This window comes from Bacillus sp. EB V-12, from assembly GCF_056158125.1.
Genome location: NZ_JBUXJL010000020.1, coordinates 1 through 48,166 on the forward strand (window position 1 = coordinate 1; position 48,166 = coordinate 48,166).

50 protein-coding genes and 2 tRNA genes are annotated in these 48,166 nt (G+C 36.0%); 1 reads left to right on the top strand and 51 read right to left on the bottom strand.

The features are described 5' to 3' along the window. Positions 1-299 precede the first annotated feature (299 nt). From lysS to metG, 42 genes are all read right to left on the bottom strand, one after another. Positions 300-1,799, bottom strand: a complete 1,500-nt coding sequence (gene lysS / locus ACZDYH_RS28495) for a lysine--tRNA ligase (protein ID WP_000369668.1) — start codon at positions 1,797-1,799, stop codon at positions 300-302. Positions 1,800-1,958: 159 nt separating this feature from the next. After that, complete coding sequence (gene dusB / locus ACZDYH_RS28500) at positions 1,959-2,957, bottom strand: tRNA dihydrouridine synthase DusB (protein ID WP_000912251.1); 999 nt, start codon at positions 2,955-2,957, stop codon at positions 1,959-1,961. 23 nt (positions 2,958-2,980) lie between these two features. Then, positions 2,981-3,184 (bottom strand): helix-turn-helix domain-containing protein, encoded by a 204-nt coding sequence (locus ACZDYH_RS28505; protein ID WP_000387031.1) that lies wholly within the window; start codon positions 3,182-3,184, stop codon positions 2,981-2,983. Next, positions 3,136-3,651 carry a 2-amino-4-hydroxy-6-hydroxymethyldihydropteridine diphosphokinase gene (gene folK / locus ACZDYH_RS28510; RefSeq protein WP_001059450.1) on the bottom strand — a complete coding sequence of 172 codons (516 nt, stop codon included), beginning with the start codon at positions 3,649-3,651 and terminating at the stop codon, positions 3,136-3,138. Before folK ends, ACZDYH_RS28505 begins: the two co-directional genes overlap by 49 nt. Next, entirely contained in the window at positions 3,648-4,010 is a 363-nt protein-coding gene (gene folB / locus ACZDYH_RS28515) for a dihydroneopterin aldolase (protein WP_000358062.1), read from the bottom strand. The genes folK and folB overlap by 4 nt, the downstream gene beginning before the upstream one ends. Beyond that, the gene (gene folP, locus ACZDYH_RS28520) at positions 4,011-4,871 is read right to left on the bottom strand and encodes a dihydropteroate synthase (RefSeq protein ID WP_140158308.1); all 861 of its coding nucleotides are present in this window, start codon (positions 4,869-4,871) and stop codon (positions 4,011-4,013) included. Then, positions 4,846-5,718, bottom strand: a complete 873-nt coding sequence (gene pabC / locus ACZDYH_RS28525) for an aminodeoxychorismate lyase (protein WP_000909884.1) — start codon at positions 5,716-5,718, stop codon at positions 4,846-4,848. The genes folP and pabC overlap by 26 nt, the downstream gene beginning before the upstream one ends. Further along, complete coding sequence (gene pabA, locus ACZDYH_RS28530; protein WP_474887774.1) at positions 5,712-6,299, bottom strand: aminodeoxychorismate/anthranilate synthase component II; 588 nt, start codon at positions 6,297-6,299, stop codon at positions 5,712-5,714. The genes pabC and pabA overlap by 7 nt, the downstream gene beginning before the upstream one ends. 5 nt (positions 6,300-6,304) lie before the next feature. After that, positions 6,305-7,702, bottom strand: coding sequence for an aminodeoxychorismate synthase component I (pabB, locus tag ACZDYH_RS28535; RefSeq protein ID WP_474887776.1), 1,398 nt, complete (start codon positions 7,700-7,702; stop codon positions 6,305-6,307). Between the two features lie 222 nt (positions 7,703-7,924). After that, positions 7,925-8,848 (bottom strand): cysteine synthase A, encoded by a 924-nt coding sequence (cysK, locus tag ACZDYH_RS28540; protein WP_025689126.1) that lies wholly within the window; start codon positions 8,846-8,848, stop codon positions 7,925-7,927. Positions 8,849-8,961: 113 nt separating this feature from the next. After that, on the bottom strand, positions 8,962-9,837 hold the full coding sequence (gene hslO / locus ACZDYH_RS28545) for a redox-regulated molecular chaperone HslO (RefSeq protein ID WP_000656372.1): 876 nt from the start codon (positions 9,835-9,837) through the stop codon (positions 8,962-8,964). A gap of 6 nt (positions 9,838-9,843) precedes the next feature. Beyond that, positions 9,844-10,632 carry a type III pantothenate kinase gene (locus ACZDYH_RS28550; RefSeq protein ID WP_000578368.1) on the bottom strand — a complete coding sequence of 263 codons (789 nt, stop codon included), beginning with the start codon at positions 10,630-10,632 and terminating at the stop codon, positions 9,844-9,846. A 244-nt stretch (positions 10,633-10,876) separates the two neighbouring features. Continuing rightward, complete coding sequence (ftsH, locus tag ACZDYH_RS28555) at positions 10,877-12,778, bottom strand: ATP-dependent zinc metalloprotease FtsH (RefSeq protein ID WP_001079674.1); 1,902 nt, start codon at positions 12,776-12,778, stop codon at positions 10,877-10,879. 85 nt (positions 12,779-12,863) lie between these two features. Beyond that, a complete protein-coding gene (gene hpt, locus ACZDYH_RS28560; RefSeq protein ID WP_000981842.1) occupies positions 12,864-13,406 on the bottom strand; it encodes a hypoxanthine phosphoribosyltransferase in 543 nt (180 codons plus the stop codon). Further along, positions 13,403-14,833: a tRNA lysidine(34) synthetase TilS gene (gene tilS, locus ACZDYH_RS28565; protein WP_000655463.1), complete on the bottom strand. Its 1,431-nt coding sequence runs from the start codon at positions 14,831-14,833 to the stop codon at positions 13,403-13,405. Before tilS ends, hpt begins: the two co-directional genes overlap by 4 nt. A 230-nt stretch (positions 14,834-15,063) precedes the next feature. Further along, complete coding sequence (gene spoIIE / locus ACZDYH_RS28570) at positions 15,064-17,535, bottom strand: stage II sporulation protein E (RefSeq protein WP_001123541.1); 2,472 nt, start codon at positions 17,533-17,535, stop codon at positions 15,064-15,066. A gap of 259 nt (positions 17,536-17,794) precedes the next feature. Then, positions 17,795-17,866 (bottom strand) — tRNA-Glu (locus ACZDYH_RS28575). 13 nt (positions 17,867-17,879) lie between these two features. After that, a tRNA-Met gene (locus ACZDYH_RS28580) sits at positions 17,880-17,953 on the bottom strand. Positions 17,954-18,112: 159 nt separating this feature from the next. Continuing rightward, positions 18,113-18,598, bottom strand: a complete 486-nt coding sequence (locus ACZDYH_RS28585) for a S1 domain-containing RNA-binding protein (protein WP_000021451.1) — start codon at positions 18,596-18,598, stop codon at positions 18,113-18,115. 87 nt (positions 18,599-18,685) lie between these two features. Beyond that, positions 18,686-19,045 carry a cell division protein DivIC gene (gene divIC, locus ACZDYH_RS28590; protein WP_001208739.1) on the bottom strand — a complete coding sequence of 120 codons (360 nt, stop codon included), beginning with the start codon at positions 19,043-19,045 and terminating at the stop codon, positions 18,686-18,688. After that, positions 19,042-19,695, bottom strand: coding sequence for a spore cortex biosynthesis protein YabQ (gene yabQ, locus ACZDYH_RS28595; protein ID WP_000059772.1), 654 nt, complete (start codon positions 19,693-19,695; stop codon positions 19,042-19,044). Before yabQ ends, divIC begins: the two co-directional genes overlap by 4 nt. After that, entirely contained in the window at positions 19,692-20,000 is a 309-nt protein-coding gene (gene yabP / locus ACZDYH_RS28600) for a sporulation protein YabP (RefSeq protein ID WP_001059104.1), read from the bottom strand. The genes yabQ and yabP overlap by 4 nt, the downstream gene beginning before the upstream one ends. A gap of 58 nt (positions 20,001-20,058) precedes the next feature. After that, the gene (locus ACZDYH_RS28605) at positions 20,059-20,334 is read right to left on the bottom strand and encodes an RNA-binding S4 domain-containing protein (RefSeq protein ID WP_001234876.1); all 276 of its coding nucleotides are present in this window, start codon (positions 20,332-20,334) and stop codon (positions 20,059-20,061) included. A gap of 14 nt (positions 20,335-20,348) precedes the next feature. Next, a complete protein-coding gene (yabN, locus tag ACZDYH_RS28610; RefSeq protein WP_000014239.1) occupies positions 20,349-21,809 on the bottom strand; it encodes a bifunctional methyltransferase/pyrophosphohydrolase YabN in 1,461 nt (486 codons plus the stop codon). A gap of 12 nt (positions 21,810-21,821) precedes the next feature. Continuing rightward, a complete protein-coding gene (locus tag ACZDYH_RS28615; RefSeq protein WP_474887782.1) occupies positions 21,822-23,423 on the bottom strand; it encodes a putative polysaccharide biosynthesis protein in 1,602 nt (533 codons plus the stop codon). Between the two features lie 230 nt (positions 23,424-23,653). Further along, entirely contained in the window at positions 23,654-24,190 is a 537-nt protein-coding gene (gene spoVT, locus ACZDYH_RS28620; protein ID WP_000648302.1) for a stage V sporulation protein T, read from the bottom strand. Between the two features lie 136 nt (positions 24,191-24,326). Then, positions 24,327-27,857, bottom strand: a complete 3,531-nt coding sequence (mfd, locus tag ACZDYH_RS28625) for a transcription-repair coupling factor (protein WP_000579688.1) — start codon at positions 27,855-27,857, stop codon at positions 24,327-24,329. A gap of 105 nt (positions 27,858-27,962) precedes the next feature. Next, positions 27,963-28,187, bottom strand: a complete 225-nt coding sequence (locus tag ACZDYH_RS28630) for an anti-sigma-F factor Fin family protein (protein ID WP_000399438.1) — start codon at positions 28,185-28,187, stop codon at positions 27,963-27,965. 70 nt (positions 28,188-28,257) lie between these two features. Next, positions 28,258-28,818 (bottom strand): aminoacyl-tRNA hydrolase, encoded by a 561-nt coding sequence (pth, locus tag ACZDYH_RS28635; RefSeq protein ID WP_000767702.1) that lies wholly within the window; start codon positions 28,816-28,818, stop codon positions 28,258-28,260. 72 nt (positions 28,819-28,890) lie between these two features. Beyond that, a complete protein-coding gene (locus ACZDYH_RS28640) occupies positions 28,891-29,844 on the bottom strand; it encodes a ribose-phosphate diphosphokinase (protein ID WP_000107420.1) in 954 nt (317 codons plus the stop codon). Between the two features lie 18 nt (positions 29,845-29,862). Continuing rightward, the gene (gene glmU / locus ACZDYH_RS28645; protein ID WP_000071041.1) at positions 29,863-31,242 is read right to left on the bottom strand and encodes a bifunctional UDP-N-acetylglucosamine diphosphorylase/glucosamine-1-phosphate N-acetyltransferase GlmU; all 1,380 of its coding nucleotides are present in this window, start codon (positions 31,240-31,242) and stop codon (positions 29,863-29,865) included. 313 nt (positions 31,243-31,555) lie between these two features. Then, positions 31,556-31,849, bottom strand: coding sequence for a septation regulator SpoVG (spoVG, locus tag ACZDYH_RS28650; RefSeq protein WP_000454041.1), 294 nt, complete (start codon positions 31,847-31,849; stop codon positions 31,556-31,558). Between the two features lie 152 nt (positions 31,850-32,001). Continuing rightward, positions 32,002-32,376 (bottom strand): RidA family protein, encoded by a 375-nt coding sequence (locus ACZDYH_RS28655; protein WP_000869815.1) that lies wholly within the window; start codon positions 32,374-32,376, stop codon positions 32,002-32,004. A gap of 120 nt (positions 32,377-32,496) precedes the next feature. Then, on the bottom strand, positions 32,497-33,345 hold the full coding sequence (gene purR, locus ACZDYH_RS28660) for a pur operon repressor (RefSeq protein WP_000702466.1): 849 nt from the start codon (positions 33,343-33,345) through the stop codon (positions 32,497-32,499). Between the two features lie 54 nt (positions 33,346-33,399). Continuing rightward, positions 33,400-34,269 carry a 4-(cytidine 5'-diphospho)-2-C-methyl-D-erythritol kinase gene (gene ispE / locus ACZDYH_RS28665; protein ID WP_000772104.1) on the bottom strand — a complete coding sequence of 290 codons (870 nt, stop codon included), beginning with the start codon at positions 34,267-34,269 and terminating at the stop codon, positions 33,400-33,402. A gap of 196 nt (positions 34,270-34,465) precedes the next feature. Beyond that, entirely contained in the window at positions 34,466-34,645 is a 180-nt protein-coding gene (sspF, locus tag ACZDYH_RS28670) for an acid-soluble spore protein SspF (RefSeq protein WP_002094215.1), read from the bottom strand. A 91-nt stretch (positions 34,646-34,736) separates the two neighbouring features. Next, positions 34,737-34,997, bottom strand: a complete 261-nt coding sequence (veg, locus tag ACZDYH_RS28675) for a biofilm formation stimulator Veg (protein ID WP_000044347.1) — start codon at positions 34,995-34,997, stop codon at positions 34,737-34,739. Positions 34,998-35,223: 226 nt separating this feature from the next. Next, on the bottom strand, positions 35,224-36,087 hold the full coding sequence (yabG, locus tag ACZDYH_RS28680) for a sporulation peptidase YabG (RefSeq protein ID WP_000242868.1): 864 nt from the start codon (positions 36,085-36,087) through the stop codon (positions 35,224-35,226). Positions 36,088-36,197: 110 nt separating this feature from the next. Beyond that, the gene (gene rsmA / locus ACZDYH_RS28685) at positions 36,198-37,076 is read right to left on the bottom strand and encodes a 16S rRNA (adenine(1518)-N(6)/adenine(1519)-N(6))-dimethyltransferase RsmA (protein ID WP_088859335.1); all 879 of its coding nucleotides are present in this window, start codon (positions 37,074-37,076) and stop codon (positions 36,198-36,200) included. Continuing rightward, complete coding sequence (rnmV, locus tag ACZDYH_RS28690) at positions 37,073-37,630, bottom strand: ribonuclease M5 (RefSeq protein WP_000692836.1); 558 nt, start codon at positions 37,628-37,630, stop codon at positions 37,073-37,075. The genes rsmA and rnmV overlap by 4 nt, the downstream gene beginning before the upstream one ends. 214 nt (positions 37,631-37,844) lie before the next feature. Continuing rightward, entirely contained in the window at positions 37,845-38,612 is a 768-nt protein-coding gene (locus ACZDYH_RS28695; RefSeq protein WP_000895851.1) for a TatD family hydrolase, read from the bottom strand. Positions 38,613-38,778: 166 nt separating this feature from the next. Next, positions 38,779-40,761, bottom strand: a complete 1,983-nt coding sequence (metG, locus tag ACZDYH_RS28700) for a methionine--tRNA ligase (protein WP_000134132.1) — start codon at positions 40,759-40,761, stop codon at positions 38,779-38,781. A 485-nt stretch (positions 40,762-41,246) separates the two neighbouring features. On the opposite strand from metG, the gene ACZDYH_RS28705 reads away from it, so the two are divergent. Then, the gene (locus ACZDYH_RS28705; RefSeq protein ID WP_000843036.1) at positions 41,247-41,531 is read left to right on the top strand and encodes an AbrB/MazE/SpoVT family DNA-binding domain-containing protein; all 285 of its coding nucleotides are present in this window, start codon (positions 41,247-41,249) and stop codon (positions 41,529-41,531) included. A gap of 20 nt (positions 41,532-41,551) precedes the next feature. On the opposite strand, the gene rsmI is transcribed toward ACZDYH_RS28705, so the two are convergent. The 9 genes from rsmI to ACZDYH_RS28750 all read right to left on the bottom strand — a co-directional run bounded on the left by rsmI (position 41,552) and on the right by ACZDYH_RS28750 (position 48,013). Then, positions 41,552-42,427 carry a 16S rRNA (cytidine(1402)-2'-O)-methyltransferase gene (gene rsmI / locus ACZDYH_RS28710; protein ID WP_000267821.1) on the bottom strand — a complete coding sequence of 292 codons (876 nt, stop codon included), beginning with the start codon at positions 42,425-42,427 and terminating at the stop codon, positions 41,552-41,554. Continuing rightward, positions 42,396-42,686 carry a GIY-YIG nuclease family protein gene (locus ACZDYH_RS28715; RefSeq protein WP_000414350.1) on the bottom strand — a complete coding sequence of 97 codons (291 nt, stop codon included), beginning with the start codon at positions 42,684-42,686 and terminating at the stop codon, positions 42,396-42,398. The genes rsmI and ACZDYH_RS28715 overlap by 32 nt, the downstream gene beginning before the upstream one ends. Beyond that, positions 42,673-43,413, bottom strand: a complete 741-nt coding sequence (locus tag ACZDYH_RS28720; protein ID WP_001055366.1) for a tRNA1(Val) (adenine(37)-N6)-methyltransferase — start codon at positions 43,411-43,413, stop codon at positions 42,673-42,675. Before ACZDYH_RS28720 ends, ACZDYH_RS28715 begins: the two co-directional genes overlap by 14 nt. Positions 43,414-43,495: 82 nt before the next feature. After that, a complete protein-coding gene (gene yabA, locus ACZDYH_RS28725) occupies positions 43,496-43,846 on the bottom strand; it encodes a DNA replication initiation control protein YabA (RefSeq protein ID WP_000412063.1) in 351 nt (116 codons plus the stop codon). Between the two features lie 14 nt (positions 43,847-43,860). Next, positions 43,861-44,688, bottom strand: a complete 828-nt coding sequence (locus ACZDYH_RS28730; RefSeq protein ID WP_000272429.1) for a PSP1 domain-containing protein — start codon at positions 44,686-44,688, stop codon at positions 43,861-43,863. A 5-nt stretch (positions 44,689-44,693) separates the two neighbouring features. Next, on the bottom strand, positions 44,694-45,677 hold the full coding sequence (gene holB, locus ACZDYH_RS28735) for a DNA polymerase III subunit delta' (protein WP_000169561.1): 984 nt from the start codon (positions 45,675-45,677) through the stop codon (positions 44,694-44,696). A 35-nt stretch (positions 45,678-45,712) separates the two neighbouring features. After that, positions 45,713-46,339, bottom strand: coding sequence for a dTMP kinase (gene tmk, locus ACZDYH_RS28740; RefSeq protein ID WP_000677218.1), 627 nt, complete (start codon positions 46,337-46,339; stop codon positions 45,713-45,715). 1 nt (position 46,340) lies between these two features. Beyond that, positions 46,341-47,762 carry an aminotransferase class I/II-fold pyridoxal phosphate-dependent enzyme gene (locus ACZDYH_RS28745; RefSeq protein ID WP_006920522.1) on the bottom strand — a complete coding sequence of 474 codons (1,422 nt, stop codon included), beginning with the start codon at positions 47,760-47,762 and terminating at the stop codon, positions 46,341-46,343. Positions 47,763-47,833: 71 nt separating this feature from the next. Beyond that, positions 47,834-48,013 carry a sigma factor G inhibitor Gin gene (locus ACZDYH_RS28750; protein ID WP_000175076.1) on the bottom strand — a complete coding sequence of 60 codons (180 nt, stop codon included), beginning with the start codon at positions 48,011-48,013 and terminating at the stop codon, positions 47,834-47,836. Positions 48,014-48,166 lie beyond the last annotated feature (153 nt).

Sequence of the window (48,166 nt, forward strand, 5' to 3'; positions counted from 1 at the left end):
ACTTCGTCGCTCAGAAGCGACTTTATCAATATAACATTTCATTATATTTTCGTCAACAACTTTTTTCAATAAGTTGTTTTTCGTTTGTTTTGTTTGTTACCTTTCGTGGCAACGAATATAAATATACCAGTTTGATTATTAAAATGCAATAGTTTTTCTAATAAAATTTTTAACTTAGTAAAAAAGTATAAAAACAGCACATTTCTTCTATATAAATATAATTTCTCGCACTATCAAGACTTACTATACCCACGCAACTCATGCTCAAATAAAAAAAGCTTTGGAGAAATCTCCAAAGCTTAGTCTTGTTTATGGCGCATAGCAGGGAATAATAATACATCACGAATAGATGGTGCATTTGTTAATAACATAACTAGACGATCAATACCGATTCCTAATCCACCCGTAGGAGGCATACCGTACTCAAGAGCTTCAATATAATCGTCATCCATCATATGAGCTTCATCATTACCTTGTTCGCGCTCTTTTAATTGCGCTTCAAAACGTTCTTTTTGATCGATTGGATCATTTAACTCAGTGAATGCATTTGCATGTTCACGCGCAACGATAAATAATTCGAAACGATCTGTAAATCTTGGATCTTCATCATTCTTTTTCGCAAGCGGCGAGATTTCTACCGGATGACCGTAAATAAATGTTGGTTGGATTAATTTATCTTCTACTTTTTGTTCGAAGAATTCATTTATAATATGACCAACTTCCATTGTATCTTTAATTTCTACATTATGTTCTTTTGCAAGCTCACGTGCTTCTTCTACACTCATCGGATTCCAGAAATCAGCTCCAGAGTATTGCTTAATCGCATCTACCATATGAAGACGTGTCCATTCTGGTTCTAGATTAATTTCATAATCACCATACTGGATTGTTGTTGTACCCAGTACTTTTTTCGCGATATGAGCAACCATATCTTCTGTTAACTTCATAATATCTTTATAATCAGCGTATGCTTCATATAATTCAATCATTGTAAACTCAGGGTTATGACGAGTTGATACACCCTCATTACGGAATACACGGCCGATCTCATATACTTTTTCCAAACCACCCACAATAAGACGCTTTAAATGTAGCTCAATTGCGATACGCATATATAATTCCATATCTAACGCATTATGATGTGTAGTGAAAGGACGCGCAGAAGCTCCACCTGCAATTGCATGCATCATAGGTGTTTCCACTTCAAGATAACCGTTGTCATCTAGGTATCTTCTCATCTCACGAATGATTTTACTACGAGTAACGAACGTTTCACGACTTTCCATACTTGTAATTAAGTCTAAGTAACGTTGACGGTAGCGTTGTTCAACATCTTTTAATCCATGGTATTTATCTGGTAATGGACGAAGAGATTTCGTTAATAGCGTAAAGCCTGTTGCTTTTACTGAAAGTTCTCCAACGTTTGTTTTGAACACTTTACCTTCAATACCTACTAAATCACCTAAATCTGCTGTTTTAAATAATTCGTACTCGTCATCTCCAACAGCATCTTTACGAACATAAATTTGAACTTGTCCATGTAAATCTTGAACGTGTGCAAATCCAGCTTTCCCTTTTCCGCGTTTTGTCATAATACGACCAGCGATAGAAACAGCGATTTCCTTCTCCTCTAATTCTTCCTTAGAGAACTCTCCATATAGACTCACTAAATCAGTTGTTGAATTTGTGCGTTCAAATCTTTTACCGAACGGGTCAATTCCTTGTTCACGTAAATTATGTAGCTTTTCACGACGAACAATCAATTGGTCGTTTAATTCTTCGTGGTTCATGTTATCCATGATATTGATATCACTCCAGCTCTATTTAATTTTACAATATATACAGTATAGCATTTTCTACTCAACTAGAAAAACTGCCAGCAACTAACTGGCAGCTCTTCTTTCTTTCACGTAATTATAGGAAGTGTATAGAAGAATGTCAATCTCCTATGTCCATTATTAACCAACGTAAATTGTTTGTTGTTTCGCTTCCACTTCTTCTACAAATGTACCTAACACATTCGCAAGGTCTTCCCGTGTGTTACAAGCATTAATACCATTACGTACACTCGCATTACCACGAACACCTTTTAAATACCAAGCTGCATGTTTTCTCATCTCTCTTACAGCGACACTTTCGTTCTTTAAGTCAATAAGACGATCTAGATGTAACATACATACATCAATTTTCTCGCGCACTGTTGGTTCCGGCATTAATTCACCTGTCTCCAAATACTTTACCGTACGATAAATCATCCACGGATCTCCAAGAGCCGCACGACCAATCATAACACCATCTACACCAATTTCATCAAGCATACGCTTTGCATCTTGCGGCGTTGCGACATCACCATTTCCGATAACCGGGATATTTACAGATTGTTTTACTTGTTTAATAATATCCCAATCCGCTTTTCCTTCATACATTTGCACTCGTGTACGTCCGTGAACCGCCACAGCTTGGCCACCAGCACGCTCAACAGCCCTAGCATTTTCTATTGCGAAAATATGTTCTTCATCCCAACCGATACGCATTTTAACTGTAACCGGCTTTTCTACAGCATCTACAACCGCTGCTACCATTTCATATATTTTATTCGGATCTAAAAGCCACCTTGCCCCCGCATCACATTTAACGATTTTCGGCACTGGACAACCCATATTAATATCAATTATGTCTGCTGTCGTATATTTATCTACATATTTCGCAGCATCTACAAGAGTTTCTTTCTCTCCACCAAAAATTTGTAAACTTAATGGCTTTTCTCTCTCGTCGATATATAACATATCTAATGTTCTTTTATTATTAAGTAATATTGCCTTATCACTTACCATTTCAGCACAAACTAAGCCGGCACCAAATTCTTTTACTGTTAAACGGAATGCAGAGTTACACACTCCCGCCATCGGTGCTAGTACAACCGGATTTTTCATCTCGATATTTGCAATCTTTAACAATCAACCTACTCCTTCCTGTACAATCACTTTGGCATTAATTCCTCTATCGAAACATTTAATGCCTTAGCAACTTCTACTACAAAATCTTGAGAAGGCGATCTATTCCCTCTCTCAACCTCACCTAAAACAGATACAGATACCCCTAGTTCTTTAGCAAAACCTTCTTGTGTATAGCCTTTTAGCTTTCGAAAAGCACGAATGCGTCTTCCCCATTTTTCTGCTTCCATACCGTTACTCCCTCTCGCCTTTTCATTTCTTCTACTTGTGAACGTGAAATGTTTTGTTTTATGTCTTGATTAATCTCTAACAACGGAACGATAACAAAAGCTCTTTCAAACATCCGCGGATGCGGAACAATAAGATTCTCTGCTTCAATATTCTCTTGATTATAAAGTAAAATGTCAAGGTCGATAGTCCTCGGCCCCCACCTAATTTCCCTTTTTCTTCCTAGGTCATTTTCTACTTTTTGTGTTACTTTCAATAACTCTTGTGGTGATAAATTGGTAGAAATTTTTATAACTAAATTTAAAAAGCAACTTTGGTCAGTATAGCCAACTGGCTCAGTTTCATATACAGATGAAATATCATCAACCTGAATATAAGGATTTTTATTTAAAAACTGAATCGCTTCAGTTAGATACGTATAACGCTCTCCAATATTTGACCCTAATGCAATGTAAGCTATATTGTTCATGGACGTTCTCTCGTAATTTCTACTGCTACAGCACGATAATGACCCGGTATCGGTGGATCCGGCTTAATTACCTTAATTGTACAGCGTGAAATACTTTCATATTGTTTTAATATATCTGCAGCAATATTTTCAGCGATACTCTCCACAAGCTTATACTTTCTATCCTCAACAACTTTTCTACATAATTCGAAAAGCTCTCCATAATTGACCGAATGCTCTAAGTCATCACTTTCCCCTGCACGCTTTAAATCCAACTCCACCGTTAAGTCAACTTTAAATCTCTGACCTAATTTATTCTCCTCTGGGAACACACCATGATAACCATAAAACTCCATATCATGGATATAAATTTTATCCAATTACCTTACCCCCTTACCAATCATCGCATCCATCATTTTAGCCATACGCGCCATTTCTTTCACATCATGGACACGAACAAACTCACAGCCCTTTTCAATACCAAGACAAATGGTAGCTCCTGTTCCCTCAAGGCGTTCCTCCACTGGCAAATCTAATACGTGCCCAATAAAGGACTTTCTCGAAGTACCTAAGAGAACTGGATAACCTAGCACATTTAACTGTTCTAAATTACGCATCGCCTCTAAGTTCTGCTCAGGTGTTTTAGCAAAACCGATACCTGGATCTAAAATAATATTCTCATCTGGTACACCAGCATTTTTAGCAATTTTAATACTGTCATACAAATCAGCAATCATATCCGCCATTAAATTACGATAATTCATATTATCGCGGTTATGCATTAAAATGATGGGTACATCATAATGAGCTGCGACTTCAGCAATTTTTGGCTCCGCCTTCGCTCCCCAAATATCATTAATAATATGAGCACCAGCCTCAATTGCTTGCTTTGCAACTTCAGCTTTATATGTATCGATAGATATAGGCAATTTTACTTCTTTTGAAACTGCTTGAATCATCGGGACAACTCGCTTTATTTCTTCTTCTACTGATACTTTAGCAAAACCTGGGCGAGTAGATTCGCCACCAATATCAATAATATGAGCACCTTGACCTTGCATTTCTTTTGCGTGACGTACCGCAGCATCTACCTCGTTGTAACTCCCACCATCAGAAAACGAATCTGGTGTTACATTTAAAATCCCCATAATTAATGTTTTTTCATTTAAATTCAATGTATATTCGCCGCAGCGCAAATCATAATCCCACTTCAAACTACACATCTCCTCTTCGTAATTCATTTCTGCTCCATAATTTCTCTCTTTGCATTCCATAAAGGTACATTAAACTTTTTGTAACCACTCCTACTTTACCCGGGAAATCCTGCGCTTCTATACGATAAAGCGGAACAATTTCTTGAATGGAGTTTGTTACGAAGACTTCATCCGCTGAAAGTAGCTCATCTTTTGTAAAGAAACCTTCCTTTACTTCTATATTTAATTCTTCAGCACTCTTTATAATAAACGCACGAGTGATACCATTTAAAATCCCTGTCTCTAACGAAGGTGTATATAAAACATCACCTTTCACAAAAAATAGATTCGAAACAATGCCCTCTGCAACATAACCTGCTTCAGTGAGGAAAATACCTTCCTTACTCACAACATTTCCAATTTCACGCTTCCCTAAAATATTATTTAAATAGTGATGAGACTTCAGGCGAAATGTCCCTTCCGGTGTATTTCGCACTTGTTTTAGAATAACCCCTTCTTTTTCCACTACATCCCCTGGAGCTGTTAAAGGTTTTATAAAAACAATAACAGAAGGCTCTTCATACATTTCCGTTTGTAATCCTATTTCATCTATACCCGCCGATACATTAAAACGTACATATGCATGCTTCAATTCATTCTTAGCGAGTAAATCTTTCAAAATAAGCATCACATCATTTTTTGTCATTGTCCATTTAATTTGCAATGTATCCAGCGCCTCTATTAAACGGTTATAATGATCATCCAATAAGAAAGGATGACCATTATAAATACGAAACGTTTCAAAAACTCCAAGACCATATAAATAACCATGATCATAAGGAGAAATTCTCGCTTCACTTGCTTCTACATACTGACCATTTACGTAAATTAACATAATGTCGCACTTGGACTGTATTTACGAACGAAATTCTGCAACAGCTCTTTCCCATGAGAAGTCATAATAGATTCTGGATGGAATTGCACACCCTCTATCGGCAATGTCTTATGACGAAGTGCCATAATTTCCCCTTCCTCTGTCCAAGATGTTACCTCTAAGCAATCGGGTAACGTCTCTTTCTTAACAATAAGGGAATGATAGCGCGTCGCAGTAAACGGATTAGGAATATCCGAAAAAATCGTCTTTCCATCATGATGCATAAGCGACGTTTTTCCATGCATTAATCGCTCTGCACGGACAACCTCTCCCCCAAACACTTGTGCAATAGATTGATGCCCTAGACAAACACCAAAAATCGGAGTCTTTCCAGCAAAGTATTTAATAGCTTCCATACTAATCCCAGCTTCATTAGGACTACATGGGCCTGGAGAAATCATTAGAAAATCTGGTTTCATATTCTCAATATCTGAAATGGTCACTTCATCGTTACGTTTAACAACGAGCTCTTGTCCAAGTTCTCCAAGAAACTGCACTAAATTAAATGTAAAAGAATCATAATTATCAATCATTAATATCATTTCTCTCACCTAACCGTTTCTTCGCTACGTTCTTTTGCACGCCATAAAGCAATCGCCTTTTTTAACGACTCTTTATATTCATTTTCCGGATTTGAATCAATTACAATTCCCGCCCCTGCTTGTACATGAGCTTTTCCATCTTTAGCAAGAAGTGTTCTAATTACAATATTCAATTCTGTATCTCCAGAATAACCAATCCAACCGATTGAACCTGTATAAATCCCTCTTCGAACAGGTTCTAATTCCTCAATAATTTCCATCGTACGTATTTTCGGGGCACCAGTAATTGTTCCCCCAGGGAATACAGCCTTCACTAAATCAAAAGCATCTTTATCTTCTTCCACCTCACCACGCACATTAGAAACAATATGCATAACATGTGAGTATTTCTCAATTACCATAAATTCATCTACTTCTACAGTGCCATATTTACAAACACGTCCTAAATCATTTCTTTCTAAATCCACAAGCATTACATGCTCTGCTCTTTCTTTTTCGTTCTCAATTAATTCTCTTGCTAATTCTTCATCCTCTTGCTCATCCGCGCCTCTAGATCTCGTTCCAGCAATCGGTCTTGTACTTACTTCAGTTCCTTGTTTCTTAATTAACAACTCTGGCGATCCACTAACAATTTGAAAATCCCCAAGCTCCAGGTAACCCATATATGGAGATGGATTAATCTCACGAAGACTTGTATAAATTTCTAGTGGGTGTGTCTGTAACGTTCTTTCTTGTCTCGTCGACAAGTTTACTTGGAACACATCACCCGCCCCAATATATTCTTGAATACATTCAACTGCCTTCATAAAGCTGGCTTCAGTAAAAGCAACTGCTTCACTTTTCTTTTCAGGACTTTCAAAGGGCACGGTCACTTCAGGCGCTTCTGTCATCCAAAGACTCTTCCACTCATTTAGCCGTTCTTTCGCCTCTTCATATTTATCTACATAATGCGTAATAACCCATAACACTTGTTCTTTTTGATCATAGACAAATACGTCATCAAATAATAAAAAGAAGATGTCAGGTATATTAATATCATCTTCCGCAAGAGAAGATAGCTTTTCAATATAACGGATACAGTCATAACTGAAATAGCCAATTGCACCACCTTGAAAAGGCGGATACTCTGGGTTATAGTCCGTCTTCCATTGTTCCATATATTCTTGCATTAAATCTAACGGATTCCCTCGTTTTATTGTTTCCTTACCACTTTCACTTATATGTAACGTTTCATCCTTCCCTCGAATTACCGCTACTGGGTTCAGCCCTACAATGTTATAACGACCGCCACGGCCGCTTTCTAACAAAATATGTTGCGATTTACCCTGAGAAAGAAATTTATATTGCTTAAAGAAATCTAACTGATATGGAATAGAAAGCGCTAAAGATTTTCTTCGTTGCATATCAACACCCCGTCTTCTTTTATCCCACCCTCTTAGATAAACCAGCTCAAACTACATAAGTTATTTATATAGAGATTGATTATACTCGAAGGCTAGTGAAAATAATTTAATTATACTACCTCTTATTTTACATGAAGTTTTCTAGTCATTCACTCTTTTCCTATTTCCAATCCCAAAAGAAAAAGCACCCTTTTTCAAGGATGCTTTTTCAATCGCGTTTAATTAGGATTCAAATTGATAAAGTGGTGTACTTAAATAACGTTCACCGTTACTCGGGATAATAACAAGTACCTTTTTCCCTTTACCTAACTTTTTCGCAACTTCTGTTGCTGCATAAATAACTGCGCCTGAAGAGATACCAACTAAAATACCTTCCTCTTTAGCCACTCTTCTCGCATATTCAAATGCTTGCTCTGTTTTCACTTGAATAATTTCATCATATACTTCTACATCCAACGTCTCCGGAACAAATCCCGCCCCAATTCCTTGGATTTTATGTGGACCTGGCTTCCCACCAGATAATACTGGTGAATCTGCAGGTTCTACTGCATAAATTTTAATATCTTTATACGCTTCCTTCAGTACTTCACCAGCACCAGTAATCGTTCCACCTGTACCAATACCTGCAATAAACGCATCTAATTGGTCGCCCATTTGTTCAATAATTTCTGGACCTGTTGTTAAACGGTGAATTTCTGGATTCGATTGGTTTTTGAACTGTTGTGGTATAAAGTAGCCATGTTCTTTTGCTAATTCAGTCGCTTTACGAATTGCTCCACCCATTCCTTCAGGCCCTGGAGTCAATACTAATTCCGCACCGTAAGCACGTAATAAATTACGACGCTCAATACTCATTGTTTCTGGCATTACTAAGATTGCATTATATCCTTTAGCAGCCGCTACCATCGCTAAACCAATTCCTGTGTTACCACTTGTCGGCTCAATGATTGTATCGTCCTCTTTTAATAATCCCTTTTTTTCAGCATCTTCAATCATAGCTAATGCGATACGATCTTTAACACTACTCCCCGGATTCATAAATTCTAATTTTAAGTATATATCTGCGCTGTCTGATTCTACGATGCGGTTCAACTTAACGATCGGCGTTTTCCCGATTAATTCTGAAACTGATTGTGCCACTCGCATTCCTGTCACTCCTAACACCGAGTATTTTTATTGGTTTTATCTATATTTAGATTTTGTCAGAAAATTCCCTGTTTGTCAATTCATTTGGAGGATTGCTCCTCTTAATTCCCTTATTACAAATTCTCGATTAAATTTGTAATATCTTCTTTAGAGAACTTGTATCGTTCATTACAGAAATGACAGTGAACTTCTGTCTCTTCCTCTTCTTCACGAACTTGCTCTAACTCTGTTTTACCTAAACTAATTAATACACTCTCAATACGCTCGCGTGAGCATGTGCAATTAAATTGAACATCCATTGTTTCTAATACTTTTACTTTATCTTCTCCAAGAACTGCATATAGTAGCTCTTCCGGAGAAAGACCTTGTTCAATCAACGTTGATACAGGTGGAATCTTTTGTAAACGGTCTTCAATAAATGAAATCGTTTCATCTTGCGCACCCGGCATAATTTGAAGGATGAATCCACCTGCCGCTAATATGCTATCATCTCCATTTACAAGAACACCAACACCTACAGAAGAAGGCGTTTGTTCAGAAACTGCAAAATAATACGTAAAGTCTTCTCCTAATTCTCCTGAAACGATTGGAGATTGACCAATAAACGGCTCACGCATTCCAATATCTTTAATTACAGTTACAAACCCCTCTGTACCTACCGCTTGATATACACGTAACTTCCCTTGTTCTGTTCCTTCAAAATCAACATGCGGATTCGTTACATAACCACGTACATCTCCATTTGCATGAGCATCTACTAAGATAGGGCCAATTGGACCGTTACCTTCTACCTTAATCGTTAACTTTTGCTCACCCTTTAACATTGCGCCCATCATTGTACCCGCAGTCAAAGAACGCCCTAGTGCCGCTGAAGCTGTTCTCCATGTATCATGACGTCTTTGCGCCTCACTTACTGTATTTGTTGTACGTACACTATACGCACGCACTTCTCCATCAAATGCTAACGCTTTTACTAAATAATCTTTCATACGTATTTATTCACCTTTCTCATGCTGTAAATTTGCATTACGTTCATATAACATATACAAACCTTTTAACGTTAAAAACGGATCTACAATATCAATTACATTCGATTCTTCGGAAATTAATTTTGCCAATCCACCTGTTGCAATAACTTTAGGTTCTTGTCTAGCTTCTTCTTTCATACGCTTAACAATACCTTCCACTTGTCCAACATAACCATAAAGAATACCAGATTGCATCGCACTTACTGTATTTTTCCCAACAACACTGCTTGGTTTTGTAATTTCGATACGAGGAAGTTTTGCTGCTCTGCTATATAAAGCCTCTGCTGAAATCATAATTCCTGGCGTAATAACTCCACCCATATAATGTTTTTCTTCGTTAATATAACAATATGTAGTAGCCGTACCAAAATCAACAATAATGAGCGGACTTCCATATAAGTGGATTCCTGCTACTGCATTTACAATTCGGTCTGCGCCTACTTCACGCGGATTTTCATATTTAATATTTAGTCCTGTTTTTATCCCAGGCCCTACTACAAGCGGTTTAATTTTAAAATATTTTTCACACATGCGCTCTAAAGCAAACATAATTGGTGGTACGACTGAAGACACAATAATACCTTTCACATCTTCAAACGAAAGACCCTCATGCTCAAGCAATTGCTTTACAAGCATTCCATATTCATCTTCTGTCTTATGACGATCTGTTTCCATGCGCCAATGCTGACGAAGTTCCCCCTCTTCAAACACACCTAGTACAGCATTTGTGTTCCCTACATCCAATACAAAAATCATATTCTCACCACTTATCTTATTTAATCTATATTTGTGCAGTATGTATAAAACTTATAAAAACATCATATCACACATACTTATATAATCAGCTTTCCTATCCTCATCATTTTACAAAAAGATTGCTCTCTATTTCAATTTTTAATACTAGTTTTACTTAAATTACTTTATCCACTAAGTTCTCAATAGTAATTAACAAAGATTTTAACAAACAAAAAAGGAGTGACGATAGTCACTCCTTCACTTCTTACTTATCTTCTTTATCCTCATCGTCTTTCTTCATGTTGATGTTTACTTTCACATCATCTGAAGATGTTGGACGTTCTGGCAATCTGCCGTAATCACATAAATGATTGATTTGCTCTGCATCTAACGTTTCTACTTCAAGTAACGTTTGTGCGATAATATCTAGTTTATCACGGTTTTCAGTAAGAATTTGTTTTGCACGAGCATAACATTCTTTCATAATTGATTGCATTTCCATATCGATTTCATGTGCAATCGCATCACTATAGTTTTGTTCTGAGTGGAAGTCTCTTCCTAAGAACACTTGACCACCTTGCGAGCTACCAAATTGCATCGGTCCAAGTTTGTCACTCATACCAAATTCCGTAACCATACGTCTTGCAATACCAGTCGCACGTTGGAAGTCATTATGAGCACCTGTACTCACTTCACCAAATACAATCTCCTCAGCTACTCGGCCACCAAGTAAACCAGTGATTTTATCAAGTAACTCTGGTTTCGTCATGAAGTAACGATCTTCTTTCGGAAGCATTACCGCATATCCACCAGCCTGACCACGAGGGACAATTGTTACTTTATGAACGACATCTGCTTCATCAAGAACAACACCAATTACAGTATGACCTGCTTCATGGAAAGCAACGATATTACGTTCTTTTTCAGAGATAACACGACTTTTCTTAGCTGGACCTGCAATAACACGATCCGTCGCTTCATCGATATCACTCATATCAATTTTCTTCTTATCTTGACGTGCAGCTACTAAAGCAGCTTCGTTTAATAAGTTTTCAAGATCCGCACCAGAGAATCCTGGTGTACGAGTCGCAATTGCTCTTAAATTAATATGCTCATCAAGTGGTTTATTACGCGCATGTACTTTCAGTACAGCTTCACGGCCATTTACATCTGGACGATCTACTGTAATTTGACGGTCAAAACGACCTGGACGTAATAACGCTGGGTCAAGAATGTCTGGACGGTTTGTCGCAGCAACGATAATAATACCTTCGTTTGCACCGAATCCATCCATTTCAACAAGTAATTGGTTCAATGTTTGCTCACGCTCATCATGACCACCACCAAGACCTGCGCCACGTTGACGACCTACTGCATCAATTTCATCAATGAAAATGATACAAGGAGCATTTTTCTTTGCATTTTCAAATAAATCACGTACACGTGATGCACCGACACCGACAAACATCTCTACGAAGTCAGAACCACTGATAGAGAAGAATGGAACGCCAGCCTCACCTGCAACAGCACGTGCCAATAAAGTTTTACCTGTACCTGGAGGTCCAACTAATAGGACACCCTTTGGAATACGAGCACCAACTTCAGAGAACTTACGAGGGTCTTTCAAGAATTCAACTACCTCAACAAGTTCTTGTTTCTCTTCATCCGCACCAGCAACATCTCTGAAACGAACTTTTTTCTTTTCATCATTATATAACTTCGCCTTACTTTTCCCGAAGTTCATAACACGGCTACCGCCGCCTTGAGCTTGGTTTAATAAGAAGAAGAATAAAATGAAGATGATGACAAATGGAATGATTGAAGTAAAGAATGTTACCCAAGCACTTGTTTCTTCTGCTGGTTGATACTTAACTTCGGCACCTTTCGCTTTATCATTAATTTTCTTTTGTAATTCCTCAGTATTTGGTGCATAAGTAACAAATTGTTCTCCTTGGCTAGAGTTATTAAATTGTCCTTTTACCTCAAATACACCATTTTTCGGTTGAAGTTGCACATTACGCACTTCACCGCTTTCTAGTTTAGTAATGAATTTGTCGTAGCTAACTGATGTCGTTTTTTGTGTCGAACCATTAAAATAGCTCACGATTCCAATTACTACTAAGAATATCAGTAAATAAAAGATGGTATTACGGAAGATACGATTCATTCCTAACCTCCTCTCACGGCATAAACACTATAGTAAATCGTAACATAGAAAAACTTTCCTATACAATTGTGAAGCCTATATTTAATTAATTTGAGTAAACGCTTGGTTTTAATACGCCTACATAAGGAAGATTACGGTATTGCTCTTTATAATCTAATCCATATCCTACTACAAATTCATGTGGAACAGTAAATCCAACATAATCCGCTTTCAGATCAACCTTACGGCCTGTTGGCTTATCTAATAATGTAACAATTTTTACAGACTTCGCTTTACGATATTTGAATAAGTCTACTAAGTAGCTTAGTGTAAGACCACTATCAATAATATCTTCGACGATTAAAATATCGCGACCTTCTACAGAAGTATCAAGATCTTTTAAAATTTTCACTTCGCCTGTTGAAACTGTAGAGTGACCGTAACTAGATACAGCCATAAAATCCATTTCAAGATATGTATCTGTTCTCTTTAATAAATCTGCCATGAATGGCATTGCGCCTTTTAATACACCAATTGCAAGAGGTACTGTGTTTTTATAATCCTCTGCAATAATTGCACCTAGTTCGCGCACCTTTTCTTGTATTTGCTCTTCAGAAATTAATACTTTTTCGATATCTTGATTCATCATTTCATTATCCTCCCGGAAGACTCCTTGCTTTTGTAGTGAATAATCATATATTTATCCTTCTTTGCCATCTCTTTCGAAATTGCAAATGCAGATCGTTTCAACAAGGGTACCCAAATAATAGTCCCACTTGCATCACAAACGACCGGCCATTCTTCTCTTTTTTCTTTCGGTACTTTCGCTTCGATAAAAATAGCTTTTATCTTTTTCGTGCCATTCATACCTTGTATTGACATGCGATCTCCATTTTCTCTAGAACGAATACGAAGTGGATATGATATATCATTATACTTAGCAACAAATACTGTTTCATTCATGTTACTTGGTATATCTTCGCTCACCTCTGTTACAAATTCATCCCCGTTCAATAGCGTAATGGTCCCGGGTACTAATAAATCTTGTGAAAAAGGAGAGACAATTTCTTGTTTAAATCTAAAGCTACACTCCTCGTATGAACGAACAATTTTCAAATCACCCGGAAAATCAAGTGAACCTGAAGGTTGTGTCCGCTTAAAAAACTCAATCAACTTGTCAATATGTATAGAAGAAAGAGAAGATGGAATCTTATATTCATAAAGATAGTTTAATATTAGTTGAATCCCTCTTCTTTGTAAAGGCATAGACATGGATTCAAAGGCAGGAATTGATAAGCTAATTTGTTTATCACTTTTTTTTGTAATTACTTTATTCATTTTCTCAAAAGCTAATTCCTGCAAATAAGCCTCATCCTCTTGCATCTGCACGCTAAATTTTTGGAATTTCTCATGCATTTGTGGATTTTCTTCTTTCAAATGAGGAAGGACATATTTACGTAATCGATTCCTTGTATATACTTCCTTTTTATTACTCGGATCTATACGTGGCATTAAATTTAGCTTATTACAGTAATCAACAATTTCTTCCTTCGTTACGCCAAGTAACGGCCTAATTAAATATCCATTATGAAAAGGACGCTTCACTGCAATTCCTGCATATCCTTTCGGAGTACTCCCTCTTACAAGACGCATTAAAATTGTCTCGACTTGATCATCTCCATGATGTCCAAGAGCAACATATCTCGCATCATATTTCTTCATTATTCTTTCCAAAAATGCATATCTGCATTCTCTCGCAGCAACCTGTGCATTCATTCCGTATTGCTGTTGATATTGTGATACATTAATCCTTATCGTTTCACAAATAATTCCCAGTTCTTCACAAAGGCCCTGCACAAACTGTAAATCCTCATAAGATTCATCACCTCTAAACATATGATCCACATGAGCAACTACAATTTCCAACTGTTTTTCCGCTCTTTTTTCTAATAAATAATATAAAAGCGCTAACGAGTCAGGACCACCAGAAACTCCCACAACAATTGTTGAATCATTCTTTAATACATCATGCTGCTTTACAAAGTCATCTACTTTTTCAACAAATGTATCTTTCAACTTCGCAATCACCTTTCATTAAACAAGAACAGCAACCTTAGTCACCTTGTCTACAATGGTACAACTTTTACAAACATTGTGCAAAAAAAAGATATACAAAAATTACATTTTTATCTTACATCCTCCGTGTCTATTCACAAAATTAATAACATTACCTTTTCCCACAAAAAAACCTAGGTATTCACCTAGGTTTTTAAAATCAAATTATAGATAAACATTCCACTTACATTTTACTGCGCTTGCATTCCTACAATCGGAATCGTAGCCCACTTCGGCATATTTTTCTTCACTTTTGCCACTACAATAGTCATATCATCATTTATATAACCATCACAAGAGCGAATCACTTCTTCCATAATGATATCAGCAATTTCTTGCGGGTCTTCGGTTTGCAATTCTTTAATTTTTCGTTTCATCCACAATTCATGATTCTCCACATGCTGTGCTCCTTCAAAAATCCCATCACTCATCATAATAAGAATATCGCCCGTTTTTAATTGTTCACCCACCACATCAACTTCAACATCTTCGATGATTCCCATCGGCAAATTACTTGCTTCAATTTTCAAAATATTATTTGCGCGTTTAACAAAACTCGGCGTTGATCCAATCTTTAAAAACCTTGCACTCGCATCCCGCAAATCTACCATAGCTAAATCTAATGTCGTAAACATTTCTTCTGTCGTTCTCAAAGAAAGAATTGAATTGATAGACTTAATTGCTATTTCTTCATCAATGCCTGATTGGAGTATTTTTTGTAATAATTTCACCGTTTCCTTACTTTCCATATGAGCTCTTTGCCCATTACCCATACCATCACTAATCGCAAGTGCATATTTACCAACACTTAAATCCATCATCGCATAAGAGTCACCCGAAACAAATCCACCGCCTTTTGCAGCTGTAGCCAATCCTGTATCAAGAGAATACGTCTTCGCCGAACCAAATGATATTAAACTATGGCCATTTGGATAAGAAGACTTTTCTTCATGTTTAACGACAATATTTTCTTTAAGGATATCTGAAAGCATCGGTGCAACTAACTTTTCACACTCACCATGTTCATTAGATGCAACTGGAATTAACATTTCAATATCAATACTTCCTCTATCTAAACAATAAATATCAACATGCTCTACTTCGACACCAAAATCTCGGAACGCTTGCATAATCTGTTCTTCCTGCACTTGATGATTTTCACGCTCTCGTTGTATCTCCTTAGCAAAATCCTCCATAACCTTTGATACACCTAATAGTTGCTCCGCTACTATTCTACGATTTTCCTTCATTTGTTTTCGTAATTTTTGTCCCTCATAGAAGTGATCTAATTCACCGGCTACTAAATCCGTCACTTTTTTCCCTCTCACACAATGCTTGTCCCACTCACGAACTAATTTACGATTATGTTGCAGGGTTCCTTCTTCCGTTTCATTCATTATTTGTTTCATATAATCGTACGTTTTATCAAAATTCACTACCCAGCATTGATCCTTTTTAAAGCATGTTTGACATGTTTTCGCAGTAATTGTACTCAAAAACAAATCTGCTTCTGTCTCTTTATCTTCTTCCTCTACATACCCATATACAGAAAAGCTATTAGATAAAGCAGCAAATACATTTGCAAATTGGTTGATTTTATTTGCTGTAACATCACGCATCCTTCTTAAATATTGTTGTTGATCTTGCGAATGCTCTTGTGTACCTGGCATAAATTTAGCAATACGATCCAAAACAAGCTTCGGTGTTAATAAGAAGATAACAATCGCTACACCTGACTCAATTAAAGTTGTTACAATATTTGTCTGTTTGTCTACATATAATGTAATTAAGCTTGTCCCAATTAATAAACCTAAACTAACACCTAAACGCTTTCCTTCTTTTAACAATCCACCAAGCAATCCAGAAAAAGCAAGAAGGCTAAGCTGAGACAAGCTAGACACATTTGCTAAACTTAATATTAGTCCTGTTACAACCCCCACTGTAGACCCTGTGGCAGCACCCGCAATAAATGCAAATACTAGCACTAAATACCTTGTAAAAATATGTTGAATAGAAGCATCATATACAAACCAATCTGTTGTACCCGTTAAAACAGATGCTAGTAATATAATCAAACAAACAATTTCTTCCGTCTCTAATGCCTGTTGTTTTCCTTTCCTTTCCACTAAAAGTGGGACACTTTGTAAAAATATCATAGTTAATACAAAACTAAGCCCAGCCTCAATGGTACTAACGAGTAAATCGTACATGGTGACAGTTTGTTGTGCAAAATATACAACAACTAAGTGTGCGGTTAATGCGGAGATAAATACTTGAAATGGAACAAGTCCAACAGTTTTACGTGTAAATCGACTAAAGAAGATATTATAAATGAAGAAGGTAAAGATAGATGCAAAGGTAAAAAACAAATTATCTATCGATACTGAAAGAGCTCCTCCCATTAGAGCTAAAAATGCTAGCGGCATCTTATCCCGCTTCATAACATAAACAGCAGCAAAAAATGGCAGTGCAAACGGTAAAATATTTGTTAATATATATGCTCGTCCCAAAAGAAAACCAATAACAACAATAATAAATCCCCATCTAAAGAAAACTTGCTCAAATTTCATTCGCAACTTACTCGTCCACTTTATTCCATCAAGCTGACTCTCATTCATTGCCAATGCACTTGTATTCATAGTATTCCTTCCTGCTTTAGGCATATTTTTAACACCACCTGCATAGTTTAATTACTGTCATTATAAAAGATGATTGTTGGTTTTTTTGTCAAAACAACAGTTTTCACTTTTATAATCGTTCGACTTTTTATTCGAAATAACTCTACAGATATACAGGGTATGTAAGTTATTTTCGAGATTTTAATTAAACATTCAGAAAATATAGGGTGATTTTGTAGAAGTGTTGTATATCTTAATTTATTTAACAAAAAAAGATCATGCAAATTTGCATGATCTTTTTAGATGACCCGTACGGGATTCGAACCCGTGTTACCGCCGTGAAAGGGCGGTGTCTTAACCACTTGACCAACGGGCCGTTAAATTAAATATAGCGGCGGAGGGGATCGAACCCCCGACCTCACGGGTATGAACCGTACGCTCTAGCCAGCTGAGCTACACCGCCATGTCGTCTTATTTAACGGACAATTAGTATCTTACATCAGATACTAATTAAAGTCAACACATCTCAAAAACTTTTTTGAAAATATTTTTTACATATAAAAAAGCACCCTGAGACATTACTCTGGGTACCTCTCTATATGTTAAAAACTAAACGTCCTTATTATCCGCGACGCGCGCCACGGCCACCACGTTTAGACTCTGTGTTACGCTTTAAAGAAGTTAAACGATCTTCGCTATCTTTTAAGAAGCGTGCCATCTTTTGCTCAAATGTTTCTTTCGGAGCTCGGTCGTTACCGCCACCGCGATTATCTCTGTTGAAAGAGCGATTATTACGTTGTGGACGTCCAGAACGTTGTTGATCACCACCGCGTTGGTATTCACCACGTGGACGATCTCCTTCTGTTTTTTCACGTTCTTTCGCTTTTTTGATAGATAAACCAATCTTTCCATCTTTTTCAACATTAATAACTTTTACTTCTACTTGGTCGCCCACTTTTAAGTGATCGTTAATATCTTTTACATAGTTATCAGCAACTTCACTAATATGAACAAGACCCGTTAAGCCCTCTGGCAGCTCCACAAAAGCCCCAAAATTTGTAATACCTGTTACTTTACCCTGTAACTTGCTGCCTACCTCGATTGACATAAAAAAAATGCTCCTCCTTAGTGGTTAAAAAGTCAAATTTTACTTTATTATATATAATCCTAAAATATAGTGTCAATAAGACATACTCTACTTAGAAACAGGAAAAATTATCTCCCCTTTACCAGAGAAGAAATAATCCCTTCTAGCAATCTTTAATACGTACTCTTCATCATTTAACTTTTGAACTTCGTCTTTTAGACTTTTTTCTTTATTCGTTAATGAATCCAGTTCTTTTTTCATGTCCTTAACTTTTGCTTCTTTTGCTTTAATGGAACTGTTTTGTTGATAAAACGTTACACTAATACTCGCAATAATTGTAAAAGTAAAGACAAGAAAAACCGCTAAACGGCGATAAAGTCGCTTCCTGTTCTCATCCGTTTGTATTATATGCTCTTTAACAGGATTTGGACTCTGTTTTTCGATTGTTCTTTGTCTCAGTTCCCTCATTTCCGAGGTCCCCCTAACTTCTTTTTTATATGCTCCCATAGTTGGAAGATATGTCCCTTCAATTTTGCTATATATTGCAGGAACCCTATATGTTTCACTATAAAAAGTTTAACACGATTAGGGAGAAGTTTCCATATGAGCGAAGCAATAAATCGAACAGGCCAGAAAAAAACTTTCCATATGAAAAGTAATATCCAAATCACCATTTTCCATAACACATGTCCAATTGAAAGCAGTATACGAAATAAGAATAATATAAATGCAATAAATAGCTGCGCTATAATAATAACAGGTTTTATCATGAGTAGCTGTATAATTCGAACAAAAAAATATGTTGTTTGCATAAAAATATAGATGAGAAAATTTAACAGCTTCATGTATAGTGCCTTCAATAAGCTTTGATATGCCGCAAAACCACATAATAATGCCAAAAACACATATATACGTAGCTCAGCTTCATTTACGAGAAGCAATACATAAAAGACGAATAATGCTTGGACAATCCAAAATAATATATCATGTATAAATACAAGCCAACGTTTACGTTCTTGCCGCTTTAAAAAACGTTGATATGTATCTAAAGACGCTCCAATCCAAGCACCCATCCCAATCATTGAAAGCATTGTATACAACTGAATTGTTAAGCTCATTTAAACAACTTACTAAAGAAACCTTTAGTTTTTTCCCCTTGATTTTCATCAATATACAGCATCTCATTAACTTTCCCTTTAATCGACACAATACCTTTTTCCACATCTAAATTTTTCATTTGTAAATTTTGACCACGAATCGTTAAAAAACCCATTACGGTCTCTAGTAAAAACTCTTCGCTATCAAAACTCTCTACCTGCTTCACACCGGTAATATCAATTATACGCCTGCCACGCATAATAATGTCATGCTCTACAGAAACATTTTGTTGATTAGAAGACGTAGGTGAGTAACCATTATTCACGTAAATCCCCCCATAGGTTTTTACTAGCTAATAGTAATGTATGAGGGGATACATGATTTTAGAACAAGCCTTCTTCCGCTTTTACTTTTTCTTCACGAACTAAGCTATACATATTTGCTGCATCTTCTTTTTTAGTTGTTTCTTTTAATTCATTTATTTTCACAGTCACTATTTTTTGACCAAAACGAATTGTTAATTCATCAGCTACTTTCACATCAGAACTCGCTTTTGCCACTTGACCATTAATAGATATTCTTCCTTGATCAGCTACTTCTTTCGCTAATGTTCTTCTTTTAATTAAACGTGATACTTTTAAAAACTTATCTAGACGCATATCAAATCCCCCTATTAACGCTCTGTTTGTTTCGCTTCTTCCCATAAAACATCTAACTGTTCTAATGATAAATCTTTCATCTCTTTATTCATTTCAGCTACTTTTGCCTCCATGTATAAAAAACGACCAGTAAATTTCTCATTAGTTGAACGTAACGCCTCTTCTGGATCTATTTTGTAATGACGAGCTATATTAACAAATGCAAATAGTAAATCACCAAACTCACCCAGCATCTTTTCCTCATCCATATTTGTAACCTCTTGTTGGAACTCTTGCCATTCTTCCAAAGCTTTCTCTATCATCGGTTGCACATCAACCCAATCAAATCCAACCTTACCAGCTTTCTTCTGAATTTCATAGGCGCGTAGTAACTGCGGCAAACTTTTTGGAACGCCATTTAAAACAGATTCTTTCACGAATCCTTTTTCTTGTTTTTTAATTTCTTCCCAATTTGCAATCACTTCATCAGCGCTGTTTACATCCGTATTTCCAAACACATGCGGATGGCGACGAACCATTTTCTCAGATAGAGTTCGAATGATATCATCTATAGAGAACCAACCTTCATCTTCTCCGATTTGAGCATGAAGCATAACTTGTAATAATATATCACCTAATTCTTCTACTAAGTGATCATCATCCTCTTCATCGATTGCTTCCAACACTTCATAAGCTTCCTCAATTAAATATTTCTTTAATGATTGATGTGTTTGCTTTTTATCCCACGGACAACCATTTGGACCACGAAGTTCCGCAATAATTTCTCTAAGAACATCAAACTGTTGATACAAGGACGCACGCTCCTGAACTGGCGGCACGTACACACTCGTTAAATTATTCAATTCCGTTTCATGATCTAACATGTACAACGGTACCTTCTTTACTTGTTCAAATGAAGTTCCTGCAGCTGTTACGATATACACTTCATAATCATCTGGTAACATCTCCATTAATGTTAATTTCACATCAGATGCAACGAATGCATCATATACTTGGCAAAAGATTAAATGTTGACGCAGTTCTAATTGCCCTCTTTCAAATGATGTAGCATCAAGTAATTGGAATCCTTCAATCGGATCAATCTTTAGACTTGCAAACATAGGATCAAGGAAACTTTGTCCACCCTCAATTCGCACTTCAACATTTGAAACTTCTCCTTTTTCTAACAGTAGCTGAACTGTTCTTTCTGCTACAAGTGGATGCCCGGGAACAGCATAGATAATTTCTGTACCTTCAGCTTGTTCTAGCAATTTATTCGCAATTGTTTCATATACAATTTCAAACGTATCATGCGCTTCATATACAGCATCAAAAGACGTATATTGTACGCCTTCTTTCTCCAATTCTTCTATAACTGGATGTTCCTTCGTTCTAACAAACAGATGGTCTGCTTCTTTTATTTTTCGATATACACCCATCGTTAGCTGATCTAATTCACCAGCTCCTAAACCTAAAATAGTAATGATTCCACTCACAACCAGTCACCTCTATCCACTCTTCTTCAATGAACCTTCTTTTTTCTCTTGTTTCATAACGGTTCCTAATTCTTTTTTTGTAAATACACGTAATTTCAAAATAAAAAACATATATGTCAATCCGCCGATGGCTACACCTAACAACGCTTCAAGCGTCGCGCTTCCTCTATGTTCCGTATTAATTACTAATCCAGACATCTGTAACACACGTGTGAACATCATTAATACAAACCCCATACAGATACCACTAATTACTATCCCTAACATATTTCGCTTATTGATAAGTGACCCTGATACAGCTCTCGTAAGCAACAAACTATTTAATCCAGAGATTATAATTAACGCACATAAAGTCGCAAAAGCTGCACCTTTCACACCAAAATAAGGCATGAATATATAATTTAACGCTAACTTTAAGCAACCTCCAAATACAACAAATAACGCTGGCTTAAACGTTTGCCCTAATCCTTGTAAAATAGAAGCTGTCGTAATTGACAATGAACTAAATAAAATAGATAACGATAAAATAGATAAAACATCTGATCCATCACTGTTTTCAAACAACATAATATTGGTAGGTTGAATAATACAAGTTAGTCCAATAGCTGCTGCAAGTCCAATAACAAATGTTATTTTCATTGCTAACTTTACCTTTTCTTGAATAAAGGAAAGATCTCCTCTTTCCTTCGCCGCTGTAATAATCGGAATAAGTGACAACGAGAAAGAAGTCGTCACAACAGTACCTAATTGCATTAGCGGAATACTTCTATCATAAACACCCTTTAATACCTTTGCATTTTCAGCCTGTTCTCCCGCACCAATAAGTAAGCTGTAAAAGGACACTGAATCAGCCATCTGTATAAAAATAAGCACTAAATTACTAACACAAATCGCTAACCCCTGCCAAAAAAGGATTTTAACTATCTTCCTTTTACCCTTAATTCTCGCTGCACTTTTGAAGAATATAGAACGAAAATCTTGACGCATATACAATATAAGTACAATAATCCCAATAAGTCCACCCGCAATTGAGCCTAACATAGCCCCTGCACCAACTGTATATAAATCAAATCCGTGAGCAATTAGGAATAGCGATAAAAACACAATAATAGAAACTCGAATTGTTTGTTCTATTACTTGCGAAACAGCCGTTGGCATCATATTATTAAATCCTTGAAAATACCCTCTTGCTACAGACAAAAATGGCATCAATAAGAATGAAAATGAAATAACACGTAGTAACTTATCTAAGTGTATATCGCCCATAGCTGCCGCAATTGTTTCGGCCCCAAAAAACAATGTAAAGAAGCCTATAAAACCAATTCCTAATAAGAACCAAAAAGATACACAAATAATTTCTTCTGCTTCTTTTTGTTTTCCCCGCTCTAGTCGTTCTGCAACCATTTTCGAAATGATAACAGGAAATCCATAAGTAGCTAAAATTAAACAAAATCCATAAAACGGGTAAATTTGTTGGTAAATATAAAACCCAATATCCCCCGCTATATTTTGATATGGAATACGGTAAAAAGCGCTTAATACTTTTGTAACAAAACTTGCAATCGTTAATATAATAGCCCCACGCCAAAAGGCTTGATACTTCTTCGCTTCCATACAAGAAAACTCCTTTTTCTATTCTCACCTCTCGTATTATATCATAAAGAAAAGAACAAACTCCCTTACCAACACGGGTAATAATGAGTTCCTAAATGTTAAAAATATTCAACGAAAAAAGGTAGCAAAGTGCTACCTTCATTCAATATACATATATCTCCAAATAATTGATTTCTCAAAAAGAAAGATCATAATTAGGAAAGATTGCTACTTCTAAAATCAATATACCCTTACTGTTCCATTTGTTTCGCTAAGAAACTGGCAGCAGTATTAACCGCTTTATGCTCGATCTCGCTTATAATGGCTTCTTTTGAAAAAATAATGACGGCTCCAATCGGATCTCCGTTTGCAACAATCGGTCCAACTGTATAAGAATGAACCTTTTCTGTTACACCATCAATAATGGAAATATCACTTTCATCCGTCATAATAACAGACTTTCGTTCTTCCATCGTTTTTTCAATTAGATCGCCAACACTTTTATTTAAGTATTCTTTTTTCGATACGCCTGATACTGCGATGATAGAATCTCGATCACACACAAGCACATTATGTCCTAAGCTGTCATATAAAGCATCAGCATATTCTTTTGCAAAATCACCTAGCTCACTAATTGGAGAATACTTCTTTAAAATTACCTCTCCATCGCGATCAACAAATATTTCTAGTGGGTCTCCTTCTCGAATACGTAAAGTTCTACGAATTTCCTTCGGGATTACTACCCTGCCTAAATCATCAATTCGACGTACGATTCCAGTTGCTTTCATTCTAATGCTGCCTCACTTTCTACTGATGATCAAAGTGGTGAATTTACCTGTTCATGTAAAAATCACCAACTGTTAGACATAGTATTTTACACATTAGTTCTTCTATGCACGTCGAATTGTATTTTTTTATCTTATTTTAGGCATTTATTACTTCTTTTTTTACATCTGGTAAGCCTTTTAATAAATTTTCAGCAATTGTTAACCACTTCGATGTCTCTAAGCCATTTGTTTTCATAACAATTTTCAATTGTGATCCTTCCATTCCTAAACCGATCATACGTCCAAAACTATTTCCGAGCATGAATAATTTTCCACCATCAATATTTTGACTTGCTTGTTCAGAAAACAGGAATGTTACTTCAAATTTATTCTGTTTAATTAATTCAATTTGTTCTTTCATTGCCAACACTTTAATATTTGCAATTTGTAATAAATAACCAACTTCTTGTGGATAATCGCCAAATCTATCGATCATTTCTTCCTGCAATTCTTCAATATCCTCAATTGCAGAAACACCTCTAAATTGTTTATACATCATAATTTTTTGCTTACTATCTGAAATATAAGCATCTGGTAAATATGCATCTACCTCTAAGTCAATTTCAACATTAACTATATTTTCAGCCCCATCTGTTCCTCTACGCTGTTCAATTGCATCTTTTAACATTTGCGAATATAGATCAAATCCGACAGAATCAATAAATCCATGCTGTTCTGCCCCTAACAAATTACCTGCTCCACGAATAGATAAATCTCTCATCGCAATTTTGAAACCAGATCCAAGTTCCGTGAACTCTTTAATTGCTTGTAGACGCTTCTCTGCAACCTCTGACAGCACTTTGTCACGTTTATATGCAAAGTATGCATACGCAACACGATTAGAACGTCCAACACGCCCACGAAGCTGATACAACTGTGATAATCCCATACGATCTGCATCAAATACAATTAACGTATTTACATTCGGAATATCTACACCCGTCTCAATAATTGTTGTACTTACAAGAACATCATGCTGTCCTTCTAAAAATGATAGCATAACAGACTCTAATTCGCTTTCGTTCATTTTCCCATGTGCGTACGTTACGCGGGCATCTGGAACTAACATCGAAATTTCATCTGCTTTTCTTTCAATATCCTCTACACGGTTATATAGGAAGTAAACTTGACCACCTCTTGCAAGCTCTCGCTCTATTGCCTCTCGCATTAACGCTGGATTATACTCGACTACATACGTTTGGACTGGGAAACGATTTTCTGGTGGTGTCTCAATAACAGATAAGTCGCGCACACCAAGCATAGACATATGAAGCGTCCGCGGAATCGGAGTTGCCGTTAATGTTAATACGTCAACATTTGCCTTCAATTGTTTAATTTTTTCTTTATGTGTTACACCAAATCTTTGTTCTTCATCAATAATAAGAAGCCCTAAATCTTTATACGTAACATCTTTAGATAAAATACGATGTGTTCCGATTACGATATCTACTGTTCCATCCTTTAAGCCCTTAATTGTTTCATTTTGTTGTTTTCTCGTACGGAATCTACTTAATAAGCCTATATTGATCGGATAATCTTGAAAACGCTCTCGAATTGTTTCATAGTGTTGCTGCGCAAGAATCGTTGTCGGTACTAAAATTGCAACTTGTTTTTCATCCATAATTGCTTTAAATGCCGCACGAATAGCCACTTCAGTCTTTCCATATCCTACGTCACCACAAAGGAGCCTATCCATCGGGCGTCCGCGTTCCATATCTTTTTTAATCTCGTCAATAGAACGTAACTGATCCTCTGTCTCTTGATACGGGAAAGAGGATTCGAACTCTTGTTGTTCTGCCGTATCTGGCGTATATGCATAGCCTTTTGAAGCTTCGCGCTCAGCATATAGTTTAATTAGGTCATCCGCAATGTCTTGTACAGATTTTTCAACTTTCGTTTTAACCTTTTTCCAATCATTACCGCCTAATTTATAAACTTTCGGATCCTTACCTTCAGATCCTACATATTTTTGGACTTGATCAATTTGTTCAATTGGAACGTATAGCTTATCATTACCTTGATATTTAATATTTAAATAATCTTTGTGAACACCATTAATCTCTAATGTCTCAATACCTAAAAATTTACCTATACCATGATTTACGTGAACTACATAATCTCCAACTTTTAATTCCGAATAACTTTTAATACGTTCAGCATTCGATAACTTTTGTTTACGTTGTGATTTTTTAACTTTCTTATGAAAAAGCTCCTTTTCAGTAATGACAACAAGCTTTTGCATCGGCATTTCAAATCCTGCATGTAAATCACCTACAGCAATTTGTAACCTTCCAGGCAATAAGATATCTGTACCTTCTACAATATCTGCCTCAATATCATAATCACTTAAAATATGTTGTAATTTTTTCACACGTTCATCATCTGTTCCAAGTACAACAGTCGTAAAATGCCCTTCATTCCATCTATCAATTTCTGTTTTTAACAAATTCATCTGTCCATGGAAATCTTGCATTGTTTTACATGTTACATTAACAATATTTTGCGGATGTGTGTGTGCGATATGACGCAAGAATAACGTTAAATATACAAAACTTCTTTTTTTATGATGAAGAAACCCCTCGAATGGGTGAGAGAAAGATAAATCTTGAATAATTGTTCCTTCACCAAGAAGTGATATATACCATTCCGCCTCTTCTGTTTCAAGATGCGATGCTGTTTCTTGAATACGGGAAATCTCGTCTAAAATTACAACACCGTCTTCTGGTAAATAATCTATCAGACTAGCAGGTTCTTTATAGAAAATAGATAAGTATTTAAACATCTGTTCTATACTTTGCCCGTTTTTCAACATCTCAATTTCATGACTTACCGTCTCAAGCACTGTAGTCTTTAGTTTATCATCAGAAAGTTTTTGCATCGTCTTAGTTAAACCTTCTTCAAGATGCTGAATTCCTGATTTTAATTCTTCCTGTGAAAATAAAAACTCTGTTGCCGGACCAAACCTAACGCTTTCTTTTTTACCTTGAGAACGCTGTTCATCCACATCAAATAATCGAATAGAATCGACTTCTGTATCAAAGAATTCAATACGAAATGGTAGTTCTTCAGTTAAAGGATAAATATCTAATATTCCCCCACGCAAACTGAACTCCCCTGGAGCTTCTACCATCGACTTACGTTCATAGCCAATATGATGTAAAGTATGCAAGAGCGCATCTAAATCAATCTCTTGCCCTAGATTGATTTCAACTTGCTTTTGCTTCCACAATTCTTTTATTGGTAAAAATCTACGCAATCCTGCCACTGGCGCTACAATGATTCCATTCTCTCCCGCAGCCAAGCGATTTAACACTTCTATACGTTGCGCCTTCAATTCTGGACTTGCAACCCCAATTTCCGATGCTATCAGTTCATTCACTGGATATAGCCACACATCTTTTTCACCAAGTAACGCCACTAAATCTTCATGTACTTTTTGTGCTTGGTATAAGTTATGCGTCACGATTAATTGTGATTTTTTTGTTTTTTTATATAAAGCCGCCATTAATAATGAACGAGAAGACGTTGCCATCCCTGATATAAGTTGTTCTTTTAACCCATCTTCTAATCCATTAATAACCGATTGTATCTCTTCATTTTTATAAAATTGCTCTAATAAACCTATCATTTTTAAAACTCCTCTCAACATAAAGAGCAAGTCATTCTATTTTATGCAAATATTTCGGAAAAGGAAAACAGAAAAATGCTTTGGACATGCCAAAGCGACAACATTTTATTGCAGAAATTTTTCATACTCATAATACTCAGGATAAGATGCGAGCGTTTCTTGACACGATTCACAAATCGTTTTTATATATATATTTCCATTCTCATGAAAATGAATCATTTCTACTACTTCTTGCTCTGTTAGTTGAAATAAAACGTCGCTATATACTTTTTCTGCGTTAATGGAGCCTACATTACCTCCGCAGTGTCTGCAATAATAATACCCTTCCATACTAGCCTCCTAAAAATTCAATTACTACTAGTATGGGTAAAACAAAAGAGAAATATTCCCAATCTCATTTTTAACTATTGAAAGTATTCATGATTTGGAGAAAAGGCTTATTTAGCCACTCTTCACATGCATCCGCTGCTTTTTCAATAGAATGGTTAACATCCGGAATCTCTTCAGATGTAAAGCGTCCTAATACATAATCGACTACCTTCATTCCATTTTTCGGGCGATCGATTCCCATACGGATACGTTGAAATTCTTGTGTTCCTAGGTGCGAAATCGTTGACTTTACACCATTATGTCCACCAGCACTACCTTTCATGCGAAGACGCAATTTACCTACAGGAATGTCCAAATCGTCGTACATAACAACGAAGTCCTCAACATCAATTTTATAATAATCCATGAGTGGACGAATACTTTCCCCAGATAAGTTCATGTATGTTAGCGGCTTTAATAAGATTACCTTTTCTCCATTAACAAACCCTGCACCAAATACACCTTTAAATTTTTGTTCATTCAAAGAAATGTTCCAACGCTTCGCAAGTTCATCAATGGCCATAAATCCAATATTATGCCTTGTTAATTCATATTCTCTACCTGGGTTCCCAAGTCCTACTATCAATTTCATTCTTGTACCACTACTTTCTTTTTTCGATACGAAAAGACGTAACCAATTTTGGTTACGTCTCATTCTATCCAATTAATTGAATAATACACTCACAGATTCTTCTTCGTATACACGAATGATTGCTTCTCCGATTAATGGAGCAACTGAAAGTTCATGTACTTTGTCGATTTTCTTCTCTTCTGGTAATACGATAGAGTTCGTTACAACTAACTCTTTAATATTTGAATTTTGAATACGCTCAATTGCTGGACCAGATAATACTGGGTGTGTACAGCAAGCATATACTTCAGAAGCACCGTTCTCAACAAGAGCGTTTGCTGCTAATGTAATTGTACCAGCTGTATCAATGATGTCATCAATTAAAATCGCTGTTTTACCTTCAATATTACCGATAATGTTCATTACCTCTGATACATTCGGGCGAGGACGACGCTTATCAATAATAGCGATTGGCGCTTTTAGACGATCTGCCATTTTTCTTGCACGAGTTACACCACCATGGTCAGGAGACACGATTACGATATCTTTAAGACCTTTTGTTTCAAAGTAATCTGAAAGAATCGGTACACCCATTAAGTGGTCGATTGGGATATCAAAGAACCCTTGAATTTGTGGAGCATGTAAATCTAGAGTGATTACACGAGTTGCACCTGCTGTTTCAAGCAAGTTTGCTACAAGTTTCGATGTAATTGGTTCACGAGAACGCGCTTTACGGTCTTGACGCGCATAACCATAGTAAGGAATAACAATATTAATTGTTTTCGCAGATGCACGTTTTAATGCATCAATCATAATAAGTAATTCCATGATATGTTCGTTTACTGGGAAGCTTGTAGATTGAATAATGAATACATCGCAACCACGGATACTTTCTTCAATGTTAATTTGAACTTCTCCATCACTAAAACGATCAACAGAACATTTTCCTAGCCCTACTCCAATATGCTTTGCAATCTGCTCAGCAAGTTCCTTATTAGAGTTTAAAGAGAATACTTTCAAATTAGAATTTAGATATTGAGTCGACATCTAGATTAACCCTCCACATTATGATTTTTTCTTATTCAGCAATTGATCAACATAGTCTTCTTTGTTAACTTGACGTGCACGTGCTACCGATAATGCTTTTGATGGAACATTCTCTGTAATTGTAGAGCCTGCTGCCACATAAGCACCATCTTCAACTGTTACTGGAGCAACAAGGTTTGAATTACATCCAATAAATACCCCATTACCAATCACAGTTTTGAATTTATTCTTACCGTCATAGTTCACCGTAATTGAACCACAACCAAGATTCACGTCTTCTCCAACTTGTGCATCCCCGATATAACTCAAGTGTGAAGCTTTACTTCTATTACCAAAGACAGTTTTTTTGATTTCCACGAAGTTTCCAACGCGTACTTCGTCTCCAATAACTGAATCTGGGCGAATATGTGCAAATGGACCAACCGATACTTCTGTACCAAGCTTACTATCATGTACAGTAGATTGTCGAATTGTCGTACGATCTCCAATTTCACTATCGCGAATTACTGTATGCGGTCCAATTTCACAATCAGAGCCAATTACAGTGTTCCCCTCAATAATTGTTCCTGGATGAAGAACTGTATCACTACCGATAACTGCATCAGCAGAAATATAAGTGTTACTTGGATCAATAATTGTAACACCGTTTACCATGTTCTTTCGGTTGATACGGTTTTTCATAATAATTTCCGCTTGCGATAGAGCGACTCTGTCGTTAACACCTAACGTTTCGTCGAACTGCTCTGTTTGATAAGCTGATACGATATGACCTTCATTTTTTAAAATCTCAATAACATCTGGAAGGTAATATTCACCTTGCACGTTATCATTTGAAACTTTAGAAAGTGAAGCAAATAAAGCCTTATTATCAAAACAATACGTACCTGTATTGATTTCTTTAATAGCTAATTCTTTCTCATTTGCATCTTTATGCTCAACAATCTTTTCAACATGACCATTCTCATTACGAACAATACGGCCATATCCAGCAGGCTCTTCTATGTATGCTGTTAGCACCGTCGCCATTGCTCCTGCTTCTTTATGTTGCTGAAGTAATGCTTCCATTGTTTCAGCAGTTATTAGAGGCGTATCACCACAAATAACTAAAGTTGTTCCTTCTTCATTTGCAAGTACACTTGCAGCTTGATCTACAGCATGTGCTGTACCAAGTTGTTCTGCTTGTAATGCAAATTCACTTACGTTCCCTAGCTGTTCTTGTACCATTTCAGCACCATGTCCAACAACCGTTACAAGTTTCTGCAATCCTAATTGAGATACTTGATCGACTACGTGTTGTACCATAGGTTTTCCACATACAGGATGCAGCACTTTGTATAGCTTAGACTTCATACGTGTGCCTTTACCTGCAGCTAGAATCACTGCAAATCTGTTTGACATATAGACCCTCCATCGCAACCTATTTATCCATTAAAGATATTATCCTAAATCATCATATATTTCAAGAAACACATTTTAACTATTAAATTTTACCATAATTCTTATAAGATGTTTTACTCTTTAGTATCTTTTTTAAGAAATAAGCTATACTATTTAAAATGATTTTGAAAAAATTAGTAGTTTCTTCTTTTTATGTTAATAAATTATGCAGTTTCCAAATATAAAGCAAAAAAAAACAAACTCCTGTAAATGCTTACAGGAGTTTGCTACAAAATTATAAGGCTTTTTGTCAAAAGCCCTTTTCATTCGAATTTTACGAAGCACCTGCTTCTTCAAACTCAACCTCTTCTAACTCGCCTAAACGATGATACTCTGTTAAAACCGCATCTTGAATTTTAGAGCGTGTACCAGAATTAATTGGATGTGCAATGTCACGGAACTCTCCATCTGGAGTACGTTTACTTGGCATTGCTACAAATAATCCATTATTACCATCAATTACACGAATATCATGAACAACAAATTCATGGTCTAGAGTAATAGAGGCAATTGCTCTCATGCGGCCTTCTGTGTTTACGCGGCGTAATCTTACGTCAGTCACTTCCATCTTGTGTTCACCACCCTTTTCTAAATAAGCGATATATTTGTATAAATTCCACAAATTTTCTATTTTCCCTTTAATTTTTTAAAAATTTTTAAGATAAAAATTTTTAAAGTAGTTGAATATAGAGATTAGTGGAGGTTATCGCTTACAAAAGGTTACTTAACTAGGGCGATTACTTCAATTTCAACGGAAACATCTTTCGGTAATTTTGCTACTTGCACACAAGATCGAGCTGGTTTATGAGTAGAGAAATAAGAGCTATACACTTCATTCACAGCATTAAAATCATCCATGTCCTTTAAAAATACTGTTGTTTTTACGACTGTATCAAATGAAGCACCTGCTTCCTCTAATACCGCTTGTAAATTTTGAAATACTTGTTCTGTTTGTACTGTTACATCTCCTGTTACAAGCTCCCCATTTGCCGTCAATGGAATTTGTCCTGAGCTATAGAACATGTTATTTACAATAATCCCCTGTGAATAAGGTCCAATTGCTTGTGGTGCCTTGCTTGTTTGAACAACTTTCATACTTTTCACCCTTTTATTATTTATTTTACTCTTTAAAAATAGTGTACGAAAGGCAGTTTGTCCACCTATTTTATAATCTATAAATAAAATAAAAAAAGATAGAGCTATCTGCTCTATCTTTTATTCCGCCTCTACAAGCCCTTCATCAAATGGCGCAAGAGAATAATTCCCTTTTTCCACTTGAATCGTTTTTTCTTTCACATCAACTTCCGATAGACGAATTAATGATACAAAATTATTAATTAGTCGTTCTTCAATATCTGTGGATTCTACTAATACACCAATACCAACAACATTAGCCTTGAACTCTTCTAACATACTCATCATACCTTGAATTGTTCCGCCAGCTTTCATGAAGTCATCAATAATTAAAACATTCGACCCTTCTGGAAGACTGCGTTTTGCTAACGTCATTGTTTGAATTCGTTTAGAAGAACCCGACACATAGTTAATACTAACAGTCGGACCTTCTGTTACCTTATTATCTTTCCTTGCAATTACAACTGGTACATCTAAGTAATTTGCCACTGCATAAGCAAGTGGAATCCCTTTCGTTGCCACCGTCATAACTGCATCAATTGGTTGCCTAGCAAAAACAGAAGCAAACAAACGACCTGCGCCATTAATATGGCGAGGATTACTCAATAAATCTGTCATGTATAAGTAACCGCCAGGCAAAATACGATCTGGGTTTTCAAATAAGCCACAAAGCTCATCAATAATTAGATCTGCCTCTTCTTCACTTATATACGGTATATATTTCACTCCTCCTGCTGCTCCTGGTATCGTTTGCAATGTGCCGACCCCTTGTTGTTCAAACGTTTGCTTAATAATAACTAAATCTTCACTAATGGAAGACTTAGCCGATTGATACCTTTCAGCAAAAAAAGTGAGAGATACTAGCTGACGAGGGTTTTGTAGCAAGTAATAAGTCATATCGACTAACCTTGTACTTCTTCTAATTTTCATACTCTCACCTCAAATCACGAATATTCTAAACAAATCATAACGTATTATACGTCTTTATTCAAGCGTTTCTCGCTCTCCTAATAAACGTACCGCATAGACTTGTTCACAAAATCCTTTTAATCCGTTATAAATGCGATGCATTCGTGAATCATGGTGTACAAGTCCGAATACAGTTGGACCACTTCCACTCATTAATACAGCATCCGCTCCAAATCGCTTCATCTGTGATTTAATACGGGCAACTTCAGGATGCATTCCAAATGTTACATCTTCTAAAACGTTACCAACAGTATCACAAATTCCTTTATAATCACCAGAATTTATGACATCAACCATTTTATCTACATTTGGATGTGTAACTCGATTTAACTTTAAATTTCCATACACATCAGCAGTAGATACACCTATATGTGGTTTCGCTAAAATAACCCAACAAGAAGGCGGAGTCTTTATATGCTCAATTTTCTCTCCTCTTCCAGTGGCAATTGCTGTGCCTCCGTATACACAGAACGATACATCTGATCCAATTTCTGCGCCAAGCTCTGCTAACTCATCAATTGTAAGCCCTAAATTCCATAATTTATTAAGACCACGTAATGTCGCTGCTGCATCACTACTTCCACCTGCTAATCCAGCTGCTACTGGAATCGTTTTTTCAATAGTAATAGATACACCTTTTTTTACATTAAACTTCTCTTTTAATAATTTCGCTGCCTGATAAGCTAAATTTCGTTGGTCGTCTGGGACATACCGATTATGGGATAAAATTTCAATACGGTCTTCTGCTAATTCCGTTAGTTCTAGACGATCTGCTAAATCAATGGTTGTCATAATCATTTTCACTTCATGATATCCGTCTTGTCTTTTTCCCAGTACATCTAACGACAGATTAATCTTTGCTGGTGCTTTCACTAGTAGCTTCAATCTATTCACCCACTCTATGTACTCAATCTTTTATCGTTTATTTTACCATAAATTTATAGTAAGACGATGACACTTCCCTAATTATAACGAAAAGCATTCAGAATGAAACTACTTATGTAAAATGATGGCACCTTTTAGAGTACAAAAAGCCGAGGAATGTCTCCTCGGCTACCGTAGCATAGAAAGTATCTTACAACTACTGGTTTCGTTTCATTAATTGCTGTTCTGCAATTTCTATAGCACGTTTCACCATGTTACCAGCATCTTTCGCACGAATTCCGCCCCATCCTTCTTTCTGAACAACATCATAAAAGCCAAGCTCTTTTGCTAGCTCTTCTTTAAATTGGTTTGACATGACACCTCTTCGTCTACTCAATGCAGAGTCCCTCCTTATTTTGCTACGGTATAGTTAGTATGCAAAATAATATAGCTTTTCATTTATGGGAATATATGTAATGATATACGGATTATAAAATGACCTCATTATGAGGGTCTCCATAAAATGTTAACTCTACTGTCTCTGTTAAAACATCTGCATAACTATAAGATACACGTTGCAACGCATCTTCTTGTTGATCCAATTGTACAACAAAAACGGAACGGTATGTTTCTGCTAGTACACCTGATTGCTCCACAGTTTTTCTTCTTCCACTATTTGCTTTTAACATAAGTCGTTGTCCAAGATGGTGATCTAATTCGCTTTTAATTTCATCTAAACGTTTTGACATATACTTCGCTACACCTCGCTGTAATTTAGATTGAACACTTAAAGCACGATATATCTATCCTAATTATTAACCGCGATTCACAGCTAATATCATCCTGCGTTTGAATAGATAGAAGAAATACTATATTGTAAAAGTATCATTACGTAGTCTGTACGTTCTTACCTCTTTTTATCCAAATTCATTTAAATCCTTCCATACAAAAAAGCAAGATACATATGTATCCTGCTTACTCTTCGTAATGTTGAAAAGGTAATCCCGTTCGTAAAATCCCTCTCGTTTCAATTCCACCTAGTCCTTTTTCACCAGTAATTGTATTACGTACGACATCCCATACATTGACTCTCTCCATAAATGAAGTAAAACTAATTTTACCAACTACATATACAGGATCTAGTGCATGAATATTAATTCTAGATGGTGAACTAGCGAAATTGGCCCCTGCACGAATTAGTGCCTCAAAATGTGATTGACATGCCCCAGCAAAAATAACAAGTTGATCCAGTGATGGATATTTTTTTCGCACTTCACGAACAGCCTGTACAAAATGCCTTGAATGCCTATATGCCGCTAAATCTCCCTTCACTCCTTTTGATTTTGTATATGCATCATGCCCTGTAATAACGAGAATGTCTGGGCGAAAGTGATCTATTAAGTCTACTACTTTTTCATGCATCTCCGTTTCTTTACAATGAATACCTTGAACAGGAACGCCAATTTTGTTATATAAGTCTAAGCACTTGCGCAAATATAAAGGGTCTCCATCTATATGCAATACACGTCCCGGCATTTGAAAATAATTCACCTCACTTGTGTATCCACCAGTTGAAGTATGTTCATGCCTTTGTTTCATCAGTACATAATCTTGTTGAAACAAACGATACGTGCGCTCCATTGTTTCTTTCTCACGCTTCACCCTTTTTTTATGTTCTCTTTGATCTATACTAATTAAATCTTCAAGTGGCGCATCCGCCACCAGTCTAATTTCCTCTCCAAACAATATAGCTATCTCACCTTTTATTTCTATAATACGAAAAAGAATATCCCTCTTATGAGAATATCGTTCCACTAATTCTCCAACATGTAAAACCATTCTCCTACCTCCAAACTCATTAGGCCATCTTACCTGTTTTTAAAGTATGAATTTAGAGAGAGAAAGGTGACAAAAGGGACAGTTCAAGTTGAACTGTCCCTTTCATATTCTTATGATAATTTATGAAGAACTAATGCATTACTTAATGTTGCAAACTCTTCAATAGATAGCGTTTCGCCTCTTCGCTTTGGATCAATTCCTACTTCTGTTAAAATTCGACCCAATAACTCCTTATCTTTCGGGAAACCATTTAAATTATTTGATAAATTATTCATTAAAGTTTTACGGCGCTGTGCGAAACTTGCTCGTACTACTTCAAAGAAGAACGTTTCATCTGTCACCTCTACAACCGGTTTAGGACGCTTTAGAAGGCGGATAATTGCAGAATCAACGTTTGGCTGTGGTACAAACACTGTACGCGGTACAGTCATAACTGTTTCAACCTCTGTATAATACTGAATGGCAATCGATAAAGAACCATACTCTTTCGTTCCAGGTTTAGCAGCTAAACGATCTCCAACTTCTTTTTGCATCATAACAACAAATCCACGAACTGGTAACTTTTCTTCAAGCAATTTAAATAAAATTGGCGTTGTAATATAGTATGGTAAGTTAGCTACTACCATTACATCTTGCCCTTCTTCAAATTGCTCATTAAATACTTCATGTACATCTGCTTTTAGTACGTCTTTATTAATAACTGTAACGTTACCATATGGCGCTAACGTCTCATCTAAAATTGGTAATAGTCTTTGATCAATTTCAAAAGCCACTACTTTTTTAGCACGCTTTGCTAATTGCTCTGTTAATGCACCAATACCTGGTCCAATTTCAATTGCACCACTTTCTGAACCAATTTCTGCATGATCGACAATACGATTTAATACATTTGTATCAATTAAAAAGTTTTGTCCTAAACTTTTTTTGAATGAAAATCCATACTTTTCAACAATGTCTTTTGTACGATTTGGCGTTGCGATATCCTTCATCTTTTTTCCTCCTGTATTACTTGCTTATAAGCTTCTGCAAATGATTCCTTTGAAACTTGAAACATCTGTAATCGTTTATGTAACTGTTTTGCATTTGTATAACCAATCTTTAATAGCTTACCCATTCTTTCTCTGCGGCTCTTTGCCATTTCTCCGCCCACTAAGCCTGCATCGACTAAATCACTCCAACTAATTTCACTTGTGTAAGCTTCCATTTCTTCATGTATATTCTCTAGAGCGCGGCGAATCGACTCATTAGAAGCGTGTTCGATTCCAACACCCTTTTTCCTTTTAGCAAGCGCTTCTTCCTTCGGTAAAAAGGCATGCTTACAGCCAGGAACCTTGTCAGAAATAATTTTTCGAATACGCTCTCCAGGATAATCCGGATCTGTGAAAATAATAACTCCCCTTTTTTGCTGCGCTAATTTAACTTGCTCAATAACATGATCACCGATTGCTGAACCGTTCGTTTCAATTGTATCCGCATCAACAGCACGCTTAATCGCAACTGTATCATCTTTACCTTCTACAACGATAATCTCTTTTATTTTCATGCTTGCCTCCACACTCATTTCGTCTCTACTTAGTAAAACAAAAAAATGACGACTTTTCCATTATTATTTTCCCCATTCTTATATTTTAAAAAATAGAATAGAAAAATCTTTGTTCTCTGTCCTTATTGTAACACTTCATCATTCACATTTATTTTCTTCATCACTTCTACTAGTTTTTCTCAAAATAAAAAAGAACAGGTTTCCCCATTCTTTTTTATTCAACACCAAATAAAACTTTTGCATTTTTAGTTGTCATTTCTGCTACTTCCTCATAAGAAATTCCTTTTAAATTCGCAATTTCTTCTGCTACGAGTTTTACATAACTCGGTTCATTTCGTTTCCCTCGAAATGGGTGCGGTGTTAAATACGGACAATCCGTCTCTATTAACAATTTCTCTAATGGAATCTCCGTAGCAACCTCTTTCGGCTTCTTAGCGTTTTTAAATGTAACTGGTCCACCTAATGAAATTAAAAAGTTCATATCAACACATCGCTCTGCTACCTCTACGCTGCCGCTAAAGCAATGCATAATGCCTCCTACTTCAGCTGCATTCTCTTCTTCTAGAATATCAACAATATCTTGAGTTGCATCGCGGTTATGTATAATAATCGGCAATTTTACTTTTTTCGCTAATGCAATTTGTTTACGGAATACTTCTTTCTGTATTTCTTTTGGAGACTTATCCCAGTGATAATCTAAGCCCATTTCTCCAAGTGCAACGACTTTAGGATGAGAAGCAAGTTCTTCTAACCAAGCTAAATGTTCTTCTGTCATGTCGATTGCATCAACTGGGTGCCACCCAACCGCAGCGTAAATAAAATCATAGGCTTCAGCTAATTCCATCGCCTTTTTTATCGTTACTTCATCAAAACCAACAACAACTGTATAAGTAACTCCCGCTTCTTTCATTCGGGCAATAACCTCTTGCAAATCTCCTTCGAATTGCTCTGCATTCAAATGTGAATGTGTATCAAACAACATAATACATAACTCCTTTTATATTGAAATCAAGTTTATTCTACAAAAATAAGTTCTTTAATGACTTAACGATAACAATACTACAATCTTAATGCAAAAATAGAGAGTGTAAAAAGAAAAAAGACGCTTCACACATGTTACACGTGAAACATCTCTTTTCTTGTCTTAATTACTTGATTTTTGTACCATTTGGTAGATTTTGGTCAATTGATGCTAATGACAATACGCCATTCTCTTCACCCGCTAAAATCATACCTTGCGATAATTCACCGCGTAATTTTACAGGTTTTAAGTTTGTTACACAAATAACCTTTTTACCTTTTAAGTCTTCCGGCGAATAGAATTTTGCAATTCCAGAAACAACTTGACGCTTTTCTGTACCTAAGTCTAGTTGAATTTTTAACAGCTTGTCTGCTTTTTTCACAGGTTCAGCAGATAGTACTTCAGCTACGCGTAATTCTACTTTAAAGAAATCATCAATTGTAATTTCTTCTGCCTTCGGTTCTTCTTCTTTTTTCTCTTCTACTTTAGGAGCAGAGCTTTTCATTTGTTCTTTAATGTACTCTACTTCCACTTCCATTTCTAAACGAGGGAAAATTGGGTTTCCTTTTTCTACTTTTGTTCCAGCTGGAATGCAGCCAATTGTAGAGAGACTTTCCCAAGATTTATGAGCTTCATCAGTAAGGCCAAGCTGAGCAAACATCTTGCTTGGTGCTACTGTTAAGAATGGCATAAGCATAATACCTGTTTGACGAAGTACTTCTGCTAAATGAGCCATTACAGAGGCTAACTTTTCACGATCATTCTCATCTTTTGCTAATACCCATGGTTGTGTTTCATCAATATATTTATTCGTACGACTAACTAGTTGCCAAATAGATCCTAACGCTACAGAGAACTCCATATTCTCCATTGCTTCTTCTACTTTTTTCAAAGTATCTTGTGCAAACGCTACTAACGTTTCATCAAATTCCGTCACATTTGCTTTAAATGCAGGGATTTCTCCGTTAAAGTACTTATCAATCATAGCTACTGTACGATTTAATAAATTACCTAAGTCATTTGCTAAGTCGAAATTAATACGCTCCACAAATCCTTCTGGTGTAAATACGCCATCAGATCCAAATGGAACTTCACGAAGTAGGTAATAACGTAATGCATCTAATCCGTAACGATCGATTAATGTAACTGGATCTACTACGTTTCCTTTTGACTTACTCATCTTTCCATCCTTCATTAAAATCCAGCCATGAGCAAAGACTTTCTTCGGAAGAGGTAAATCTAATGCCATTAAAATTATCGGCCAATAAATTGTATGGAAACGAACAATTTCTTTCCCAACTAAATGCACATCTGCAGGCCAGAATTTTTTATATTTCTCTTCATTTGCTGTTCCATAACCTAACGCCGTAATATAGTTAGATAATGCGTCAACCCATACATAAATAACGTGTTTTGGGTTACCAGGAACACGAACTCCCCAGTCAAATGAAGTACGAGAAACTGCTAAATCTTCTAATCCTGGTTTAATAAAATTATTAATCATTTCATTTTTACGAGACTCCGGCTGAATGAAATGTGGATTATCTTCATAGAACTTTAATAGTCTGTCGACATATTTACCCATTCTAAAGAAATAAGATTCTTCACGAACAAGTTCTACATCATGACCACTATCTGGGCTTTTTCCTCCAACTACTTTGTCGCCTTCCATAATTGGATCTACTAATTGATGCTCTGTATAGAACGTCTCATCTTGTACAGAATACCAACCTTCATATTCATCAAGATAAATGTCACCTTGATCTACTAATTGTTTAAAGATTTTTTCGACAACATCTTTATGACGATCTTCAGTTGTACGAATAAAATCATCATAAGAAATATCCATCTTCTCCCAAAGCTCTTTAATTCCTGCAACAATGTTATCAACATATGCCTGTGGCGTAATATTTAACTCTTCTGCTTTCTTTTGGATCTTCTGTCCATGCTCATCAGTTCCTGTTAAATAATGCACATTATAACCTTGCATACGCTTATATCGTGCCATCGCATCTCCTGCTACTGTCGTATAAGCATGTCCAATGTGTAATTTTCCACTTGGATAATAAATTGGGGTAGTAATATAAAAGGACTTATTTTCCTCTGTCATTGTTTTGGACCTCCCGAATAACCTCATATGTATTTATAAACAGTATATCAAAAACTCATATATAAAGTGAAACTTTAATCAGTAGGGTTTTTGTTCCTCCCCACTAATTATTAGCCCACGTTAATTGGGCTTTTACGAGCAGCCCAAATCTAACTTATCTTCTTTACGCCAACCTAATTTTCAATTTAGGTCTTAATGCTCGATATCTTTATCATCTATTGCTCATATTTCAAAAAAATATACAATATCCACTTTGAATTTATTATTTTTTCAGAAAATAATGTAAATAATTGTGGAATTTCCTCTCAATCTATTATATATAAGAAATAAGAAATCTATAAATCTTTTTAAAAAATATAGAATTTAAGAATTGACGGAAATGTAAATGATTGGTATCATATGTCCATAGGGTATTTTGTCGAAAAATGACGAATCTAAAAATAGACTCGAAACTTATAAACTATTTATTTAGGAGGAAAAAAATTATGAAATCTACTGGTATTGTTCGTAAAGTTGATGAATTAGGTCGTGTAGTAATTCCAATCGAATTACGCCGTACTTTAGGTATTGCAGAAAAGGACGCTCTTGAAATCTATGTTGATGACGAAAAAATCATCTTAAAGAAATATAAACCAAACATGACTTGCCAAGTAACTGGTGAAGTATCTGACGGTAACCTTTCTTTAGCTGAAGGTAAAATCATCTTAAGCAAAGAAGGCGCTGAGCAAATCTTAAACGAACTTCAAGATTATATCGAAACAGCAAAATAAGCTTCTCAATTATGAGAAGCTTATTTTTTATCGACATGATAGATTTGATATACATCTCTTTTCGACAAATCTCGATCTTTAGCGACTGTTTTAATCGCTTCTTTTGAATTCATACTTTTTTCATTTATATAATATTCAATATGATCATATACCGAAAGAGATTCCCACCATTGTTCTTCTGGAGCAGGTTCTTCTGTTGAACCAGCTACTAAAATACAAAATTCACCACGTACTTCATTTTGCTTCGTCCACTCAATTGCTTCTTCGATTGTTCCTCGAATAAATTCCTCAAATTTTTTCGTTAACTCTCGACATAATACAATCTCTCTATTTCCCAACACTTCCTGCATCGAAATTAAAGTATCATCTAAACGATGAGGTGCTTCATAAAACATCATTGTAGTTTGTACATAACGAAGCTTTTCTAACTCCATCTTCCGTTCCTTTTTGTTTCTCTGCAAGAAACCATAGAAATAAAACTGCTTTGTTTCAAGACCGGATGCAATTAATGCTGTAAGGGCTGCATTTGCTCCAGGAAGCGGAATTACATGATATTGCTCAGCTACTGCCTCAACGACAATATCGTAACCTGGATCAGAAATACACGGCATACCAGCGTCACTAACAAGTGCTACATTCTTTCCATCCTCTAATTTCTCTAATAGTTTCTTCCCACTTACTTCTTTATTGTGCTCATGATAACTCGTGACAGGTGTTTCAATTTCAAAATAATTACAAAGTTTTTTCGTTTGTCTCGTATCTTCAGCAGCAATTAAATCAACTTCTTTTAAAATTCGGATTGCACGAAATGTCATATCTTCTAGATTTCCAATAGGAGTTGGTACTAAATATAAAACTCCCTTTTCATTTTGTTGAAAGCTTTTTTGTTGCCACATAGCGTTCTCCTTTTTGCATATATGCCTCTTTTTGTTTTCTCGTTAATTGCTTAAAGTAATACTCCGCTTGCATAGCTGTACGCTTATCATCGTGGGTCTCTACATATTTTAAAACGACAGGAAGCCTGACGCGTGTATACTTAGCCCCTTTGCCGCTATTATGAGTCTGAATTCTCTTTTCTATATGGTTTGTATATCCAGCATAATAACTTCCATCAGAGCACTCTACCACATAAAAAAAGTGCTTATTCTTCTCCATATAAAATTGAACGTAGCTCCTTTGTATATTCGTTATTGTTCTCATATACAACGAGAGGCGGTAAAATTTTCAAATCTGCATTTCCATCCTTAATTCCTTCAATTAACAATGTATTTGCTTCTTTTCCAACCTTAGGATAAACAAATTGCACACGCTTTGGTTCAATTTTATATTTACGCATTAATGTGACAATGTCTAGTAATCGCCCTGGACGATGTACAAACGCTACTTTCCCACCTTGTTTTACTAACTGACTACTTGCAGATACAACATCTTCTAATGTACACATAATTTCATGACGAGCTATCGCTAAATGTTCATTCATATTTTTCTCTGAAGTTTGAGGTGTTTGAAAATATGGTGGATTACATGTAACAACATCATATTGATGACGCCCAAGTTTCTCTGGCATATCTTTCAAATCTCCATGTATGAGGTGAATTCTTTCTTCCAACCCATTGTATTGAACACTTCTTACTCCCATATCATATAAGCGTTCTTGAATTTCCACACCAGTAATATTTCCTTTTGTTCTTGTACTTAATAGAAGGGGAACAACCGCGTTACCTGTACACAAATCAAGTAAATTCCCCTTTTGAATTGGTACCCATGCAAAATCTGCAAGTAAAACGGCATCTAAAGAAAAATTAAATACTGATGGGCTTTGTATAATCTTCATGTCTTGTGCTAATAAGTAATCTAAACGTTCATCTTCATATAAATTCATATACTGCTCCTTTTCTTACCCTTAACCTACCCTATTTCATGTATAAAAAATTACCTTTCCAATTATAATTGGAAAGGTAATTTCACTTTTTATTTAAGAATGAAAGACAGAACAAACAATCTCCCTCTTTACGTACACTTCCATAATGTAGATTGCAAATATGAAAACCTTCTTGATATAGTCTCGCTAAATTGTCATAGCCTTCACCAATATCTGTTTTCGGCTTCACTTCTTTACGTTTTTGAGTTTTTTGTTTTTCTTTATTCTGCACTTCTTCAAAACGGTGTCGCAAATTGTTATTTTCCATTTTTATATGTTGGTTTTCTTCCAACAACTCTGCAAGATGCTGTTTTAACTCTCCCAACTGTTTATATAAATGTCCAATTTGCTCTTCCATACTAGAAACCGATTCAAAAATATCTTTTTTCTCCACAAGCACCCACCTCATTAATCTGTGGTTTGACTCGAAACGACCCCTTTATTCACTAACTCATCTAACGTATATTCTACTATCCGTTCCTTGTCTACTAGTTCCACTTGAATTAATCTTTCTAAAATATTTAATCCGATAACACGGCCAGTACCATGCGGGGTTTGTATACGTTGATCTAAATCAGGAAGTTGTTCCTTTGCTGCCTCATATTCATCATTCTCATATTTTAAGCAACACATTAAGCGACCACATAAACCAGAGATTTTTGCAGGATTTAATGATAAATTTTGATCCTTTGCCATTTTAATGGATACAGGTTCAAAATCCCCTAAAAAAGTAGAACAACAAAGCATACGACCACATGGACCAATACCACCTAGCATCTTCGCTTCATCACGAACACCAATTTGTCTTAGTTCAATTCTTGTTCTAAAAATTGCGGCTAAGTCCTTCACTAGTTCGCGGAAATCGATCCGACCATCCGCAGTAAAATAGAAAATAATCTTATTACGATCGAATGTATACTCTACATCTACAAGTTTCATATCAAGATTATGCTCTACTACCTTTTGTTGACAAACTTGATATGCTTCTTTGGCAGCATGTTTGTTCTCTTCAACAATGGTACGATCATTTTCATTTGCAATACGAATAACCTTTTTTAGCGGTAATACAACGTCGTTTTCATCAACTTGTTTTTTGGTAATAACTACTTTTCCGTATTCAATACCTCTTACCGTTTCTACAATGACAAACTCATTTTCAGAGATATCGAACTGGTTTGGATCAAAGTAATATACCTTTCCGGCCTTCTTAAAGCGAACACCTACTACATCATACAAAACGGTCATCCCTCCTGCAACCGCAACACTAACTGTTCGAACACAAGCTGCGCATTTACATTAGCGTTGATTCTATTTTTTGCCTCTAATATATTAAAGAGAGCTGATACAATGCGCTTCTGAGCATAGGAAAACGATTCAAACATCTCTTTCTGCTCATGAAAAACAAGACGATCTTCTTCTCCAAGTTGAACATATAATAAATCCTTATAAATAAGGAGTAACATATCTAAACCTTGCTGTAATTGTTCTTTCTCTCCAAAGTGTTTTCCCCATTTTTCTTGTACAAAAAAAATAGAGGTTTTATCTTTTTCGAGCGCTTCACATAATTTTATCACTAAAGCTCGTGCTTGTGCAAACCATTCATCACTACATAAAGCTAAAGCTTCATCAAAACTATTTGTAAGTTGAGCAGCAAGTGTCGATAAAGATGCTGTAATCCCTTCATCCTGTAATCTTCTAATTAAAGATTCCGTAGGTAACGGTCTAAACGTAACAACTTGGCAGCGAGATAAAATCGTATTTAAAATTTGATGACTTTGTTCAGTAAGTAAAATAGCAGTTGTATCACTACTTGGTTCTTCTAAAAATTTCAAAAGTGTATTTGCCGCATTTGCTGTCATACGATCTGCGTGCTCAATAATATATATTTTTTTATTTGCCTCTAATCCTGTTTTGGAAAACTCTTCTTGTAAATCATGAATTTGCTGCTTCTTAATAGATAATCCGTCTGGTTTTACAATATGTAAGTTAGGGTGGTTACCTGAATCAATTCGCTTACAGTTTGTACATACATGGCAGGGCTCTACTCCATTCCGCTCAGAACAGAGGAAACTCTTTGCCATTTGAATTGCTGTCGCAAACTTTCCTGTCCCTTTCCCTCCCTCTAACAAGTAAGCGTGGGATATACGCTCTTTTGCAATGCTATTCATCAACATTTTTACACCGATGGGTTGTATAGCAGAAAGCTGCTCCCACGTCTTCGTCATAATGCATACCTCACTTATTTCATTCTTTCCTTCTATTATAACAATTTATCTTCTATAATCTGAACAACTTCTTCTATAAGTTTTTCCATCGGTTGATCAGCATTTACCAATACAATACGATCCGAGAAACGTTCTACAACTTGTAAATACCCTTCGCGCACACGTTTATGGAAAGAGATATCTTCCATATCTAGTCGATTTACTTCACGTCCTGCATCTTTTTCAATCCGAGCCAAACCAACCTCAGGCTCAATGTCTAGATAAATTGTTAAACTAGGCATACAGTCCTCTGTTGCGAAACGATTTATTTCAAATACCTTATCCATACCCAATCCTCTTGCATAGCCTTGGTATGCTAAAGAGCTATCTATAAAACGATCACATAACACGAGGTAGTTCTCATTAAGTGCTGGCATAACTTTTTCTACTAAATGTTGTCTGCGCGCAGCAGCATAAAGAAGCGCTTCTGTACGTGCTTCCATCATCGTATATTCTTGTTTATGTAAAATCGTCCTAATGTCCTCAGAAATTGCAATACCGCCTGGTTCCCTTGTCGCCATTACCTTTTGTGCTTTTTGTTCAAAATATGGCAATAAGCTTTTAATTAACGTTGTTTTACCTGAACCTTCTGGGCCCTCAATTGTTACAAATAATCCCTTCATCCTAAAACCTACTTTCTATATCATACACTTTCATATATTTCGTATTACCTTGAAAACGAGCTCCTGCTCTTTCTAAATACATAATTTGCTCTTTATGCTCTGAAGTAATTCTCTCTCCATACATAATTAATGGAATTCCAGGTGGATACGGAATCACCATTTCCGCCGCTATCATTCCAACAGCATCTTCTATAGATACTATCTTTGTTTCATATCCGTCTAGTTGTTTATACGTATACGGTAAAAGAGAGAATTCACCATTATAAGTATAACGAATAGATTCCCTCTTGTCTTTCACCTCATAATGTTGCAATGCTACTCGGATCATCTCTATAACCTTCATATATCCCTCATTTACTTGTAAGGGTAAAATAAATAGGACATTGTACGGATCAGCCATCTCTGTATATATACCGACCTTTTCAAATACAGACTGTAATTCGTACCCTGATAACTGACAACGAGTTTGTACGGTGACCTTTAACTCATCTTGCAACGGATATTCTAAAATGGCGATTTGGGGAATAGAACGTAATTGTTCCTTAAATCTTCGTAAAAACTCAACAATTTCACTGTGACCTTCTTCTTTTATACGCGCCATTGTAAAGCGTGCTATATCCAAGGAAGCCATAATTGGATACGATGGACTACTAGATTGTAGCATACTTAAATAAGTAGTAACCTTATCTTCGTCTACTAAATGACTATTTATATGTAAATAGGAACCCATTGTCATTGCGGGTAATGTTTTATGTGCAGAATGAACTACAATATCTGCACCATATGTTAATGCTGACTTCGGAAATGGTTCTCCCAAACATAGATGTGCCCCATGTGCCTCATCTACCAAAACAGGGATTTTATGTGCATGTGCAAAAGCGATGCTTGCCTCTAAATCCATCCCCATACCATAATAATTAGGATGCGTTAAAATAAGTGCTTTCGCATTTGGATACTTTCTAATTGCGTTCTTAATAATTTCATTACGAACTCCCACTGGTACGTTGTAAGCTTCATCAATCCATGGATCTAAAAAAATGGGATTTGCTCCCGCAAGTTTTAAACCATTAATAATTGATTTATGACAATTTCTTTGTACAAGAACAATATCATGTTCCCCGCAACAAGACAAAATCATTGCTAAGTTCCCGACTGTTGAACCATTAATTAAAAAATAACTTCTCTTTGTATTATAAACTTCAGCCAATAATTGTTGTGCCTCATCTATACATTCAAACGGACTATGCAAATCATCTAGTCCTGCTAATTCAGTTACATCAATAGATAGAATACCTTTAAACTCTCTTATTGCCTCCTGAGGGAAGTTTAAACCATTCTTATGACCAGGAACATGAAAGGATAACGGCCCTCTTTCTTTAAACTCTATTAACGCCTCATATAAAGGCATACGATTTTGATTCATCTACATCTCTTCCTTATTATTCATTCTCTATCTATTATACAGAACAAAAAAAATAATAGGCATATGCCTATTTAAAAATATGATACTTCTAATTTTCGAAGCTGCTTTAAATAATATATATATTTCGGATCATCTGTCTCTGTATTCACCATATCCTTTTCACATTCATGGCATATTAAATTATTATAAACATATATACCTTCTTTTCTTTTTGTCTCACAAACAATACAAACTTCACTTTGTAATGTCATAATCTTCCCTCCCTATTTAAGTGAACCTATTTTATACTTCTAATCCTTAACAATTTACAGAAAAATATACACCCATCTTTTATATAATATGATTAACTCTTGGGCAACGTGTTTGTATTTCCATTACTTCTTTCCCATTCTTTTTAACAATAC

Excerpts from the sequence above, each read along its gene's own strand:
- ACZDYH_RS28655 (WP_000869815.1), bottom strand. The coding sequence starts at position 32,376 with ATGAAAGTTGTTCAAACAAGCAAGGCACCACAAGCAATTGGACCTTAT.
- rnmV (WP_000692836.1), bottom strand. The coding sequence starts at position 37,630 with ATGAAAATAAAAGAGATTATCGTTGTAGAAGGTAAAGATGATACAGTT.
- cysK (WP_025689126.1), bottom strand. The coding sequence starts at position 8,848 with ATGCGAGTGGCACAATCAGTTTCAGAATTAATCGGGAAAACGCCGATC.
- lysS (WP_000369668.1), bottom strand. The coding sequence starts at position 1,799 with ATGGATAACATGAACCACGAAGAATTAAACGACCAATTGATTGTTCGT.
- divIC (WP_001208739.1), bottom strand. The coding sequence starts at position 19,045 with ATGAGGGAACTGAGACAAAGAACAATCGAAAAACAGAGTCCAAATCCT.
- ACZDYH_RS28705 (WP_000843036.1), top strand. The coding sequence starts at position 41,247 with ATGAAATCTACTGGTATTGTTCGTAAAGTTGATGAATTAGGTCGTGTA.
- ACZDYH_RS28695 (WP_000895851.1), bottom strand. The coding sequence starts at position 38,612 with ATGTTGTTTGATACACATTCACATTTGAATGCAGAGCAATTCGAAGGA.
- mfd (WP_000579688.1), bottom strand. The coding sequence starts at position 27,857 with ATGATAGGTTTATTAGAGCAATTTTATAAAAATGAAGAGATACAATCG.
- rsmA (WP_088859335.1), bottom strand. The coding sequence starts at position 37,076 with ATGAAGGATATCGCAACGCCAAATCGTACAAAAGACATTGTTGAAAAG.
- pabA (WP_474887774.1), bottom strand. The coding sequence starts at position 6,299 with ATGATATTAATGATTGATAATTATGATTCTTTTACATTTAATTTAGTG.
- metG (WP_000134132.1), bottom strand. The coding sequence starts at position 40,761 with ATGACAGAGGAAAATAAGTCCTTTTATATTACTACCCCAATTTATTAT.
- veg (WP_000044347.1), bottom strand. The coding sequence starts at position 34,997 with ATGTCAAAACGTTTAGATGAAATTAAAAGCGAATTAGATCACCATCTT.
- holB (WP_000169561.1), bottom strand. The coding sequence starts at position 45,677 with ATGACGAAGACGTGGGAGCAGCTTTCTGCTATACAACCCATCGGTGTA.
- hslO (WP_000656372.1), bottom strand. The coding sequence starts at position 9,837 with ATGAAAGATTATTTAGTAAAAGCGTTAGCATTTGATGGAGAAGTGCGT.
- folP (WP_140158308.1), bottom strand. The coding sequence starts at position 4,871 with ATGAATTACGAAGAGGAGATGTGTAGTTTGAAGTGGGATTATGATTTG.
- ACZDYH_RS28750 (WP_000175076.1), bottom strand. The coding sequence starts at position 48,013 with ATGACATTACAAAGTGAAGTTTGTATTGTTTGTGAGACAAAAAGAAAA.
- ACZDYH_RS28715 (WP_000414350.1), bottom strand. The coding sequence starts at position 42,686 with ATGGAGAAGAATAAGCACTTTTTTTATGTGGTAGAGTGCTCTGATGGA.
- ACZDYH_RS28605 (WP_001234876.1), bottom strand. The coding sequence starts at position 20,334 with ATGCGTCTAGATAAGTTTTTAAAAGTATCACGTTTAATTAAAAGAAGA.
- spoVT (WP_000648302.1), bottom strand. The coding sequence starts at position 24,190 with ATGAAAGCAACTGGAATCGTACGTCGAATTGATGATTTAGGCAGGGTA.
- ACZDYH_RS28630 (WP_000399438.1), bottom strand. The coding sequence starts at position 28,187 with ATGGAAGGGTATTATTATTGCAGACACTGCGGAGGTAATGTAGGCTCC.
- ACZDYH_RS28745 (WP_006920522.1), bottom strand. The coding sequence starts at position 47,762 with ATGAATCAAAATCGTATGCCTTTATATGAGGCGTTAATAGAGTTTAAA.
- glmU (WP_000071041.1), bottom strand. The coding sequence starts at position 31,242 with ATGTCAAACAGATTTGCAGTGATTCTAGCTGCAGGTAAAGGCACACGT.
- ACZDYH_RS28550 (WP_000578368.1), bottom strand. The coding sequence starts at position 10,632 with ATGATTTTTGTATTGGATGTAGGGAACACAAATGCTGTACTAGGTGTG.
- tmk (WP_000677218.1), bottom strand. The coding sequence starts at position 46,339 with ATGAAGGGATTATTTGTAACAATTGAGGGCCCAGAAGGTTCAGGTAAA.
- ftsH (WP_001079674.1), bottom strand. The coding sequence starts at position 12,778 with ATGAATCGTATCTTCCGTAATACCATCTTTTATTTACTGATATTCTTA.
- spoIIE (WP_001123541.1), bottom strand. The coding sequence starts at position 17,535 with ATGCCTAAAGCAGGAAGGAATACTATGAATACAAGTGCATTGGCAATG.
- purR (WP_000702466.1), bottom strand. The coding sequence starts at position 33,345 with ATGAAAATTAGAAGAAGTACAAGGTTAGTCGATATGACTTATTACTTG.
- pth (WP_000767702.1), bottom strand. The coding sequence starts at position 28,818 with ATGAAATTGATAGTAGGACTTGGGAACCCAGGTAGAGAATATGAATTA.
- folK (WP_001059450.1), bottom strand. The coding sequence starts at position 3,651 with ATGAACAATATAGCTTACATTGCATTAGGGTCAAATATTGGAGAGCGT.
- pabB (WP_474887776.1), bottom strand. The coding sequence starts at position 7,702 with ATGCAACGAAGAAAATCTTTAGCGCTTTCTATTCCATATCAGTTAGAT.
- hpt (WP_000981842.1), bottom strand. The coding sequence starts at position 13,406 with ATGATGAATCAAGATATCGAAAAAGTATTAATTTCTGAAGAGCAAATA.
- ACZDYH_RS28585 (WP_000021451.1), bottom strand. The coding sequence starts at position 18,598 with ATGTCAATCGAGGTAGGCAGCAAGTTACAGGGTAAAGTAACAGGTATT.
- ACZDYH_RS28615 (WP_474887782.1), bottom strand. The coding sequence starts at position 23,423 with ATGGAAGCGAAGAAGTATCAAGCCTTTTGGCGTGGGGCTATTATATTA.
- pabC (WP_000909884.1), bottom strand. The coding sequence starts at position 5,718 with ATGTTAATTTACGTAAATGGTCAGTATGTAGAAGCAAGTGAAGCGAGA.
- ACZDYH_RS28505 (WP_000387031.1), bottom strand. The coding sequence starts at position 3,184 with ATGGAAGCAGAAAAATGGGGAAGACGCATTCGTGCTTTTCGAAAGCTA.
- ACZDYH_RS28640 (WP_000107420.1), bottom strand. The coding sequence starts at position 29,844 with ATGTCGACTCAATATCTAAATTCTAATTTGAAAGTATTCTCTTTAAAC.
- ACZDYH_RS28720 (WP_001055366.1), bottom strand. The coding sequence starts at position 43,413 with ATGAATTTATATGAAGATGAACGTTTAGATTACTTATTAGCACAAGAC.
- spoVG (WP_000454041.1), bottom strand. The coding sequence starts at position 31,849 with ATGGAAGTGACTGACGTAAGATTACGCCGCGTAAACACAGAAGGCCGC.
- yabQ (WP_000059772.1), bottom strand. The coding sequence starts at position 19,695 with ATGAGCTTAACAATTCAGTTGTATACAATGCTTTCAATGATTGGGATG.
- rsmI (WP_000267821.1), bottom strand. The coding sequence starts at position 42,427 with ATGTGGCAACAAAAAAGCTTTCAACAAAATGAAAAGGGAGTTTTATAT.
- yabG (WP_000242868.1), bottom strand. The coding sequence starts at position 36,087 with ATGGTTTTACATGTTGGAGAATTAGTGGAACGATATTCTCATAAGAGG.